Source organism: Streptomyces sp. NPDC001493 (genome assembly GCF_053597235.1).
This window is the reverse complement of the sequence record NZ_JBSFHV010000001.1, coordinates 576,465-634,135: the sequence shown is the minus strand read 5'-3', so window position 1 is coordinate 634,135 and position 57,671 is coordinate 576,465. Positions and strand designations below refer to the sequence as shown.

Below are 57,671 nucleotides of genomic sequence, written 5' to 3'. Positions count from 1 at the left end.
GGTCTGCGCAACCGGGACGACACCGGCTACATGCGCCGGCTGGACCCGTCGTACGAGAGCAAGTCGCCGCGCTGGTGACCCAGGGCGCGTGCGGGCGCCCGCGCGGTGCCCGCACGCCCGGGGGCGACAGCCTCCGACTCCCCCACCCTCCCCCGTGACGAGCCCGTCCCCGTGACGAGCCCGTCCTGGTGACGGGGCCGTCCGTGACGGGCCCGTCCCAGCAACAAGAAGGTATGCCCATGCATTGGCTCGACTGGGTCGCCGTCGGCGGCTACTTCCTGGTGATGCTGCTCATCGGCGTGTGGTCGCACCGGCGCGTCAGCGACGTCTCCGACTACTTCACCGGCGGCGGCAAGATGCCCTGGTGGCTGACCGGTATCTCGCACCACATGTCCGGCTACAGCGCGGCCGTGTTCGTCGCCTACGCGGCGGTCGCCTACGACTACGGCATCACCGTGTACGTCTGGGCGTTCCTGCCGCTGGCCGTGGGCACCGGCGTGGGCGCCTGGCTCTTCGCCCCCCGGTGGAACCGGCTGCGGCGGCGCTACAAGGTGGCCTCCCCGCTGGAGTACCTCGCGCGCCGCTACAACGTCCCCACCCAGCAGGCGCTGGCCTGGAGCGGCACGCTGCTGAAGGTCTTCGACGTGGCCGCCAAGTGGGCGTCGGTGGCGATCCTCCTGGAGGTCTTCACCGGGATGTCGATGACCCAGGGCATTCTGCTGACCGGGGTCGTCACCCTTCTGTACTGCACGGTCGGCGGTCTGTGGGCGGACGCCCTGACGGAGTTCGGACAGTTCGTCATCCAGGGGGTGGCCGCGCTGTCGATGATGTGGGTGGTGCTCGACCACCTGGGCGGCATCTCGGGTCTGGGCACCCTGTGGCACCGGCTCCCGGAGGGCCACACCGACCCGCTGGTCGGTCCGTACACCGCCGGCTTCCTCACCGCGTACGTCGTGGTGAAGCTGTTCGAGTACAACGGCGGCATGTGGAACCTGGCGCAGCGGTACATGGCCACCGACTCCCCCAAGTCGGCCCGGCGTTCGGCCGGTCTCTCGGCCGTCCTGTACCTCGTCTGGCCCGCGGTGCTGCTGCTGCCCGCCGTCGCCGCGCCGGTGCTCATGCCCCACATCAGCGATCCCCAGCAGACGTACGCGCTGATGGCGCAGACCTATCTGCCGATGGGGCTGGTCGGTCTGACCCTCGCCGGGATGTTCTCCCACACGATGGCCATGGCGTCCTCCGACGCCAACGCCATCTCGTCCGTGGTCACCCGCGACATCCTGCCCGCCCTCGTGCCCGGGTTCCGGAACTCGGCGGACGAGCGGAAACTGCTGACGGCACGGGTGGTCACGGTCGTCTTCATCGGGGTCTCCATGATCGTGGCCATCGAAGCCGACCACTTCGGCGGAGTCCTCGGGATCGTCGTCGGCATGGTCGCGGCCGTGATGGGGCCGATCTCCATCCCGATGCTGCTGGGGCTGCTGCCGGCGTTCCGCCGCTGCGGCTCGCGGGCGGCCCTGGCCTCCTGGGCGCTCGGTCTCGCCGGGTACTTCTTCGTCAAGTACGGCCTGGACGGGGCGTCCCAGACGACGGTGATCGTCACCCCGCTGGTCACCTCGCTCGTCGTCTACGCCGCGCTCGGCCTCCTGCTGCCGGAGCCGAACGCGGAGGCCGACGCGGTGGTGGCGGCCCTCTCCGGTCCGGAGGCCGGCGCCGGAGAGACCGCCCCGCAGCCGGTGGCGGAACAGGTCTGACCTGGCCCGCGAGCGCCGGTCACGCCGGTGCCGGCGGGGCGGTGCAGGTTCGTCGACGCGGATGCGTCAGCGCTGATACATCAACGCAGGTACGTCAGCGCCGGTCGCCGGCCAGGTCCGCCGGGCGTCCTTCGGCCGGCTTCCTGGTGGCGGCGATGTGCGGTGCGGTGGTACGGGCGGGCGTCCCCGGCTTCGGCTCGGGGGCGCCCTGCTGCGTGGGGCCGGGCACGGTGGCCCTGTGACGCGTCGAGGTGGGCGCCGGGGCCACCGGGGCCTCCTGGGAGAGGCCGGCACCGGTGGGCTTGCGGCGGACGCCCGTACGTGGCGCGGGCGGGGTGTACACCGGTACGCGCAGCAGGGCCACCACCGCGACGGCGACGGCCGCGGGCAGCGCCAGGCCGACCGCCGGGTGGAACACGCCGGTGTGGATCAGCGTGCCGGTGGCGGTGCAGGCCGCCGTCGCCAGGATGAGCGTGACGGCGGCTCCCCGGGGCGTCAGACGGAGTCGGCGCAGCCGGTGCACGGCGTGGTCCTGTCCCGGGGCCAGGAGGGACCGGCCGGCCTTCCGCCGGGACAGCAGGACGAGGGCCAGGTCGGCGAGGGCCACCGCCAGCAGTGAGGGTACGGAGACCCAGGCGGCGCTCCCGGACGGCGCTCCGGCGAGCAGCAGCAGGATGGAGCCCGCCAGCAGGAAGCCCGTGTAGCGCGATCCGCAGGAGCCGTAGAAGACACGTGCGGGTGGCCAGTTGTAGGGCAGTACGCCGGAGACGGAGGCCGCCACCACGGCGAGCAGCAGCACCGTCCCGGGGTGATGGTCGACCGCCGCGCAGGTGAGCAGTCCGGCGGCGAGGACGACGGTCACTCCGGCCGCCGTGCCGTCGGATCCGTCCAGCAGTTGGAGCGCGTGGGTGAGGATCACCACGAGGAGGGCCCCGAACACCGCTGCCACCGGGGAGAGTCCGGAGAACGCCGCGACGAGTGCCGCCAGGGCGGTATGGAGGACGAGTTCCGTCCGGGCACCGACCGGGCGCAACTCCTTCACCAGTCCCAGCACCGCGGCGGCCGAGGACGCGGTGAGGAGGAGGCGCACCCCGAATCCCGGTTCCGGGAGGCCCAGTCGGGGCGCGGCGAGCATGACGCCGGTGGTCGCCAGGACCACCGCGACGCCCGTCCCGACGGTTCGCCGAGGTCCCCGGCGTCCGCCCTTGGCCGCGATGACCGGGGCAAGTCCGCGGACGACCGCGGTGAGTGCCACGGTGATCGCCAGCGCGACAGCTCCGGAGATGATGACGCCGACCACGTTCACCTGCTCTGCCTTTCCTCGTTCCTGGCCCCGTGGCGTCCTGCGCCGGACGGGACGGCCCCGCACGGCGCCCTCGGAACGCGTAAACCGGGGCGGCGCACCGCGCCACCCGAGTGGAGTCGTTCCACAACCTAAGGTGTACATGTCGGGATATGCCCCAAATAACACGCAGAGAGGGCACTTTGATTGGAGTTCGAGGAGAAAACGAACAGGTGGTCACCTGACAAGATGACTGCGCCGGACCGCCCGGGAGGCGGACCCGCGGCGGCCTCACCGACCCGGGAGACGGTCCCGCGTACGCCTCACTGCCCCGGAAGGGCGCGCACCGGGTGCTTGCTCATGATGGAGACCCTGTTGAAGGCGTTGATGGTGACGGCCACCCAGATCACGGCCGCGATCTCGTCGTCGGAGAGGGTTTCCCGCGCGAGCGCGTAGGAGGCCTCCTGGAGCGCGGCGTCGGCGGGGTGCGTCGTCGCCTCCGCCAGGGCGAGGGCGGCTCGTTCCTGCGCGGTGAACACCTCGGTGTCGCGCCAGGCCGCCAGCACCCCCAGCCGTCGGCCCGTATCGCCCGCGCGGAGCGCCGCGCGAGTGTGCACGTCCAGGCAGAAGGCGCATCCGTTGATCTGGGAGACCCGCAGGTTGACCAGCTCCACCAAGGTGCGGCTCAGTCCCGCCTCCTCCGCGGCGGCACGCACCGCGTCGGAGGTCGCCACCAGCGCGTGGTAGGGCTTCGGGCTCTGCTTGTCGATGTAGATCCGCCGCTCGCCGCGTGCCGCCTCGGTGCCGTTCACCCGTGTCTCCTCACCGGGGCGCCTCGCCCCTCCACCACCCCGCACGCCCGGACGGGCGGCGGCTTACCATCGAGCATGATCGTTGAACATGAAAGCACCTTTCACGGGAGCGGGGCGCCGGGGACCGGAGGCACCGGTCCGGGCCGGAGCGCGCGGTCCGAGGAGACCGGAGCGCACGAAGGTCCGGCGGATGCGGAGCGGGTGGAGGTGCTCACCGCCCGGGACGTGCCCCTCGGCGGCCCCCGGGCGATGACGGTACGGCGCACCCTGCCGCAGCGGGCCCGCACACTCATCGGCGCCTGGTGCTTCATCGACCACTACGGCCCCGACGACGTCGCCGAGACGGGCGGGATGGACGTGGCACCCCATCCGCACACCGGACTGCAGACGGTCAGCTGGCTGTTCAGCGGGGAGATCGAGCACCGGGACAGCCTGGGCAGCCACGCCTACGTGCGCCCGGGTGAGCTCAACCTCATGACCGGCGGCCTGGGGATCAGCCACACCGAGGTCTCGACTCCCGCCACCACGGTCCTGCACGGCGTCCAGCTGTGGGTGGCGCTCCCGGAGGAGCACCGGCTCACCGGCCGTGACTTCCGCCACCACGCCCCCGGTGCGGTGCACGTGCCCGGCGCCGTCATCAGGGTGTTCCTCGGCTCGCTCGCCGGGGACACCTCTCCCGTACCGACGTTCACCCCGCTGCTCGGCGCCGAACTGGTCGTCGAACCCCGCGCGACCGTCACACTGGACACGGACGCCGCGTTCGAGCACGGTCTGCTCGTGGACCAGGGGAGCATCCGCATGGGCGAAACCCTGCTCAGCCCTGCCGAGTTGGGCTACGTCGGCCCCGGGAACGCCACACTGACCCTGACGAACGAATCGGACGCGCCCGCCCGGGCCGTGCTCGTGGGCGGCACGCCGTTCGAGGAGAAGATCGTCATGTGGTGGAACTTCGTGGGCCGCAGCCACGAGGACATCGTCGAGGCGCGCGAGGCGTGGGAGGCGGCGTCGAGCCGCTTCGGTCACGTGGACGGCTACCCCGGCGACCGCATCCCCGCCCCCTCGCTCCCGAACGCCGCCCTCTCGCCCCGAGGCAACCCGACCCGTACCGAAAGGAACACCATGAACCGGCCCGTCCCCACCCCGAGCGTCCAGCGCGTCGACGCCAGGCACCGCTACGAGATCCACGTCGACGGCGTCCGCGCGGGGCTGACCGCCTACCGCGACCGCGACGCACAGCGCGTCTTCTTCCACACCGAGATCGACGACGCGTTCGCCGGCCAGGGTCTGGCGTCCGTCCTCGTGGAGCAGGCGCTCAGCGACGTACGCGCCTCCGGCAAGCGGATCGTTCCGGTCTGCCCCTACGTGGCGAAGTTCCTCACGAAGCACACGGAGTTCGCCGACATCACCGACCCGGTCACCCCGGAGGTCCTGGAGTGGCTGGAGGCGGCCCGCTCGCACTGACACACGGTGCGACCCGGCCCCGGCCCGCGGGTGCTCGCGGACCGGGGCGGCGGCCGGTGCGCGTACGGCGTCAGGCCGGGCTCAGCTCGAACCAGTCGAAGGACGCGCTGCCCCGGGTCGCGTACATCCCGATGACCCGGCCGGTGAATCCGCCGGCGACCTCGGTGGTGAGGTAGCGGCCGTCCAGTTCGGCGAGGACCTCGAACTCCCCTTCCTCCGTCTCGTATCCGAGCCGCAGGGTGTCGGGGGCTCCGACACGGAGACCGGCGCCGGCCTGCGGGCCGGCGCTTCGGCCGGTGACGGTGGGCGGCAGGACGTCGGTGGTGGTCACGTCGATGCGCAGAGTCAACGGGCCTGCGGGTACGGCTCGTTCGGCGACCGCTTGACGGACCGGACCGATCCGGGCGACCGCGCGCACCATGTCGCCCTCCCGCTCCACCTGGTAGTGGTGCGCCTCGTCGAGCCGTACGGCGAGGCCGCCCCGCCCGCCCTCGGTGACATCGGTCCGGGTCCGCGCGACGCACTCCGGATCGCGCTGACGGCGTCCCACGAACACGGCGCCGGGCCGGTCCAGCGCGTCGGCACGGGAGTTCAGTACGAGGTGCCCGGGCTTCGCGCCGAGGTCGACGTCCTCCGGGTCACGGCGGCGCAGGGTCACCCAGCGAGGGGCGAGGGCGGGCGTGTCGAAGTCGTCGCGGTCCGGCTCCTGCGGCCACGGGTGCGGGGACAACTCGGGCCCCTGCGCTTGGAGTTCGACGGGTCCCGGCAGGGGCCAGCCGTCCTCCCAGCGGACCGGAGTCAGGAAGGTCTCGCGCCCCATCCCGTGGAAGCCGGGCGTGTCGCCCCGGGGGCGCGTGCCGAGCAGCACCATCCACCAACTGCCGTCGTGGGCCTGCACGATGTCGCCGTGGCCGGTGTTCTGCACCGGGTGGTCCGTACTGCGGTGGGAGAGGACGGGGTTGTCGGGGTGCGGCTCGAAGGGGCCGGGCAGCGTACGGGCGCGGGCCACCGAGAGGGCGTGCCCGCGCTCCGTCCCGCCCTCGGAGAGCAGCAGGTACCACCAGTCGCCGACGTGGTAGAGGTGCGGGCCTTCGGGGTACTGCAGTCCGGTCCCCGACCACATCTCCACGGGTTCGCCGAGCAGTTCGCCCGTCTCCGGGTCGATGCGCACCCCTTTGATCCCGTGGTGCGAGAACAGGCACCAGCAGGTGCCCTCCTCGTCCCAGGCCAGGTCGGGGTCGATGCCGGGAATCTTGACGGATACGGGGTCCGACCAGGGACCGGCGGGGTCCTCGGCCGTCACCAGCACGGTGCCGGCGCCGCCGACCACGGTCGTGATCATCCAGAAGCGCCCGCCGTGGTGGCGCAGGGTGGGCGCGTACACGCCGGACGAGGAGGCCACGGCGTCGGAAAGCTCCAACTGCTCCGGGCGGTCCAGGGCGTGGCCGATCAACCGCCAGTGCGTGAGGTCGCGGCTGTGCCAGAGCGGCACCCCTGGTACGTACTCGAAACTGGACGTCGCCAGGTAGTAGTCCTCGCCCGCGCGGCAGATGCTCGGGTCCGGGCTGAAGCCGGGTATCACGGGGTTGTCGAAGTGCGCCATGTCCATCCTCGGGTCGGGCCGTCGTGCGCGTCCTGCCAGGTCGTGGGGGGTGGGGGTCGGGACGTGCGGGTGTCGCACCTGCATGGTGCCCCAGGCCGTCGGTCTGCCCGCACCCGGCCTCCCTCCCCCCGCCGGCCCCGGTGAACGGGTGCCGGCGGGGGGGCCGTCCCGTAGGACGGGGCCAGGGTCAGCCGCCGATGTTGCTCTGCGGGCCGGCGTACTCCTTCAGCAGGGCGGGCACGTCCTTCGCCGCGTCCAGGGTGTACGCGTAGTAGCTGCTCGGGGTGAAGGTCGTCCCGTTCGTCACCTGCTTGCCGGTGCAGTTGACCATGACGCTGCCCGACTGGGTCAGGGACGCCGCCGTGGTGTCGATGTTGAAGGGGTTGGCGACGTTCTCGAAGTAGCTGTTCTCGATGACCGTCTTCGAGGCGCCCCGGGACAGGTTGCCGTAGGACGTGACGTTCTGGAGGTAGTTGTTGTAGAGATGGGCGAGGGCCACGTTGTCGATGCTGGGGTTGCGCTGGTTGGTGTCGTGGATCCAGTTGTGGTGGATGGTCATCCGGGCGGTGACGTTGTCGGTCCACCCGATGCCGAGGGCCTTGTTCTCGGTGCCCATGACGTTCCAGGAGATGGTGAGGTAGCTGGTGTCCTTGCGGCTGTCGATGAGGCCGTCGTTCATCCGCTCGATGCGGTTGTGGTCGATCCAGATGTGGTCGGCCGTGTCCATCTGGATGCCGTCGTAGTCGTAGACCTTGTCGTCCGGGTCGTCGTCGGTCATCTGCGCGTCGCGGATGGTGAGGTTGCGGATGATGACGTTGTGGACGCCGGTGCCCAGGAAGAACCCGCCGTGCACGATCTCCCCCTTGGTGCCGGTGCCGACGATCGTCTTGTCGGAGGTCACCGGGATCTCGTGGCCGTAGGGGTCCACGGTGATCGCGGCGGCCACCTTGATGACGTACGGGCTGGTGGAGGTGGCGTACTTGACCAGGTCGGCGTAGGTGGTCACGGTGACGGTGGAGCCGGCCGCGCCGCCGGTGGTGCCGCCACCGGTGGAAGCGAAGCCGTCCGCCTTGTCCGACCAGGTCCGTCCGGTCGTGACGGGCTTGAAGGCCCACTGCTTGTTGGTGTTGGCGGTGCAGGTCTCCTGGATGATCGCGGTGCCGTTCGTGGTCGACGCGCCCTCGTCACTGATGCACAGACCACTGTTGACATTCACGATCTGGAACGTCCCCGAACCACTCGCCACCAGCGTCCACGCCTGGTTCGTCTGACCCGCGCAGCTGTACTGCTGCAACCGCGTCCCACTCACCGTCGAATAGTCCGGCACGTCAATGCACTTGCCGCTGTGCACGTTCACCAGCCGGTACGTCCCCGAACCCGCCGAATCCAGTCGGAACTCCTGCCAGTCCGAGTCCGCCGTGCACCCCCACTGCTGCAGCAGCGCGCCGTTCGCCGTCGAAGCCGCCGGCACGTCGATGCACTTACCGCTCTTCGTCACCGCCAGCTGGTACACCCCGCCCGTCGCCGGCAACGTCGCGGCCACGGCCGGCGACACCGCGCCACCCACCACCACCGCACACACCGCGAGCACGAACGCCGCGATCAGCGCACCGAACCTGGTGCCACTCCTGTTGAACATGGTTCCCTCTTCTCTCTTACCGGGAAAGGACGTTGTGGACCGGATCAGCGGACGGGGTTCCAGCCGTCGGTGCCCGCGAGGTACTTCTGCGGGGTGTAGGTGGCCGCCTGGGCGTCGGTGAGCTGCGGCCGGTTGGCGTTCACCGTGGCCCCGGCACCGGTGTTGCGGTACTCACGGAACCGGGCGTTCTGCCAGGTGCTGGTGGACATGTTCGTCCACGGCTGGGCGGTGGCGATCGCCGCCGAGAGCGTGCACTCGCGGTAGAGGACCTGGGCGTCCTGGCGCCACGGGCGGCCGAGTTGGGTGGTGTTGTTCACCGTGCTCGTGACGGTGGACCGGTAGAAGAGGAAGCCGTAGGCACGCTCGGCGGGGGTGCTGGCGGCGGTGATGGGTCCGCCGGTGGTCCGCTTCTCGTGGATCCGGCTGTTGTCGAAGACCGCGACGCCACCGCCGTAGATGAAGTCCACCGTGCCTTCGACGTACGAATTCCACACGTAGACGCGGGCGTTGTTGTTGACCAGGAAGGTGTCCTGGTCGCCGAGGAGACGCACGTCGTCCAGCAGGGCCCGGTCGGCGTCCAGGTAGAGCGCGAGCGCCTGGTCACCGGTGTCGGAGCTGTTCTCGTCGAAGTCGTTCGACATCGTCAGGTTGGTCGCGGTGAAGTCGTGGCCGAGGGCGACCACGGTGGCGCTGCCCGAGGTGCCGTAGTCACCCGCGTTGCGGTTGCCGACGATCACCACGTCGTCGGGGGAATCGCCGGTGCCCTGGAGCGTGATGTAGGGCTTGGTGGCGGGGATGGTCACGGCCTGCCGGTAGGTGCCCGGCTTGATCGTGATGACGACCCGGCTCGCGTTGCCCGTCCCCACCGCGTCGATGGCCGCCTGCACGGTGGTGTACGTGCCGGTTCCGTCGGCCGCGACGGTGTTGTGCGTGGTGGAGACAGGCTTGAAGGCCCACTGCTTGTTGGTGTTGGCGGTGCAGGTCTCCTGGATGATCGCGGTGCCGTTGGTCGTCGACGCGCCCTCGTCACTGACGCAGAGACCGCTGTTGACGTTGATGATCTGGAACGTCCCCGAACCGCTCGCCACCAGCGTCCACGCCTGGTTCGTCTGACCGGCACAGCTGTACTGCTGCAACCGCGTCCCCGACACCGTCGAATAGTCCGGCACGTCAATGCACTTGCCGGAGCTCACGTTCACCAGCCGGTACGTCCCCGAACCCGCGGCCGTCAGCGTGAAGTTCTGCCAGGGCGAATCCGCCGTGCACCCCCACTGCTGCAACAACGCCCCATTCGCCGCCGAAGCCGCCGGTACATCGATGCACTTACCGCTCTTCGTCACCGCCAGCTGGTACACCCCGCCCGTCGCCGGCAACGTCGCGGCCGCGGCCGGCGACACCGCGCCACCCACCACCACCGCACACACCGCGAGCACGAACGCCGCGATCAGCGCACCGAACCTGGATGCTCTTCGGCGGTGCCGGTGCCCGTCGGCCGGGCCGGGTCGTGCTGTGGGATCTCGCCTCATGCGCATACTCCTTCGTGCGGCTCGTACGGCAGCGGGTCCGTCGCCCGGGTGCCGGCCGCGGCCGGAGGAGCCGCAGCGACCTGGTAGATGCGTGGGGCGGAGGGGGATAACAGAAATCTCGCGGAAACTTTCCGGGAAAGAGCGGAGCTTCTCGCCCCACGCCCGGACTGACCGCCTTCCCGGCACGAGGGGCCGACCGGTGGACGTTGTCCGCACCGGACAACGCGTGACATCTCAACGCACCTTCCCCACATGCCCGTTCGCGCACAGGCCAGGTCTCCGGACCGTCCGCACGACGTCTCGTAATGGATCTTTACAGCCCCCCGCCGCTGTGCCACGATGCGGGCTCTTGGCATGATCGATCGGATGAATGACCGGTGGAGCAGAGACCATGACGGAGCGCCGGACCGACCCCGAGGAAGACGTCGCAGCCCTCGCGCACGCCGCACGGGACGGCGACCGGCAGGCGACGGAACGACTGGTCGCCCTGCATCTGCCGCTGGTCCACGGAATCGTCGGCCGGGCCCTGAACGGGCACGCCGATGCCGACGACCTCGTGCAGGAGACCATGCTGCGGATCGTCCGCGGTCTGCCGAAGCTGCGCGAGCCCGAACGGTTCCGCTCGTGGGCGGTGGCCATCGCGTACCGCGAGATCCAGCAGCACCAACGGCGTTCGGCGGGCCGGTACGCGACCCGCCGAGACGTCGAGAGCGTGCCCGACCCTCTACCCGATTTCGCCGAACGCACCGTCGCCGAGCTCGCGTTGACCGGCCAGCGGCGCCAACTCGCGCGCGCGGCGCGCTGGCTCGAACCCCCCGACCGGCAGGTGCTCGCCCTCTACTGGGAGGAGGCGTCGGGCCGTCTCACCCGGACCGAAGTCGCCGCCTCCCTCGGTCTCGACCGCCGGCACACGGCCGTGCGGGTCCAGCGGATGAAGGACCGGCTGGAAGCGGCCCGCATCCTGGTGCACGCCCTGGCGGCCACCCCGCGCTGCGCCGGTCTGCTGTCCGAGGCGAAGGAGTGGGACGGGACGAGCAGCGCCCTGTGGCGCAAGCGCCTCACCCGTCATGTGCGGGACTGCCCGCAGTGCCGGGCGCACGGGAGCGGTCTGGTCCCTCCGGAGAACCTGCTGCCCGGCATCGGGCTCGTCGCCGTGCCGGCGGTGCTGCTGGTCTGGCTGCGGGAGACCGTCGCCTCCGCCGTGGCCACCGCCCCCACCGTGCCGGCCAAGGCGGGCGGGCTGTTCTCCCTGGCGGGTTCCAAGGCGAAAGCGGCAGCCGTGGTGGCCGCGACGGGGATCGCCGCCGGGACCCTGGGCCTCCTGCTGTGGCAGTCACCGGCCTCCCCGCCGCCGGCCTCCTCCGCGCCCCCGGCGCCCGCCCGGACCCGTACCGTGCCCTCCCCGTCCTCGGGCAACGACGTCGCCGCGCTGAGCCTCTACGTCGCCCCGGACGGGTCGGACAGCGGCGACGGAAGCCTCGCGCACCCGTTCGCCACGCTCGGAAAGGCGGTCGGTCTGGTGAAGCCGGGCGGGACCGTCCTCATGCGGGGCGGCACCTACCGCCCCACCGAAGCGGTGGACATCACCACCGACGCCGACGCCGAGCACCGCATCACCCTCGCCAACTACCCGGGCGAACGCCCGGTCGTGGACGCGTCCGGCATCTCCCGGGGCGCCTGGGCCATCACCCAGACCGCGGACTACTGGACCGTACGGGGACTGGAGATCCGCGGCTCCATCAGCCACGCGTACGTCTGCCGGGGCTGCGCCCACACGGTTTTCCAGTCGCTCTCCCTCCACGACAACGCCGAGTCCGGTCTGACCCTGCGCGACGGCGGAACCGAGTCCAACTCCGTGCTCGACAGCGACTTCTACGCCAATCGCGGCGCCGACGGCCGCAGTGGTGTCGGTCTCGCGATCAAGTTCGGCTCCGGAGCGGGCAACCTCGTGAAGGGCTGCCGTACGTACGACAACGCCGACGAGGGCGTGGACCTGGGCGGGTTCACCAGCCCGGTGACCGTGGAGAGCAACTGGTCCTTCGGTAACGGCAACGGCTTCACCCTCGGCGGCGGCAACACCCGGGCCGCCGTCGCCCACGTCGTACGGAACAACGCGGCCTGGGAGAACACCGGCCTGGGATTTACCGACGAGGGGAACCCCGGCCGGATCTCGCTGACCCACAACACCGCCTACCGCAACGGCGTGGACGGCTTCCACCTCACCACCGCGGCGGCCCTGGCCGACGCCAATGTGGCGGCGGCGAACGGTCGGGACGTCGCACTGGGCGACGGTGTCCGGTCCACCGGCAACAGCTGGGACGGCGGCGGGACCGCGCGGTTCGCCTCGACCGACCCGGACCCGGCACGTGCTCCCCGCACCGCGGACGGCGCGCTTCCCCGGATCGCGTTCCTCGCCCCGCGTGCCGGGACCGGCGCGGCGACGGGAGCGACGATGACCGTCACGTGACCGGTGGCCCGGCTCCGCGCGGAACGGGGCGCCGCCGGAGCTCCACGTCTCGGAGCCGCCGGGTACCCCGGGGGGTGGGGGGCGTACACGCACATGGGGTCTGCGCGAGGCCGGTGGCGGCGCCGGGCGATGGTCAGCGGATCAGAAGGGTGCCGGGCCGCTTCCGTCGAGCGAGGCGCTTCCGCTTTCGGCGTCCATGTCGATCCGGGCCGTGGCCCGGCGGCCGTCCGGCAGGTGGATCTCGACGCCCCCACTCTGCACCGCCGGCCAGAAACGCGTCTGCAGGCCGTCGGCACGGACGGTGCCCGACCAGCGCCCGGAACCGCTGTCGCGCTCGGCCCGCAGTGCGGCCATCACGGGGGTCCGCTCGGCACCGATCACGAGCGTGGCAGGTCCTTCATAGATGTCGGTCATGGGTCCAGCGTGCCCGGCACGGCGAGATCGACGCGCGTCCGGCGGCCGCCACTCGTGCGGCCGAGGACGGATGACCCGCCGGTGCGTGGAGAAAGGCGCGCGAGCCGTTCTCCACGCACCGGCGTCCTCCTCAGCATCCCCGGCCCCGATCGCTCCATGCGCACCGTCCCTCGCACGGCGAAGCATCCGGGGTCGGAGCGGCGCACTTTTCGGCGTGCGGGCGCGCAAAGCACCCCTTGGTCACCGGGCGCGCTCCCCCACGGCCTCCCGGCCGCGGTCGCAGCGGCCCAGCATGCGCCCCCGTCCGATGGGGCCGAAGCTTGCGTGGGCGCGGACGACGCGCCCGTACGGGCCGCCGGAAGCCGGTGGTCCAAGGAGGTCCGATGACCAGGAAAGACAGGAAAAACGGCGGGAAGGGCAAGCTCTCCCGGGGCGACGACGTCACCTGGAAGAGCCACGGGCAGGAGGTCGAGGGTTCCGTCACGCGGCGGATCGACCGCAGCACCGAGGCGGCCGGACGCACCGTGAAGGCCTCGAAGGACGACCCCCAGTACGAGGTCGAGAGCGACGGGACCGGCAGGACCGCGGTGCACAAGCCCGGTGCGCTGCGCAAGAAGGGCGGGGGATCGTGAGCGGCGACGGGAAGGGCGACCGCCGGAGTGTGCATCTGGCGCGCCTGATCTCCGCGCACCCCTGCCCGGCCCCCTGACCCTCGGCACCGGGGCCGGGGAGATCCGGCGGCCACCGCTGCGGGTCGCCCGGCGCGTTCACCCGTACGGCGGAGGCCGGGAGGTACCGATCGGACCGGGTGGCCGTACCCGCCCGTCCGACCCGTGCGGGCGCACGCGGCCCGGCAGCCGCCCCGTCCGCCGGCCGCGCGGGGCGCCGGGCGCCGGGCGCCGGATTGGCGACCGGGGCGAAAGCCTTGTCCGGCCCGGCGTTGTTTAGTGGAGCTGTTCCCGGAAACGCGGATCATCGTCCCCCGCGCGAGCACGCCGGCCGGGTTCCGTCACATCGGCCGGACCGGCGCGGACCGTGGCACGGGGCCGACGAGACGGAAAGGTGAGAGCCATGCCTGCTGGATCCAGCAAGAAGCGCGAACGCCAGTACGAACACATCAAGGAGAGCCAGCAGGAGCGGGGCACCTCCGAATCACGCGCCGAGGAGATCGCCGCCCGGACGGTGAACAAGCAGCGGGCCCGGGCCGGCGAGTCGAAGACGGCGAGCAAGACGTCCACGCGGGACAGCAAGTCCGCGTACCAGCGCGGTGGCGAGCACTCCCATCGAGGAGCGCAGGGTCCGACCCGGGACCAGCTGTACGCGGAGGCCAGGAAGAAGAACATCGACGGTCGCTCCTCCATGACCAAGGAGCAGCTGCGGAAGGCCCTGGGCCGCTGAACTCACCGGACCACCCGGCGGCACCCGCTCACCCGTGGCCCCCGGCGCGAGCCGGACGGGCCGGGCAAGGTGGCCGGGTGCGTCGATGCCCACCACACGAACGCAAGGAGCGACACCGATGCCGGAGCAGGCACGCGGCGACGACGTCTACCAGCCGCAGGACGACGGCCAGGATCCGCCCAACGACGAGCTCGACATGGAGGACGCGCTCGGCGAACGGACCCTGGACGACCAGATGGAAGAGGGCTACTCCCCTCCCGAACGCCCGCTGGCGGTGGACAAGTACGGCACGACGGGGGCCGAGGAACGTCGCGGCGAATCACTGGACCAGCGACTCGCCCAGGAAGTCGACGACGTCGAACCGCCGGACGGCGACGGTATCGGCGACCTCACCGAGGGTGAGGGCGAGCCGGAGGCCGGGATCGAGGGCGGGTCACGGGCCGGCCGTCTCAGCCCGGCCGACGACCCGACCGGCCGGCACACGGACGTCTTCGCCGAAGACGTCGGCGTCGACGGCGGGGCCGCATCGGCCGAAGAGGCCGCCGTGCACGTGGTCGACGAGGAGGACGGCGGCGGAGGCCGCTGACCGGCCGGGCGGGACACGTCATGGACCGTGCGCCTGCGGCCGGACACTTCCAGGATCCGGAGCTCGTCCGCAGGTGTGGCCGCCGTTCTGCGGGGTCGCCACGGGCGCGGTTGAATCGAGGCTGGGGCTACGGGACCCGGCCCGGCCCGCGGCCCCGGCGAGACCGACGGAACGCAGGGCCTGCACAACGCGAGGGGCCAACACGACGCGCAGGGCCACGAATCACGGGGCCCACGAGGCAGATGGGCCGATGCGGCGCGGAGGTGTCCCACCGCGACGGAACGCGCGCCCGCGCAGGGTTCGTACACCGGCTGCTGAGGCGCCGGCACCGGGCTCACCGACCCGAGGAGCATCATGGCTGTCCGTCATCACCTCATCGACCGGCCACCGGCCGCGGTGTGGGACGTGCTGGAGGACCCGGCCCTCTACGGGGAGTGGGTGGTGGGGACCGACCGGTCCCGGCCGGAGTCGGGCGTGTGGCCGGAGGAGGGGTCCTCGATCACCTACGTCCTGCGCGTCGGGCCGAAGGAGGTCACCGGCCGCACGGTGGTACGTCGCGTCGACAGGCCCGGCGCGCTGGAGCTGGAGGCGAGCGGCGGTCCACTGGGATCGGCGCGCATCGTCTTCGACATCCGCCCGTGGGGCGACAAGACCCTCGTCATCGTCGACGAGCACCCGCTGAGGGGCCTGGGAGCCACTCTGCACAACGCGCTGCTGGACGCGGTGCTCCAGATCCGCCACCGCAGCATGCTGGCGCGGCTCGCCCGGCTGGTCGAGGAGAAGTCCCGCCCACCGGCCTGACGGCCTCGGCGGCATGGCGCGGCACGACGGCACAGCAATGCACAGCACGGCGGCATCGCACCGAAAGGCGGCACCATGGTCGACGCGGTGGTCATCGGAAGCGGGCCCAACGGCCTGGTCGCGGCCAACGTACTGGCCGACGCGGGCTGGAGCGTCGAGGTCCTGGAGGAGCAGCCCGAACCCGGTGGCGCGGTCCGCAGTGACCGGGAGGTCCATCCCGATTACGTCAGTGACATGTTCAGTTCGTTCTACCCGCTCGCGGCGGCCTCCCCCGTGCTGTCCGCACTGGACCTGGACCGGGAGGGGCTGCGTTGGAGCCACGCGCCGCACGTGCTCGCCCATCCGCTGCTCGACGGCCGCTGCGCGGTGCTGGACCGCGACCGGACGGTGACGGCCGATGCCCTGGACGGCTTCGCGCCCGGGGACGGAGAGGGCTGGCTCGGCCTCTGCCACATCTGGGACCGGCTCGGGAACGACATCGTCAAGGCCCTCTTCGCACCCTTTCCCCCCATCCTCGCCGGAAGCATGCTGGCGGCACGGCTCCGGGCTGCGGGCGGGCTGCGGCTCGCCCGCAGTCTCGTGCTGCCGGTACGCAGGCTGGGGGACGAGGAGTTCCTCGGCGAGGGGGGCAAACTGCTGCTGGCCGGCTGCGCGTTGCACGCTGATCTGGCGCCCGAGGCGGCCGGCAGTGGCGGTTTCGGCTGGCTGATGGCGATGCTCGGGCAGGCCTACGGCTTTCCCGTACCGGTCGGAGGCGCCGGGGCCCTGACCGAGGCGCTGGTGCGACGGCTGCGGTCGCGCGGCGGCATCCTGCGGTGCGGGCAGCGGGTCACCGAGGTGGTCGTGCGGCAGGGTCGCGCCGTGGGCGTCCGTACGGCCTCCGGGGAGGGCGTTCCCGCCCGGCGGGCGGTGCTCGCGGACGTGTCGGCGCCCAGCCTGTACACATCGCTGGTTCCGGCGGAACACCTGCCGGCGCGGATCCTCGACGACATGCGGCGGTTCGAGTGGGACTTCGCCACGTTCAAGGTGGACTGGGCGCTGGACGGACCGGTTCCGTGGAGCGCACCGGCCGCCGCCGGGACCGGCACGGTGCATCTGGCGGAGGGCGTGGATGAGCTGACCCGGTGGGCGGCGCAGATCGCCCGGGGTCTGATTCCCGACCGCCCGTTCCTCCTCTGTGGGCAGATGACCACCGCGGACGCGACTCGTTCGCCGCTGGGAACGGAGTCGGCGTGGGCCTACACGCACGTGCCGCACCGGGTGAAGGCTGACGCCGGGACGGACGGACTCACGGGCGAATGGGCGCCCGGAGAGCGGGAGTTGATGGCTGACCGGGTGGAGCGGCAGGTGGAGCGGTATGCCCCCGGGTTCCGCGACCGCGTCCGCGCCCGTCGGGTTCTGTCGCCGGGCGCGCTCGAAGCGGCGGACGGCAATCTCCGCAACGGCGCGATCAATGGCGGAACGGCCTCGATGCACCAGCAGTTGGTGTTCCGGCCGGTGCCGGGCACGGGCCGCCCCGAGACGCCGGTGAAACGGCTGTACCTGGCCTCCGCGTCCGCCCATCCGGGCGGCGGGGTGCACGGCGCCCCCGGGGCCAACGCGGCCCGGGCCGCGCTCCGTTCGGGGCGCGGCGGCGGCGCCGCACTGTCCGTCGCACAGCGTCTGCTTGCCCACCGCGGCCGGACGGGCGAAGTCGGCCGCCGGGCACCGTAACGTCACGGCGCCCGCCCACCGCCGTTCGGCCGCGCCCACCTCGCACCCCAGGTCAGCTTTGCCGTGAACTGGATCAAATGGGGTTACTCCAGGGGTGGTTACTTGCGCGCACCATGGACAACTCCCCGCCCCGGCACTACCTTCACCGATTGTTTGACAACGATGTCACGCAAACTGACAACGATGTCACACCACAGTCGCCCCCTCCCCCAAGGAGCAGTGATCGCCGATGGTGTCCCGAAGAACTCTTCTGCAGGCGGGCGGAGCAGCTCTCGCGGCCGGCGGTCCCGGGATCTTCTTCTCCCCTCGGGCCGGCGCGGCGGAAAACCGTGCCACGGCGCGGCTGTTGCCGTCGTTCGGCCGCCCCGCCCGGCTCGATGTCGCCGACGTCGGCTCCCTCGACGGAAACGACCAGCTGCTTCTGACGACCCTTCAGGGTGTGGTCAACCGCCGTAGTCCGCGCCTCTATTTCAACTTCGACAGCAGTGGGGTCGACTCCCGCTGGCTCCCGGGCACCGGCGCCCGGGTCACCCGCCACGACCGCGCGCTGGATCTGGTCGCCCGCTACCGGGGCGAGATACGCGGCGCGGTCCTGCACGACCCCGGCGTACCGGACTCCGTGAACGTGGCGACCACCCTGGCCGGCCTGGAGAACGCTGTCGCCGCCACCGCCGAACAGGCCCGTGCGTACGGTCTGAAGACCGTGGCCGATCTGCGCGGCCGTTTCGACGCGGACGACGTACTCGCCACGTACCGATGGCAGTTGGAGCATCTCTTCCCGCGCTGCACCCACACGCTGCTGGCCGGGCTGCCGCCGACCCGGACGGTGCAGACCGCTCAGGTGAACTGGCGCGAGATCGCACGGGAGGCCGAGCGCGTCCGTGATTCGTCGAACCGGCAGGTCCGCACCTTCGACGTGAGTGCGGAACTCTCCGGCGGGGACGGCGTCTACCTGCGCTTCCAGGACTCGTTCGGCGACGACGGATGGGGCGCTTCGGTCGGTTCGGTCGTGGTGAAGGCGGACGGCCAGGTGATCGCCTCCTTCGCGCCCGGTACGGAGGCCGAGGCGCCGTTCCTCTTCGACGGCTCCAACTCCTCCATGGGCGGGGACGCCAACCGGTTCTCCGACGGCGGCGGTTACTTCATCTACCACTTCACTCCGCCGCCCGGCACCCGGCAGCTCCTGGTCGAGGCCGACGTGTGGAACCAGTACCTGGTGTCCGCGACCGCCACCTCGCCCACCCGGGTCGAACCGTTCCCGTACTTCCGGGACTACGCCGTCGCGAGCAGGGCCATGGTCGTCTGGCTGCCTCCGTCGGGCGAGACGGGCGCACTCCTCGACGAGGTCTTCAGCCGGGTCGAGCCCACCACCCCGTACGCCGGCTGGTTCTCGAACGACGTGGCGGGCGAGTGGGGCGGAGTCGACCGGGCTTCCCAGCACGGCATCGAGGTGGTGCCCGCGGACTTCTTCATGAACGGCACCGTGCACGCCGGAGTGTCCGCGAAGATCTCGGACAAGGTCCGTACGAGGCCGAAGGCCAAGCTCGCCAACCGCGTCTACCTCACCCTCACCTTCGGCGAGGGTGACAACGTCCAGTACTGCCAGCGCCACATGCGCACGATCTGGGACGACCCCGCGCGGGGCAGCGTGCCGCTCAACTGGACGGTCAGCCCACTGCTCGCGGACATCGGCCCCGCCCTGCTGGCGTACTACCAGAACACCGCCACCGCCAACGACCTGCTCATCTCCGGTCCCTCCGGCGCCGGTTACACCTATCCGGGCTCCTGGCCCGCCGACGCCCTGGACGCCTACACCGAACTCACCGGGCGATTCCTGCGGCGGACCGGTATGGACCTGGTGTACGCGTACAACCAGCGCAGCACGACGGACGACGGCTGGATGCCGTTCGACGAGCGGATAGCCGGCTCCTACCGGCGGAACACCCCGCTGCGCGGCGTCGTCCAGTCCTGGGAGACCGGGGACCTGCAGACCCGGCCGGCCGGCCTACCGGTGATCGGCAACTTCTTCCCGCAGGGGAAGGCCGCGGAGTACCGGGACGGGCTGCTGAAGCACATCGAGGGCTGGGACGGTACCGCTCCCCTGTTCGTCGCGGGCGCGATCAATGCGTGGAGCTGGACGCCGAGTGATGCCGCCGAACTCGTCGCGCTGCTCGGCCCGCCGTTCGAAGTGGTGCGCGGCGACACCTTCTTCGACCTGATGGACCGGGCGGGCCGATGAAGCGGGCGGAGCGCGGCTCCCGGCACTGATGCGGGGCTGCGCGCCCGGCGGTTACGGGGGCTCTGCCGTCACCGTGCGGTGATGGCAGGGCCCCCGTGGAAACCGCGGTGGTTCAGCCGGTGCGGGCCGCCGTGCGTGCGGTGATCCGCAGGAACAGCAGGGCGGCGATCGCCAGCACCGTCCCCAGGCCGTACACGAGGGTCGCCCCGTGCGGGAGCGTGATTCCGCCGAGCACGGTGCCGAGGCCGATGCCGAGGTAGATCCCGGAGGAGTTGAGGGAGACCACCAACGGCGCTTCCTGCGGGGCGACTTCGATGAGCCGGTGCTGTTGGGCGGGGGTCTGGCACCAGCTGCTCGCCCCCCAGAGCAGGACGAGTACTCCGACCAGGAGGACCAGCGTGACGTGCGTGGCGGCGACCCAGGTGAGCAGGCCGAGGGCGAGCACCATGCCGATGTATCCAGTGGTCAGGACCCGGACGGCGCCCCAGCGGTCGGTGGCGTACCCGGACGCCAGGTTGCCGAGGACGGCGCCCAGTCCGTACAGGAAGAGCATCCACAGGTCCGTGCTGTCGGGCACCCGCACCGCCCGCAGGACCGGAACGCTGTAGGCGTAGGCGGTGTAGGCGGCGCCCATGCCGAGCACGGTGAGCGGCAGTACGGCGAGGACGGCGGGCCGGCGCAGCACGGTGAGCCGGGTGCGCAGCGGCACGCGTACGTTGCCCGGCAGAGGCGGCATGATGAGGCGCACACCGAGGGCGAAGAGCAGGCACAGCCCGGCTACGACGGACAGGGCGGTCCGCCAGCCCAGCCAGTGTCCGGCCAGGTTGCCCAGCGGTACTCCCAGCGCGGTCGCGGCGGTCAGGCCTCCGATGACCACGGCCATGGCCCGGGCCCGGAGTTCGGGTCGTACGAGCGCGGCGCTCACCGCCCCGGCGGTCGGCGTGTAGGCCGCCGCGCCGGCTGCGGCGACGGTCCGGCTGACGAGCAGTACGGCCAGATTCGGTGCCAGCGCCGACCCCACGTTGGCCAGGCCGAGCGTGATCAGCGCGGCGACCAGCAGGGCCCGGCGGGGCAGTCGGGCGGTCGCCGTGGCGAGGACGGGCGAGAGGACGGCGTAGGCCGCCGCGAACACGGTGACGGACTGTCCGGCTGCGGTCGACGACACATGCAGCTCGTCGGCCATCGAGGGCAGGAACCCGGCGACGACGAAGGCGTCCGTGCCGACGGCGAGGGTGCCCAGGGCCAGTACCAGGGTGGACGACAGTCCGCTCCCTCCCGCCGATGTTCGGCCGTCGGCGGATCGGCGACCGGATAAAATCGAGACACTGGACATCCAGATTCCCCTCACGTGTGTGTTCGTTCCACAGCCTGCCGCGCGGTCGGCCGCCCGATGCCGGCGTCGGACGACCGTCACTCGCGCCGGCCGCCCGATCTTCGCGTCAGCCGCCGATGCGGTCGTAGTGGCGTCGGGCGCGTTCGGCGGCGGAGGGCGGCGCGGCGGCCATCATGTCCGCCAGCGTCTGCGCGGCGAGCTCACGGCGCCAGGCCAGCTCGGCCCGGAGCATCGCGCCGGCGATGCCGCACGGCTGCTGGAACTCCCGCACCGGGGTCTCCGCTCCCGCTCCGCGCTGCCGGATCTCGGTGCACTGGAAAAGGTCGTCCGGACCGTCGACGGCGGCGACGACGTCCATGAGCGTGATCCGCTCGGGCCGCCGGGCCAGCCGGAACCCGCCCCGGGGTCCCGGGGTGGAGGTGAGGATGCCTGCCCGCTTCAGTGCCTGCAACTGCTTGTTGAGATAGGCCGGTGGCAGATCGAACCAGACCGCGAGCCTCGCCGTCGACACCGCCTCGGCGTCCCCGAGCCATGCCAACGTCAGGCAGCAGTGCAGCCCCCACTCGACTCCCGCGCTCATCCGCATGACCAGGACATTACATGTCCAGGTTTCCGGTGGCGAGGAGTCTCGGGAAACACGTCATATGCGGTGCGCCGGGGGCAGGTTCAGCAACTCACCGGAAGGCTGGGCCGGCCCGGCATGCGCGCCGGATGCGCACACGCCGGGTCGGTCACCGGGTCCGGGCCCGGGGTGGTGTCAGCCCAGGCTCCACTTCTGGTTGGCGCCACCGTTGCAGTCCCACAGTTCCAGCGCGGTCCCGTTGAGGTTCCCCGCGGGTTTGTCGCCGCCCGTGACGTCGAGGCAGAGGCCCGACTGGGTGCCGGTGACGGTCCCGTCGGGGTTGAGCGTCCATTGCTGGTTGGCTCCGCCGTTGCAGGTCCAGAGCTGCACCGCGGTGCCCGGTGCGGTCTGGTTGTCGTCGGCGTCGACGCACGCCGATCCGCCGTAGAGGCGCAACTCACCGGCCGCGGTGAGCGTCACGGCCTGGTTGCCTCCCCCGTGGCAGTCCCAGATCTCGATCCTGGTTCCGGGCTCCGTCCCTCCGGCTTCCACGTCGAGGCAGCGCTGGGAGGAGGCGCCGATCAGTGGATGAGTCGTACCGGTGCTGCTGCCGGCGCCGACGGAGACCCGGTACATCACCGTGCCGTGGGCGGGCACCGCCGCGCTGATCGTGCCGCTCGTCGAGGAGACCGCCTTGGACCACAGGTTGGCGAGCCGGTAGGAGGACCCGGCAGGCAGACCCGCGGCGGCCGCGGTGGTGCTGACGGTGGCGGCGGAACCGTTCTCGTTGGTGAGGGTGACCGCACGGTCGCCGTTGGCCAACTGCTTGGACATCACGACGAGCCCGCCGGAGGAGGAGACGACGGCGCCCTGCTTGCCCAGGGGGTCCTGGTCGACGGCGATGACGTCGGTGTTCTTGAGGATGGAGAGCGACGCCGGGTTCGCGGTGCGGACGTCGGTGCCGATGAGCAGGGGCGCCGCCATCTGCGCCCAGAGGCTGAAGTGGGTGCGGTACTCGGTGTCGGTCATCCCGCCGTTGCCGACCTCCAGCATGTCCGGGTCGTTCCAGGCGCCGGGCTTGGCGTACTGCGCCAGTGGCTGGTTCTCGTGGGCGATCCCGATCATGGAGGACCACGAGTCGTTGATGTCACCGGTGGTGCGCCAGGAGTTGCCGAGGGACGGCGCCCAGTTCCAGGGCTGGTTGGATCCCCACTCGCAGATGCTGTAGAGGATCGGGCGGCCGGTGGCCTTCAGCGCGTCACCCATCGCCTTGTACCGGGTCTGCGCGTCGACGCCGGTGTTGTTGCAGTTGTCGTACTTGAGGTAGTCCACGCCCCAGGAGGCCCACAGGTCGGCGTCCTGCCGCTCGTGGCCGAGGCCGCCGGGGAATCCGTTGTTCGCACAGGTCTTGGTGCCGGCGCTGGAGTAGAGGCCGAACTTCAGCCCTTTGGAGTGCACGTAGTCCGCGACGGCCTTGATGCCGTTCGGGAAGCGCACCGGGTCGGGGACCAGGTTGCCGGCCGCGTCCCGCGAGGGCAGCGCCCAGCAGTCGTCGAGGTTGACGTAGGTGTAGCCGGCGGCCTTGAGGCCTGTGGAGACGAAGGCGTCGGCGACACCCTTGACCATCGCCTCGTCGAACTGCGCTCCGCAGCCCGTGGTGTTCCAGTTGTTGAAGCCCATCTGCGGGGTGCGGGCCAGGCCGTTCTCCAGCGCCGCCGCCTCCGGAGCGGCGGCTACGGCGGCGAGTTGCGCGCCGGCCGTGACTCCCGAGGTCACCACGGCGGCCCCGGTCAGACCTCCGAGGGCGAGCGTGAAGGAGGCGGCCGAGGCGGCTAAGCGGTGTCTGAAACTGTGTCGTTCACCGGACATGTGCGGCTCCTGAGGGGGTAATTGACGCACAACTCAACAAGGACAAACGGAATCGCCCACATCACATCGCTGTTACATGCACATGTCAATAGACAGCTCGGAGATGTGGTCCGCGACGAGCACGATCCGTATCCGTCCGCCGATGGCCCGGCCGGCCCGGCTCACGGTGAACAGCGTCTTGCCGCTCACCGCGGCCGCGAGGCCCACCGGAATGTCCGCGTCGGCGATCTGCCGTCAGTGGAGTGACCCGGCTGTCCGGCTTCAGAAACGCCGCCGTTCCGTCGCGAGTGAGGAGGTCGTCGGCCCGTACGACGACTCCCGGGACGGGACGTGCTCCGTCTGCGTGATGACGCATGGGACTCCTTGCCGAGGACGCGGCGGCGCGCGGAAGGAGCACGGATACCAGGGCTGCCCGCCATCTGCGTCAGCGCCGATCGGGCAGGGGCAGCCCGGCCTCGGATCCACGGGGTTTCGGAGAACGCGTTCCTTCTCCCGGCTCCGGTCGTCACAGCTCGTGGAGCGGGTTCCGGCACGACTTGCCTGGCCATGCCCTGTCAAGCAGAAGCAGTGCACTGTCGGACAAGTGCCGTGCGCTGTCGGACAAGTGCCGCCCTCACCGGCGCCCAGCACCGTTTCGGTACCGCACGAAAGGTGTTCGTCCCGCCACAAGTTCTGCCTGTGGTTCTGCCTGGAGACCCGATGGGCCCGCTGGTTGGCTCTTCCGTGCGGGCAGGAACCGGCCCTCGACGGAGCGGAGCCGGTCGCGCTCCGGCGAAGCCTCTGCCCGCCGACGATGCGCCGGACCCGCCGATCGCCGGGCGCCGCGCCTTTCGGAAACGCGGTCATCCGTCGACGTCCCTGCGCCACTTCCCCGAAAAGAGAAGCAACTTGAGCCTGGTTTTGACGACCGCCTCCGTACCGGACGGGGACAAGGTCGCCTACTGGAACGCCGCGGTGAACAGGACCCTGGTGCCGATGACCGTCACCCCGCGCGGTGACGGGCCCTTCGACGCCCGGATGACCACGCGCCGCCTCGCGTGTCTCCAGGTCTCCACCATGGAGGCCGACGCGGCGGATGTCCGGCGCACTCCTGCGCTCATCGCCCGCTCGTCCGAGGCGCTCATGTCCGTCAGTCTCCAGATATCGGGGACCGCCACACTCGTACAGGACGGCCGGCGGGCCGAGGTGGGTGAGGGAGACCTGGTTGTGTGCGACCGGAGCCGGCCGTACTCCTTCGCCTATCCGGAGCGGTTCGCCACCCACATCTTCCAGTTGCCCCGAAGCGTACTGGGCCTGCCGGACAGCGACATCAGGCAGGTCACGGGCCGAGCCATCGGCACCGAGGACGGCTTCGGCGCGTTCCTGCGGCCCTTCCTGTCCACACTGGCCTCCTCGGCGGACGTCTGTCCGCCGGCCGTCGCGGACCGGCTTGCCGGTTACCTCGTCGAGATGTTCGCCACTTTGATCGCCGAGGCGGTCCCCCCGGACGCCGCCGGTGCGGAATCGGCCCGCAGCGACCTGCGGCGGCGCGTCCGTGCGTACATCAACAAGAACCTGGGTGACCCGGACCTGTCGCCGGAGAGCATCGCCCGGGCGCACCACTTCTCAGTCCGGTACATCCATCGGCTGTTCGAGGGCGAGGGGACCACGGTCGGGCGGCTCGTCCTGAAGCGCCGTCTGGAGGAGTGCCACCGGGAGCTGTCCCGTCGCGGCGGGACGGCCCTCACCGTCTCCGCCGTGGCCCAGCGGTGGGGTTTCGTCAGTCCCTCCCACTTCAGCCGGGCCTTCCGCGCCGCCTACGGCGTCTCTCCCCGGGAGTGGCGCAGCCTGCGCACCGCGCAGGGTGACGTCGGACGCCCTCCGGCGGACTCTCCGGTCCCTCCGTTCGCGCCGGCCGATCGGAAACTGGCGGGCCTCTCACCGTCCGGGGGGTGAAGGTCCCCGGCTTGGTGCCACTGGGCCGCGACCCCGCGGTACCCGGGCAGTCGTCGCACCGCTGCTCTCCCCCCACGTTTCACGGCTGCATCCGGTGCGTCAGCCGCCCCTCCCTTTTCTGGACCCTCTTGGTAGGAGACCGTGTGACCGGCCCTGTCCCTCCGCCCTTCCGGAAGCCGGTCCTCGACCGCTCCACCCGGGCGTTCGTGGAGCGGTACGCGTGCCCGCCGTCCGCGCACGCCCCCGCCCTGGAGGCGGCCCGGCAGGACCTCGCCCGTCTGCAGGACGGGGGACAGACTCCCGGCGAACAGGACACCTGCTCGGAGTGGTTCGCCCTGCCGGGCGGTCCGACGGGCCACGTACGGGTACAGGTGGTCAAGCCGGCCGGGAGCATCGGCGACATCCCCGTGGTGCTCTTCCTCCACGGGCTGGGCTGGGCGCTGGGCGACGCCGTCACCCATGAGCGGCTGGTGCGCGCGTTCGTCCTCGGGACGGACGCGGCCGTGGTCTTCGTCGAGTACGAGCGTGCCCCCGAGGCGCGATATCCGGTCGCCGTCGAACAGTGCTACGCGGTCGCACGGTGGATCACCGAGCACGGTGGCGAGATCGGTCTGGACGGGAACCGTATGGCCGCGGTGGGTGACAATGCGGGCGGCAATCTGGTGGCCGCGCTGACCCTGCTCGCCAAGGAGCGCGGCGGAGTGCGGCTGCGGCAGCAGGTGCTGCTCTGCCCCATCACCGACGCCGACTTCGACACCCCCTCGTACCGGCGGTTCGCCACCGGCTATTTCCTCGGCCGCGAGACCATGCGCTGGTTCTGGGACCAGTACCTCCCGGACGCCCGGCACCGGAGCGAGGCCACCGCGTCGCCTCTGCGGGCCACCTCGGAGCAGCTGACCGGACTTCCCCCGGCCCTGGTGATCACCGGGGAGGCCGACGTGCTGCGCGACGAGGGCGAAGCCTACGCGGCCAGGCTCCGGGAGGCCGGAGTCGCGGTGGTCTCCATGCGGTACCACGGGACGGTCCACGGTTTCATGGTGCTCGATGCTCTCCGCCACACGGACGCCGCCCGCGCGGCGCTCGTGCAGGCCCTCGACACCGTGCACGTCGCCCTGCACCGGCACCGGGACTGATTCCGGCGCCGCTGGGCCGGTCGCACCGGCCCGGAGCCTCACCGGCGGCGGCATCGGCTCACGCGGCAGGCAGCGAATCCAGGTGCTTCTGCGCGGCCTGCACGTGCACGGGGTCGGCCACCTCGCCCAGGGCGACGACCTGGTGGAGGAAGGAGCGGGCTTCCTCGAACTCTCCCAGTTCGATCAATGCCTCCCCCAGACCCAGCAGCGTCATGCCCTCCAGGATGGTCTGACCGGTGCGGGTGGACTGGGCCACCGTGGCGCGGTAGAGGTCCGCGGCCTCGCGCCACCGTCCCAGGGCGGCGTAGTCGTGACCGAGAGCGCTGCTCGCGATGGCACGGTACGTGTCTGCGGCGTGCCCGCTCACCGGGCAGTCGGGTGCGTCGAGGAAGGCGATGACGCGCTCGTGCTGGACGACTGCCTCCTCGGCGCGGCCGAGGTCGCGCAAGCAGCCTCCGTACACGCCGATGGCCCCGATCCAGCCGTCGTTGTCGCCGGCTTCTTCGAAGAGGTCGACGGCGGCGCGCACCTTGTCGAAAGCCTCCTGGATCTCTCCGAACCGCCGGTGGGGAGTCACCGCGTACATCAGGGCCCAGGCCTGCTGGGCGGCGTCCTGGGCCCGGCGGGCGAACACCAGGGCTTCGTCGGCCCGTGCGATGGCGTCCCGGTCCCTGTTGTCGGAGATGCCCAGGGCCCAGGCGTGGTAGTTGAGGTGGACGGCCCGCAGGTACGGGTCGTCGATCACGGCAGCGGCTTCGCTCGACAGGCTGAAGACCTCGGACCAGTGACCCCAGACCCAGACGCCGCAGAACCACCCCATGGCGTCGGCGGTCTCCACGACCCGGGTGTGTTCGCCGCGCTGCGCCGCACTGCGCAACGCGGCGAGCCAGGCGGTGGCTTCGCTCTGGAGCCAGGCGCGGGCCTGCTCGGCGCTCTCCAGCGGGACCAGGCCCCGCCACGAGGACGGCGGCGCCCCGTGCTCGGGCTTGTACCAGTGGCCGGCGACGACCGCTGTCTCCAGCAGCCAGGTACGCAACCCGTCCTCGGCCACCGCCCGCTCGTCGGGCTTCTCCTCGCGGGTGAGGCGGGCACGGGCGAACAGGGTCAGGAGGTCGTGCAGTTGGTAGCGGCCGACGAAGGTGGCCTGGAGCAGGCCGGCCTCGACCAGTTCCTCCATCACGTCCTCGGCCTCGAAGATGCCGGTCGCGGTCAACGCGGCACCGTAGGCGGCGGTCATGTCGGGTCCCGGCACCAGGCTCAGCAACCGCAGCATCCGGGCGGCCTGTTCGGTCAGCTGCCGGTAGGACAGTTCGAACGCCGCCTCCACCCGGACGTCTCCGGCGACGAGCGCGCCCAGGCGGCGTTCCTCGTCGGCGAGGCGGCGGACCAGGTGGTCGACGCTCCACCCCGAGCGGACGGTCAGCCAGTTCCCCGCCACCCGCAGGGCCAACGGCAGATGTCCGCACAGCTCCGCCACCCGCGCCACGGCCCCGGTTTCCGCGTCGGCCCGCTCCTCGCCCAGGATCCGGCGCAGCAGTTCGACGGCCTCCGGCGGCGTCATCTCCGACAGCGCGAGCCGTTCGACGTCCTCCAGTCCGGTCAGCGGCCGCCGGCTCGTGACCAGCACCAGGCTCCGCCCGGTGGCGGGCAGCAGGGGCCGGACCTGGCCCTCGTCGCGGGCGTTGTCCAGCACCACCAGGCACCGCCGCTCGCCCAGCAGCGCCCGCAACAGGCCTGCCCGCCCCTGAGCGTTCTCCTGCGCCAGCTGCCGGTCCGTCACCCCCAGGGCCCTCAGCAACTTCAGCAACGCCTCGTCCGGGGCGACCGGGCCCTCCACCCCGTGGAGGTCGACCACGAAGCACCCGTCGGGGAACTCCCCCGCCAGATCCGCCGCCGCCTTCAGCGCCAGTGTCGTCTTCCCGCACCCCGGCGGGCCCGACACGACCGAGACCGACGCTCCCGCGCCGGCACCCGCGCGCGCCGCGGCCTCCTTCAACCGCACCAGTTCCGGGCCACGCCCGGTGAAGTCTCCCACGGACCGCGGCGGTACCAGCGTTCCCGTCGCCACCACCGGACGCGTCGGCCGCGCAGCCCGCGCCGCGACCAGCAACGTTTCCCGCTCCGCACCGTCCAGCCCCAGCCCTTCGGCCAGAGCCACCACCGTGCGCCGCTGCGGGACCCTGCTGCGACCCCGCTCCATGTCGCCGATCGCGCGGACGCTGACGCCCGACGCCTCGGCCAACTCCTCCATCGTCAGACGATTTTGCTGGCGCAGACCACGCAGCATCACGCCGAACAGCTCTGTTTCCGACACGACCCGCTCCCTGTTCTCCGCCCGGGGCAAGGGTACGACGTGTGCACGCCATGGTTTCGTGCGGCGGCCGTCCGCTCCTGCGGACCGGTGCGGGCGGGCATGAACGGGCGCTGCCGGGCGTAGGCGCGGAGGGCACGGGATCATGGGGCGGCGCGTCCGGCCATGGGCTTCGGACCGTTGGACACCGAACCCGGCCGGTCCCGGAACGCTGCCCCGAGAGGGGTCCGTCAGGAGCGGTGCCGCAGCCGCAGCGGGGCGTAGAGCGCCAGGGCCGCGAGGAACGCCACACCGTAGGCGAGGTCCGCTCCGTGCAGGGCCTCCGCCACCGGGCCGACGTACAGGCCGGTGCTCATGAACGGCACCGCCGCGGCGAAGGCGACCACGAAGGCGGCGAGCGCCGGCCACCACGGCCGGTCCCGGGCGCTCTCGGCGGCGAGGTCGAACGGGGCGCCGCCGCGGTCCTTCTTCCTCGCCATCCAGTCGACGGCCACGATCGCGACGAAGCCGGGGATCCAGTAGCCGACCAGGAGCAGCACGTTCTGGAAGCGTGCGGTGGTGTCGGCCGCGTGCATCCACAGCACGAGCGGGAATCCGAGCGCCGCGGCGAGCGCCGCGGCGACGGGGCGGGGCAGGCGCACCCCGATCGTCTGCAGCGCCAGGGAGCCGCTGTAGTCGTTCATGGCGTTGCTGCACAGTGCGGCAAGCGCCACGGCGAGCAGTCCGAACGCCCCGAGCGCGCCCCCGCCCAGAAGGGTGTCGATGCCCCGCGCGGTCTGATCGGTGAAGACGGACGCGCCCCACAGGCCGAGCGTCTGGACCGCCACGAAGGAGAAGCCGACGCCCAGCAGGGTGCACCAGAACATGCGGGGCCGGGAGGTACCGGTCGGCAGGTAGCGGCTGAAGTCGCTCGCGTACGGGGCCCACGACAGCGACAGGCTCAGCGCGATCGTGAACGTCAGGACGAAGGCCCCCGCCCGGTCGCCGCCGTGCGCGGCACCGGAGGCTGCGGGGTGGACACCGTCCAGCAGTTTGACGGCCAGCACGGCGAAGGCGGCGGCCAGGAGGAACGTCATCACGGTCTGGAGCCGGTGGATCGCCTCGTACCCCAGCACGCCGAGCCCGCCCTGGGCGGCCATCATGACCAGGACGCCCAGCCAGAACGGCCAGCCGCACAACTGGGCCAGCGCATCCCCGCCGAACAGGCCGATCAGAGCGTCCCAGGCGATCGAGGAGAGCCACTGCAAGGCCCCAGGCAGTACGACTGCACGGCCGAACGCCAGCCTCGCAAGCGGGAGTTGCCCCACTCCGGTCCGGCTTCCCCAGGTGCCGAGGTATGCGGTGGGCGCCGCCCCGACGAACGTGCCGAGGACGACCGCGAAAAGCGCCGTGGTGAAGTCCAGGCCCAGCGCGACGCCGACGGTGCCGGTGAAGACACCGGTCATGGTCAGGTTGGGGGCGAACCAGACGGTGAACAGCCGGCCGGGTCCGCCGTACCGACGGTCCTCGGGCACGGGGGCTATCCCGTGCGTCTCGATCCGCAGATCACCGGAGGCGGTGGGCATACGGCCGCCGAAGGCGGTCGGCGAGTACGGAGCTTCCCGCTCCGGGTTCGTACGGTCGTTCTGCGCATACGGCAATGCCATGAGACATCCCTCCGCCAGTACTAGCTGGTTCAGGTTCGACGGGTGTGTTCTCAGCCCCTGCGGGGCACCCCGTGTCCGGTTTCGGCGGTCAGGATAGCCGGACGGCGGCTCGGGGCAGGTCAGCGGGGGTGAGCGGAGCGCGGCCCCGAGGTGCTATCCCGGCGCGGGAGTCCGGGGGCGAGGGGGCGCGCGGGGCGGGAACGATCTCCGTCCGCCCCTTTTCCGTCCTGGCCGTTGACGTCCCCGCACCCCGGTGACAACGTTGTCGAGCACTGTCGGACACCCCGCACCCTGCGTCGCACCCGAACAGGAGAGTTCCGTATGCGCTGGTCCCCCTCACGCCGTCAGGTCCTCGGCGCCTCTCTGGCCGCCCTGGCCGCCGCACCGGCGACCGCTGCCGCCGCGTCCGCGGCACCGGACCCGGCCGATGTCCGATCCCCCTCCCGCTCCGCCTTCCTCTCCCGTGCGCGCGTCACCTACGGCGCTCTGGAGAAGTACTTCGACACGGCGGACGGCACCGGGCTCGTGCGCGAGCAGTACCCGGTCGCCGCCGACGACCGCCCGCACTCCTACGAATGGCCGCTGTCCCAGGTCCATGTCGCCGCCCTCGACCTGGCCTTCGTGGACCCCCGCCACGCACCGGCTCTGGCCACCCGCGCCAGGGCGCAGGAGCTGTACTGGAACGAAGCGGGCGGCACCACCGGCCTCGCCGGCTACGACTCGTACCCGGTCGCGCCGCACGGCGACGGCGGGGACATGTTCTACGACGACAACGAGTGGGTGGGACTGGCCAAGTCCCAGCTCCATCTGCAGACCGGGGACCGCGCCGCGCTCCGCCGCGCGGAGGAGATCTTCGCGCTGGTCGAGTCGGGCTGGGACACCGACTCCGAACACCCCGCCCCCGGCGGGGTGTTCTGGACCCAGGCCGACTGGAACCACTGCCGCAACACGGTCTCGAACATGCCCGGCGCCCAACTCGGCCTGCGCCTGCACCAGATCACCGGCAAGTCCCGCTATCTCGCGTCGTCCAGGCGCTTCTACGACTGGACCAACACCCACCTGCGGACCCCGGAAGGTCTCTACTGGGACAACCTGGACCTCACCGGCTCGGTCGACCGGACCGTCTGGTCCTACAACCAGGGCGTCCCGGTCGGCGTCGGCGTCCTGCTGTACGGGGCGACCCGTGACGAGAGGTACCTGAACCAGGCCCGGCGTACGGCCGAGGCCGCGTACACGCACTTCGTGACCGAGGCCAGGCTGCTGAGCCAGCCCGTCTTCTTCAACTCGATCTTCTTCAAGAACCTGCTGCTGCTGGAGTCGGTGACGGGCGGATCCGTCTACCTGCGGGCGATGGCCGACTACGCGGACCACATCTGGTCCGAGCAGCGGGACAGCGCCACCGGCCTGATGCGATTCGCCGAGAACGGGACCACCCAGGCCATCGAACAGGCCGCCGCCGTACAGATCTTCGCGGTACTCGCCTGGCCGCGCGGCGCCTGGCGGACGCTGTACTGAGCTTCGCCGCGTCCGGCGACCCGGACGCGGCGACAAACCCGGACGCGGCGGCGAGCGCGCGGCCCCCGGTCGTCCGTTGGTCCCGGGAAGCCGCAGGAAGCGCGCGTGCAGGCCGAACCGGTTCGGCCCGAAGCGCGACAGCGAAGGGGTACTCAGCCCTCCACCGGGTGACCGCCGTCGCCCTCGACCACGACACGGTCCTGGCCGGCCGTCTCAGCGCGCTCCACCATGGTGACGTCGACCTCGCCGTCCCCCGTGGTGTCGAACTGGTAGAGATCCGCGGCCCCGTCCCCTGTGGTGTCCGTCATCCACACATCGGGCTTGCCGTCACCGTTCGTGTCCGCCGCCAGCACCACACGGTGCAGGTCGCCCTGTGTCTCCACGACTTCTTCGATTCTGTCCATGCCGAACGCCTGCCCCTGGGACCCCACCGGAAACTCGGTTGTGCGCACCCCTGTTCGTCCGGCGAGACGATCGCGGTCACGGCCTGGGGTCCGCCCCGGACAAAAGGAAGCAGCCGCCGTTCCGCACGCACTATGTACATCGATGTATACGTCGCCTTACCGTGGCGCTGTCAGCAGGTGCGCACCCTTCGCTCGTGCACCGCTGCCCGCATCGGCACTCCCCGTGCACGAACCCGAAGAGACGACAGCCGCGGCCCGCACCCGCAGGCTGCCCTGTCGCGCCACCGCGCCTTCAGGAAGGACCCCCGTGCTCTTCTCCTTACGTCGACCGCCCGGCTCCGCCCCCTTCTTTCTCTCCGCCCGGTCTCCACGCACGGTCTCCCCGGCCGGCGGGCACCGCACCGGACGGCCGGTACGCGCCGTCCTGGCGCTCGTGGTCGCCGTGCTGACCGTGGCATTCACGGCGGCGGGTGCGTCCGCCCTTCCCGTTCCCGTACGGTCCGTCACCTCCGCACCATCCGGAGCCGGGCCCCAGGCCGCCTCCCTCGCGGCCACCGGCACGCCCCTTGGCAGCGGTACCGGCCTCTATCCCCGTGCCATCCGGCTGGAGCACAGCGGCGCCGCCAACGGCCGGGTGCTCGCGAGCGTCGTGGCCTTCGACGGCAGCAACGGCATCGGCGCCATTCACGAGAGCACCGATGCCGGAGCCACTTTCCGGCAGGTGGGCAGGATCGCCGACCCGGAGTCGGCGAACGGGCAGGGCCTCTGCTGCTCCACCCTGTTCGAACTTCCGCAGCAGGTGGGATCCCTGCCCGCGGGCACGCTGCTGTGGGCCTCCTCGGCCGGACAGGACGAGGCCAACCGGCGGATGGACCTGCGCGTCTGGCGCAGCAACGACGTGGGCCGCACCTGGTCCTACCTCTCCTCCTGCGCCACCGCGACCGGGACCAGTGGGCTGTGGGAGCCCGAGTTCTCCGTGGCCGCCGACGGCGCGCTCGTCTGCCACTACTCGGACGAGACGGATCCGGCCCACTCCCAGAAGCTGGTCGCCGTGCGCAGCTACGACGGGATCCACTGGCAGGACCGCCGGGACACGGTGGCCAGTGCCTGGCAACCGGACCGGCCGGGCATGCCCGTGGTGCGCAGGCTGCCGAACGGCACGTACCTGATGAGCTACGAGATCTGCAATCCGGGCGGGCAGTACCAGTGCGTGGTGCACTACCGCACCTCCCCGGACGGCTGGGACTGGGGCTCGCCCACCTTCCTGGGGTACCGACCGGAGACGGTGGACGGCAAGTACTTCCGTGCCGCGCCCACCATCGCCTGGGCCCCCGCGCCCGGCGGCGGGCCGAACGGCCGGATCCTGCTCGTCGGCCAGCAGCTCCTCAACCGTGACGGCACGCCCGCGGCGGACAGCGGGCGCACCATCCTGGCCAACACGGAGAACGGCACGGGTCCGTGGTACGAGATCGAGGCCCCGGTGCGGGTCGCGTCCCCGACCGCGACGTACTGCCCGAACTACAGCTCTCCGCTGCTGCCTTCGGCCGACGGGCGCACGGTGCTGCAGATCGCGACGGACTGGGACGGCTCCGTCTGCCGGCCGTATGTGGCGACCGGTTCGCTCACCGGCAGCGGCGACGCGGCCGGAGTCGTGGACGGGGCGGTGTACCGGCTGGTGAACGCCAACAGCGGACACTGCCTGGACGTGGCCGGCGACTCCCGTGCGGCGGGCGGAAACGTCCAGCAGTGGACCTGCAACGGCCTGGGGCCACAGGAATGGACCCTGCGGTCGCACGGCGGCGGCTTCTTCACGCTCACCGCTCGCAACAGCGGCTACTGCCTGGACGTGGAGAACGGCTCCGCCACCGCCGGTGCGAACGTCCGCCAGTGGTACTGCAACGCGCTGGCGGCGCAGGACTGGCGGCTGGAGAACACCGGGCGCGGCTCCTACCGCCTCGTGGTGAGGTCCGCCGGGCAGTGCCTGGATGTCGCCCAGGGCTCGCGTACGGCGGGGGCGAACGTCCAGCAGTGGACGTGCAACGGCCAGCAGCCGCAGCTCTGGCAGCTCCAGCGGGTCTGACACGGGCGGGTGCCCGGCCGGGAAGGCCGGGCACCCGCTGGTCCGTGGCCGTCAGTCCGCGTCGGGTCCTTCGATCGCGGCGGGCCGCAGCTGGGCCTCCCGGATGCGGGCGATGTCGAGCTTGGTGCCGCGGTCGAAGCGGTAGACGCCGTTCTCCTCCTGGAACACGTCGGTCAACTGGGTGTAGCAGTAGCCGAACATGTCCGGGTCTTCCAGCAGTACTCCGGTGAGGCCGGCGAAGCGCTCGTGGAACTCGTCCTCGGTACGCACCCGGTCGCCGTAGCCCCAGGAGAGCGTGCGGTCGCTGCCGGACTGTTCGGCGGCGGCCTCGGGGTCCCACCAGATGCCGCCGAACTCGCTGACGAAGTAGGGCTGGCCCCGGTACGGCTGGGAGTAGGCGGCGCCGTTCTCGTACGCGTTGACGAAGGGCTCGCCCTTGGCGAGTCCGGAGAGGAGCTGCCGGAAGGCGGCGGGGTCCTGTTCGTAGGTGTGGGAGTCGTAGATGTCGGTCTCCAGGACCCGGTGGGAGTAGCCGGAGGCGTCGATCACGGGGCGGGAGGTGTCCATGGCCTTGGTGGCGAGGAACATCGCCCGGGTCACGTCGTCGAGCTGGGTGATGCGGTCGTGGAGCTTCTGGTACGTCTCGTTCAGCGGGCACCAGCCGACGATCGAGGGGTGGGAGTAGTCGCGTTCGACGGCTTCGAGCCACTGGGCGACGAAGGAGGCGTCGGGGCGCTGGTTGTCGCCGGAGGACCCGCCGACCTCGCAGCCCCAGTCGCCGAACTCGCCCCAGACGAGGTATCCGAGCCGGTCGGCGTGGTAGAGGAAGCGCTCCTCGAAGACCTTCTGGTGCAGCCGGGCCCCGTTGAAGCCGGCCTCCATCGCGAGCTCGATGTCGCGGACGAGCGCCTCGTCGGAGGGGGCGGTCATCAGGCCGTCCGGGTACCAGCCCTGGTCGAGGACGAGGCGCTGGAAGCGGGGGCGCCCGTTGAGCAGCACGGCCTTGCCCCGGACGGCGACGGCGCGCAGGCCGGCGTAGCTCTCGACGCTGTCGGCCACCTCGCCCTCCCCGTCGAGGAGTTCGAGCCTCAGGTCGTAGAGGAACGGGTCCTCCGGGCTCCACTCGCGGCGCCTGCCCTCCGGGAGCGCGAGGTGCAGCCGGGGCGCGAGGTCGAGGTCGGCACGTACCTCGGCACGGCAGACCTCGCCCGACCCGTCGCTGACGACGGCGCGTACGCGGTGGCCTGGGCGGTTGGCCGACAGGGGCAGTTCGACGGAGAAGGCGGCGCCGGCCAGGTCGGGGGTGATGCGGGGGCGGCGCAGGTGGGCCTCGGGGACGGGTTCGGCCCAGACGGTCTGCCAGATGCCGGTGGTACGGGTGTAGTTGCAGTCGTGGTTGGCGTACTGGATCGCCTGCTTGCCGCGGGCCTGAGGGCCGGACTTCGGGTCACGGGCGCGGACGGTGATCTCCACCTCCCTTCCGGCCGGGGCGAGTTCACCGAGGTCTGCGGTGAAGGGGGTGAAGCCGCCCCGGTGGCGCACCACTTCGGTGCCGTCCACCCAGACCGTGGTGTCGTGGTCGACGGCGCCGAAGTGCAGCAGCACCCGGCGGTCCGCCCATGCGGCGGGCGGGGTGAACCGGCGCCGGTACCAGACGGCTTCCAGGAAGTCGGTGTCGCCGACGCCCGAGAGCTCGGACTCGGGGGCGAAGGGTACGAGGATCTCGCCGGTGAGGTCGCGGTCGAGGAGCCCTCGTTCGAGGCCGCTGTCCCCCTGGTCGGTCTCGAACTGCCAAGTCCCGTTGAGGTTGAGCCAGTCGCGGCGGACGAACTGCGGCCGCGGGTACTCCGGACGGGGGACGGAGGGGGTGTGCACAGAGACTCCAGTCGAATGGTGGTGGGGGCCGGACACCGCTCAGGGTGTCCGGCGGATACGGATGGTCCGGGGGTCAGCCGCCGCCGAGGCCGGTGGTGGCCACGGAGTTGACGATGCGCCGCTGGAAGAGGAGGAACATCACGATCAGCGGGGCCGCAGACAGCAGGGCGGACGCCATGGACCCGGCGTACTGGATGCCGTAGGCGTCCTTGACGGTGGCGAGGCCGACGGGGAGCGTCATGAGGTCGGGGTCGTTGGTGACGACGAAGGGCCACATGAAGTTGTTCCACGCGCCGATGAAGACGAAGATCGATACGGCGGAGACGATCGGGCGGGACAGCGGAAGGACGATCGACCGGAACACCCGGAGTTCGGACGCGCCGTCGATGCGGGCGGCGTCCTCCAGCTCGCGGGGGATGCCGTCGAAGAAGCGCTTGAGGATGAAGACCATCATGGGGGCCACGACCTGCGGCAGGATCACCGCCGCGTAGGTGTCGACCAGATGGAACGTCGTCATCTGCTCGAAGAGCGGGACGATGAGCAGCTGCGGCGGGACCATGATCGCGGCGACGGTGACGGCGAGCAGGGTGCGCTTGCCGCGGAAGGTGCCCCGGGAGAATCCGTACGCGGCCAGCGTGGAGACGGCCACGGTGAGCACGGTGACCAGGACCGCGATCAGCACGCTGTTGAAGGCCCAGGTCGGGACGTTGCCGCGGTCGATGATCTGCCGGTAGGCGGAGAGCGTGAACGCTCCCTTGAACGGCGACAGGCCCGACTTCATCACGTCCTGCTCGCTCTGCAGCGAGGTGGCGACCGCCCAGAGGAAGGGCAGCAGCCAGACGACGGCGAGAACGGTCAGCGCGGTCCCGGCGAGGACGCGGGGCAGCCGCCCGTGGCCGAGCAGCAGGGGGGATCCGGATTCCTCGCGGCGCGGTCGGGGCCGGCGGACGGGGGTGGAGACGGCGGACACGGTCAGCCCTCCTGACGGAAGAAGCGGAGCTGTGCGACGGAGACGACGATGACGAGCGCGAAGAAGACGTAGCTGACCGCGGAGGCGTAGCCCAGCCGGTATCCGGTGAACCCGACGTCGTAGACGTACTCCAGGATCGGGCGGGTCGAGCCGTTGGGGCCGCCCTTGGTCAGGATGTAGATCTGGTCGAACACCTTGAGCGAGGCGAGCACCTGGAGCATGGCGACCAGGACGGTGGTGTGCCGCAGCTGGGGAAGGGTGACGGACCACAGCCGCCGCCAGGCACCGGCCCCGTCGAGCGCGGCGGCCTCGTCGAAGGTGACGGGCAGGGACTGCAGGGCCGAGAGGTAGAGCAGGAAGTTGAAGCCGACCGTCCACCAGACGGTGAGGGCCGCCACGGACCACATCGCCACCGATTCGTCGGAGAGCCACCCGACGGGATCCAGGCCGAGGGAGGTCAGCAGCTGGTTCCCGAAGCCGATGTCGGGCTGGTAGAGCCACGTCCAGATGAGCGTGACCACGGTGACGGGCAGCAGGTACGGGGCGAAGTAGGCGAGGCGCCACACCCACTGGCCGACGAGTCCGCTGTGTACGAGCAGGGCCATGACCAGGGCCATCAGGACGAGCGGCACGCAGGATATGAGGGTGAAGAAGACGGTGTTGCCGAGGCTGCTCCAGACGTCCGGGTCTCCGAACGCCTCGGCGTAGTTGGCGAGTCCGACGAACTCGGGGTCGTGCAGGGTGAGGGAGGCGTCGGTGAGGCTCATCCAGAGGCCCTGGACGACGGGCCAGACCAGGAAGAGCCCGAAGAACACCAGGAACGGGAGGACGAACAGGCTCCCGCCGCCGGTGAGGGAGCGGCGACGCCGGGGCGCGGGCGGGGTTTCGGGGGCGTGCGGTGGCGCCGTGGATCCGGCGGGTGCGGTGGTGGTCACGATGCGGCTCCTTCGGCTGTCGTCAGGCGACCGGGTTGGGCTGGCGCAGCAGGGTGTCCGCTTCCCGGACCATCTGCCGTACCGCCTTCTCGGCGGAGGTGTTGCCCAGCAGCGCCGACTGGAGCGGCTGGCACATGCGGTTCTGGAAGTTGCCGCCCGCTCCGGCGAACCAGTTCGGCGGGTCGAGTACGGCGATCTCGGCCGCGGCCGCGTAGGAGGACTGGGGGTCGAGCTTCGCGTACTCGGGGCGGGCCTGGACCGGCAGGTAGGCGGGGATGTGTCCGGCGCTCGCCCAGGTCAGGCTCTGTTTGATGATCTCGGCGACGTACCGGTGGGCCTCGCGGCGCCGGGCGGGGTCGGGGTCGTCCTGGTGCGGCAGGACGAAGCTGTGCGAGTCGGCGTAGACGGCCGGCCGGTCGAAGATCTGCGGGAAGGGGGCGGCCCCGAGGTTCTTGATGCCGGACTTCCGGAAGGTGGGCAGCTCCCACTCACCGGCCATGATCATGCCGCCGCGGCCGTCCATGAAGGCGGCCATCGCACCGTTGTAGTCGAGGTTGTTCGGGTTCGTCCGGCCGTCGAAGAGCTGCTTCATGAAGGTCACGACCTTCACCGCCGCATCGACGTCGATCTTCGGCGGCCCGCCGTCGGGCAGCGTGAAGGAGGCGCCGGTCTGGGCGTACAGCGCCAGGAACTGACGCCAGCTCTGGGCGGTGTCGGTGACGTGCCCGAAGAGGATGCCGGAGTGCCCGGTGGCCTTCGCCAGCTGCTTCCCCGCGTCCAGCAGCGCCTCGGGCGAGCCCATCGGTGCCAGCCGCCCGGAGGGGTCGAGCAGACCGGCTTTCCCGGCCACGTCCTTGTCGTAGAAGACGATGAACGGGTGGACGTCCAGCGGGATCGCGTAGACCGTGCCGGCGTGCTGGGCCCGCTTCCACACGGCGGGGGCGAAGTCCTTCTCCGTCACGCCGTACTCGGCCAGCAGGTCCAGGTCGAAGGGATCGAGCAGGCCGCCGGGCGCGTATCCGGCCAGGCGGGACAGGTGCATGACCGCCACGTCCGACGCCCGGCCGCCTGCCGCCGACATGGCGAGTTTCGTGTAGTACGACGGGCCCCAGTCCAGGATCGTCCGGTCCACGTGGAACCCGTCGGCGCCCCGGGAGACCGCCGCGATCATCTCGTCCATCAGCATGCCGTCGCCGCCCTGGAACAGGTCCCACACCTTCAGCGAGGAGGGTCCTTGGGAGCCGGCCGGCGACGCGCAGCCGGCCAGCGGGCCCGCGGCAAGGAGCGCCGTCGCCCCGGCCGCCCCGTATCGGAAAAGCCGACGGCGTCCGATGCCGGGCGACTCGTCGGGGCTGGGCCCCCAGGCGCCAACTGGCCTGCGGGCAGGGGGTGCAGAGCTCATCACTGACCTTTCGACGGCCGGACGACGTGCCCGGCCGACGGCAGGCGCCATCGGCACGGCAGCCATCGGCCGCCCGCGCACATCGGGGTGATCCGCACCGGGTCCACCAGTGCGGTGCCCTAGTTTTTACATCGATGTACATTGGCTGTAAAGGGTTGCGTCACCGACTGTGTTCCGGACCCGCCCTTCACCCGGCACTCCGGAACCCGCCCCGGAACGCCCGGAGGGCACCCATACACTCAGGACGTACCAAGGGCTGGGAGGTGGCTGGTGGCACGGCCGAGGATCAAGGACGTCGCACGGCACGCGGGGGTGTCGGAGAAAACGGTGTCCAACGTGCTCAACGACTACGTGCACGTGTCCGAGCGGACCCGGCGGGTGGTGCAGGAGGCGATCGAGCACCTCGGCTACCGCATCAACCTCGCAGGGCGTCATCTGCGCAGCGGACGGACGGGCATCATCGCCCTGGTCGTGCCGGAGCTCGACGTCCCGTACTTCGCCGAACTGGCCCGGCACGTGGTCCGGGAGGCCGAAGCACGCTCCCTGACCGTGCTGATCCACCAGTCCGGCGGGGACCGGGAACGGGAGCGGGCGGCACTGGCCGGCTTCGGTTCGGAGTTCGTGGACGGTGTCATCCTCAGCCCGCTGGCCCTGGCTCCGGAGGACCTGAGCGCCCACGCCGGAAGTCCGCCGACCGTCCTCCTGGGCGAGTTGCTGACCGACGGCGCCGACCACGTGGCGATCGACAACGAACGCGCGGCCCACGAGGCCACCGCTCACCTGCTCGCGCAGGGGCGCCGGCACATCCTCACGGTCGGCGGCCTGGACGACGGGGCGGTCGGCACCGCGCAGGCGCGCACCCGGGGGTTCCTGGCCGCACTCGGCGAGGCGGGCATCGCGTACGACCCCGCCTCCCTGCTGCCGGTGGACGCGTTCCACATGAGCGACGGGGCAACCGCGGTGCACCGGGTGCTGGCCGAGGGCGGCCGCCCGGACGCGCTGCTGTGCCTCAACGACCAGCTGGCGCTGGGCGCGTTGCGGGCGCTGCACTCCTTCGGGGCCCGGGTGCCCGAGGACGTGGCCGTCATCGGCTTCGACGACGTGGAGGGCGGCCGGTACAGCGTGCCGTCACTGAGCACGGTCGCCCCGGACAAGGAGGCGGTGGCCCGGGTGGCGGTGGACCTGCTGCTGCGCCGTATCGACGAGGCGACGCGTCCGGGTTCCGGGCCGGACGACGAGGGCCGCCCCGGATCGGCGCACCCGCAGGACCGTGTCGTGGCCCACCGCCTCGTCCTGCGCGAGAGCACCGAGGGGGCGGCGGTACGCGACGGGGTCTGGTGACGGCATACGGGGTCTGCTGACGGCATGCGGAAGATCCGCCTGTCGGCAGGCGCGGTCGCACGCGGCAAGCGTGTTTCACCCCGCCCGCAGCGCCCCGTCGGTGGCCGCGCCGCGCGCACGGCCAGGAGAAGCACCCCTGGAACAACCGGGGCACTGCTCCTGGGCACTTCCGCTGGGCACTTCTCCTCTGGTTTCCGGTGGGCACTTCCGCGTCAGAACCAGACGAGTCGCCCGTCCTCGATCTCGCAGACCGGATGCTTCCCCTCGGCGATCTTCGTCAGCGTCTCCGCCACGGAGTCGAAATAGTGGGCCAGTGATGCGTACTCGCCGGTGGTCGTGATCTCACCGACGAACCATCTGCCAATGCGCCCGTCCCGCGTGTCGATGAATTTTCCCATCCAGCCGTCCTGGTCCGACAGGAACGGGATCCACTCGTTGCGCCAGAACGGACGGTCCGGCTGGTCCGGAGGGTCGAATCCACCGGGCCTGAAGCGGTTCGCACAGAGCTTCTCCATTGCCCGGATGCCCAGAAAGAAGCTGCCCTCGTCCGGGAACCCGGCGAAGCCGCAGCACAGCACGTCCTCGTCCACGTCTTCCTCAGGAAGATCCAGGTTGTTCTGCAGCAGCCACGCCCGCAGATCCTGTGGGAGGAGAATCCCCATCCGTTCCTCCGCGGCCGCCAGCATCTGTTCCGTAGCGGGCCCAGGCAGATCGGCGTGTTCGGCCGGCGCGTGCCGCTCCAGAAGACCCATCACGCGGGACCAGCTCTCCACCGCACTCATTTTTCTCTCCCCCTCCATTGCCTTCCGGTCAGAACAGTTCCAGGAGTTCGGTCAGGGTGGTGATGGAGGGGACCTGCTCCGTCGACTCCGTCCGGCTCAGCGCCCTGCCCTCGTATCCCAGCTCCATCGCCGCGGAGACGAGTTCCGGGAGGTCGTCGACGAACAGGCACTCGGACGGCTTGAGACCGAGACCGGTGCTCGCGTGATGGTACATACGCGGGTCGGGCTTCTCGCAGCCGAGCACCGCGGAGATCGCGTACACCTCGAAGAAGTCGTGGATGCCCAGCCCCTCGTGCAGGTCGGGCAGATCCGGCCAGGCGTCCGACACCACGGCCATCCGCACGCCCCGCCGCTTCAGCTCGGCAAGTGTGCCGAGGACGTCCGGGAACAGTTCGAGCACCACCGAGGGATGCACGTCACGGCGTAGCTGAGCGAGGAGTTCGGGCGTCGGACGGAGCCCGAGATTGCCGAGCACCACACGGTGGTAGTCGTCGTAGTCGGGTGTGCCGGGGAAGTCGTCCATGAACCGGTCGCCCGCGGCGATGGCATCGGCGAAGCGGTGGGGAGTGATCGAGGGATCGTGCGCCAGGACGGTCTCCTCGAAATCCGCGCGCGGATTCCACCGTCCGCCGATGGGGCGCATGAGCACGCCGCCGGAGTCGAACAGCACTGCTCGTAGGCTGGAGTTGAGCGATGATGAGGTCGTCACCGGCCCAGTCTGGCCCACGTACGGGAATCGATGCCGCCGATGGCCTGAAGTCGATCACAAGACCGGCCGCCCTGCCCGTCGGACGGCCCGGTGGAGGCAGTGGCCGGCCGAGGCGCCCCCGCCGCGCGGGGCCGGGCCGGTCCGGTTGTCCGGCCCGGCACCGACGGCGGGCGCACCCAGCCGGTCACACGCCTGGGCTGCGGTGGCTCACCCGCCGGTGGGGAGGGTGGCCTCGATCTCCATCCAGGCCCCGGCACCGGCGTTGGCCGTCGTGCCCTTGGCGAAGAGCTTCCAACCACCGCTCGTGGGGTCGACGTTCAGTCCGTCGACGTAGAAGGTGTCGCTGCTGGTGTTGTACTTGCCGATGACACTGATGCCGGTCTGCCTGCCGCCGCCGTAGTTGACGATGTTGAAGGTCTGGCAGGAGCCCGCGCTCACGGTGGCGGTGGCAACGCCCTGCTGGTCCTGCTGGGCGGTGTTGAACACCAGATACGCCGCGTAGTTGCCCTGCGCGCAGAGCTGTACCCGGCCGGCGCCGATCGCGGCCGTGGCCGCCTGGGCCGGTCCGCCCGACAGCAGGGCTCCGGAAACCAGAGCGGCGCCGACTGCGGTTACGGCGGCACGCCTGGAGAACGACTGAGAGAACATGTCACGCATCCCTTGTTTCGAAGGCCCCGCTCACCGCGTGGCAAACACACCTTACGAGACACACGTGTCTCGCTCAAGCATGCACATCCAACACACGTCTACGCTTGTATACTTCATGGATGCCGCATACGTGGATTCGTTGCGGTACGAGGGATTCTGGAGAGGAAGAGCATGAATCTGAATCTGACCGGACGACGCGCACTCGTCACGGGGTCGAGTCTTGGGCTCGGCGAGGCCACCGCGAAGCTGCTGGCGGCCGAGGGCGCCTCGGTCGTGGTCCACGGCCGGGACGAGGAGCGCGCGGAGAAGGTCGCGCGGGAGATACGCGAGGCCGGGGGCAGCGCCACCGCGGTGCTGGGCGATCTGGCGGACGACTCTGCCGCCGCCGATGTCGCCCGGGCTGCCGCGGCCGACGGCCCCGTGGACATCCTCGTCAACAACGCCGGCTTCTACCGGCACCTGTCGTGGACGGAAGCGAGCCCCGACGAGTGGCGTGACACCTACAACGTCAACGTGGTCTCGGGGGTGCGGATGATCCGGCATCTCGTCCCGGCGATGCGCCGGCGCGGCTGGGGCAGGGTCGTCACCATCGGCGGAGGTCTCGCCTCCCAGCCGATGAACACGCATCCCCAGTACAACGCCACCCTGGCGGCGAGGCACAACCTCGCCGTGTCGCTGGCCCGTGACCTCAAGGGGACCGGCGTCACCTCGAACGTCGTCTCGCCCGGAGCCGTCCTCGTCGACGCCACCAGGGAGCTCGTCACCGCGATCGGTCCCGCGCGCGGGTGGGGTGACACCTGGGAGGAGATCCGCCCCCACGCCGTCGACGCCCTGATCCCCAACGACCAGGAGCGCTTCGGTGAGCCGGACGAGATCGCGGCGGCGGTGGCGTACCTCTGCAGCGACCACGCGCGGTACGTCAGCGGCGCCACCATCCGCGTCGACGGCGGGCTCGTCCGCTCGGCGTTCTGAACAGCGCGAGGGGTACCGGGCTGTCAGACGGGGTCTGCGGAGGTGGGCTCGACTCCGTCACCGGCCTCCCGGGTGACCGGTCCGAGCATGCCCGCGACGAGGTCCGCGAGGTGGGCGTTTCCGGCTTCGGCGAGGGCCGACGTGCCCACGACGGTGCGCAGCAGCCACGTCCCTGCCACCAGGGCGAGCCCGAGCTGGGCGCGCACCTCAGCGTCCGGACCCTCCAGCAGGCCCGCCAGCCGAGCGCCCACGTGGGCTTCGATGCTGCGGCGAAGGGCGTCCGCGGCTTCGGGATCCTGTGCCGAACGGAGCATCATGAGGAACGGGTCGAGAGGCTCGGCGCCGGGTGCGGTGCGCTCGGCCAGCGTGTCCGCGATCGTCCGCGACAGGCCTTGGCGCTCCCCCCCGACCAACGTCGACGGTCCGAAGGCCCGGTCCACCGCCCGGGCGAAGAGTGCCTCCTTCGACCCGTAGTAACGGTTGATCATCATCGCCGTCACACCGGCCCGTTCGGCGATCTGCCGGACCCCGGCCCTCGCGTATCCGTGCTCGGTGAACTCCACCACGGCCGCGGCGAGAATCGCCTCCCTCGTCGCGGCTCCGTCACGCTTGCGGGGCGGCTGCACAGCTTTCATGCACGGAAGCTTAACGGGGGCGGGCGGGCCGCCCGGCGAGGGCGTCGGGGCCCGGGAGCGGACGGGCGGGCGCGAAAGTGTGTGTCGAAACATGTGTACGATCTCCCGCATGTGTCATGGGACACGTGTGCGTTCGGAGGCTCGGAACCGTACGGGGTTCGTCTTCTGTCGTACGCGTGGTCCGGCCGGGGACATGTGGCGATGCACCTGATACCTGTCTCCCGGTCATCCGACGCCCCCACTCCATGGTTTCGAGTACACGGGAGACGAAGTGCCGCCCCAACGAAAGCCGCAGGACCCAGCGCTGCTGGACGGAGCGTCCTCGCGCTTCGCGAACGCGTTTCTCCGGCGCACGACCCACCTTCCCGCGGGCGGGGGTCCGGGGCCCCGCCCGTGGACGTGGATCATCAGCGCGGTCGCGGCCACCGCGGTGGTGATCCTGATCGTCTTCGCCGTCGCCCGGATACCTGCCGGCTCCGACGACGAGAAGAAGGCGTCCGCGGAGGTCTCCGTTTCGCCCACCGCATCCGGTTCGGCGCCGGCCACGGCCTCGCCCGGCTCGGATGTCCCGGACGGAGGCAGGACCGCAGGAGGCGAGAGCGCGGCCGGCAGCGGGAAGACGGCCGGGGGTGACCGTACCTCCGCGGCCGGCGGCACCACGCAGATCGGCGGCGGGGGCGGGACTGCGGAAGGCGGTGGTTCCGGTGGCGCCGCGGCCGCCGGAAGCGGGAGCGCCGCCGGCGGTGGCGCGGGTGCGTCGGCCGGCGGATCGAACGGTGGCTCGGGCGGCGGGACGGCGTCGCAGGCCGCCGGCTCCAACTCCGCTTCCGGCTCCGGTTCGAGCGGTTCGAGCGGTTCAAGCGGTTCGAGCGGTTCGAGCAGCGGCACCCAGCCGAAGGCGCAGACCGTCAGCTATCCGGGCGTCACCGTCGTGGGGAACAGCAGCGGTCGCTGCGTTTCCGCGACGGGCCACCGGAGCAGCCGCGCGACCGACGGAACGCCCCTGGAGATCTACGCCTGCGACGGCGGATCCTGGCAGAAGATCGACTTCCGCTCCGACGGCACCGCCCGGATGTACGGACTGTGCATGGACATCGCCTGGGCCTCCAAGAGCGACGGTGCCGCGATTCAGCTCGCCACCTGCAACGGCGGCTGGGCGCAGAAGTTCACTCTGAACGGCTCGGCCGACCTGGTGAACACCTCGATCGGCAAGTGTGTCGACGCCGTCGACGAGAAGACGGCCGATCACACCCGGCTCCAGCTGTGGAGTTGTGCCGGCACCCCCAACCAGAAGTGGCACAGGGGCTGACCCGATCAGCAGGCCGTGGCGCGCCGGTGCACACCGGCGCGCCCCTGTCTTTTCCCGGCGGATGCCCTCATCTGTTAGCAGGAGGAATGATGGATCTCGAAGACGACTCAACCGTCCGGAGGCTGCTGACCAGCACCCGCCGGCTCCAACAGGATCTGGTCCTGGCCAAGGAGGAGGCTCGCGCGTTCACGGTCCGGGGAACCGCCGGCGGCGGACTGGTGGAGGTCACCATCAACGGCAGGGGGACGGTCGAAAGCCTGGCGATCTCACCCGTGGCGGCCGACCCGGCCAACGTCCAAGGACTGGCCGACCTGGTCGTCGCCGCGTTCCGTGACGCCCGGCAGGGATTGACGGACCGCTACGAGACGAGGCTTCTGCCGGTACTGGAGTCGATCCGCGACGAACTGCGGGACTCCTCGCACTGACAGGACGACCGCCGCCACCAGAGCCGACGAGACCCGACGGCGGGGCCGACGGCGGCCGTCATACGACGTGCCTCAGGTCTCCGCCGAGGGTCAGCTCGCAGAAACGGGAGGCCTCCTCTCCCGTGGCCAGGAGTCGCGGGTCGGGCTGGATCAGCCGGGCCCGCGGGTCGAGGTCGATGGACACCACCGTGGCGCGAGCGCTTCGGGGAGCCTGGGTGATCCGTGCCGTATCCGGTTCCAGCCAGCGGACCTCACCGGCCACGTTCACGGCCCACAGGTGTTCACCGGGGGCCACACCGATCACGAGGGACCGGGCCCCCGGACCGGCGTCCAGCAGGGTGCGTTCCAGCCGTCGCACTTCGTCGGTCACCGTTCCCCGCCACTCGCGTTTGGCGAGTGCGATCCGGTCGCGGTACCGGAGCGGCCCGGCCTGCACCGGTACCGTCGCGCTCCGCCCCGCCGTCCCCGACGCCCCCTCAGCAGCCGCCTGCTCCTGCGCCTGGACACCGGCCAGCTCCTGGGCATCCGCAGGCTCCTGACCACCGGCCTGCCGTCGGTACGTTCCGGCCAGGCTCTCGGCCTGGTCGGCCAGGAGCAGCACGTTCTCGCGTCCGTACGCGCTTCCCGTTCCGCTCGCGTACGCCCGGGCGCGTACCGCCAGCGCGCCGAGAGCGTCGGCGCGCCGTGCGGGGTCGTGTGCGTCGGTCCGTCGGTACTCGCTCAGCATCCGGTCGAGGTCGGCCAGCCGGGAGAGGGACCGCAGGCCCGTGGCGGCCGGGTCGGTGGTGTGTGCCCGGAACTGCTCCGGGTCCAGGAGGTCGGGCGCCTCCACCGTGCCGCTCGTGCTGTCCGTACCGTGCTGCTGGGTGCTGGATGCCTGGGCTGCCGGTGAACCGGCCGGGAGGTGGCCCCGGCCCAGCCCGGCCAGGTGGTCGGCGACGGCTCGCTGCTTCTCCACGCTGCCGGCCCGGGCGAACGTCGCCTCCCGGGAACGCAGCAGGTGCCCGTAGGCCTGGTGCACCCGCCAGGCGGAGACGCTCTCCCTGCCCTTCGCGTTCAGGCCGGAGTTCACCGAGCGGACGAAGAAGTCGTCCACGTCGGCCGCGCGCTCCCCGCCGTACATCGAGTCCGCCACGGCGTGGGCGCGGTGCTCTACCGGCTGCCGCAGAAGGTCCTCGCCCAGTCCGTCGTACGCGCGTTGCAGGCGCAGCCCGAAGTAGCCGTCCTGGTCGCTTCCGGCCGGCAGCAGGTTCTCGACCGTCTGCCGCAGGTGTTCCCGATCGGCCCCCGACAGGCTCTGCCACGCGCTCCGCGCCACCAGTCGGTCCGCGTCCTGGCGGAGCGATTTGAGCCACTCGTCCATCTTCGGCTCGGCCAGTGCCTTCAGCATGTCCTCCACGAGCGCGACGGCGCGCGGGGCGTGCTTCGGCGGCAGCGTGTCCTGGCCCGTCACCGTCATCGTGTCCCGGCGTTCCTGCATGTCGGCCGCGAGCTTCTTCAGCGCCACCGCGTCGAGGTCCTGGCCCAGTTCCTCGATCTCCCGCCGGATCTCCGCGCCCACGCGCTCGATGTGCTCGTGAGCCCATTTCTGGACGGCGTTGGGGAACTTCTCCGACCGGAGCGCGTGGATCTTGTGGTTCACGGTCGAGCTGGGGCTGGTGAGTTCGTCCCGGGCCTTGTCCGCGTAGAGCGCGGCCAAGGACTTCGGGTGCGCCGGAGCGCCCTCGGATCTCAACTGGTCGATCCATCCCTTGGCGGGACGGTTGGCGAACCGGTCGACCATGCCCATGGCCAGGTCACGACGGGTCGAGATCGCTTCCCTCAGTGCCCGCGACGTCGCCTCGTCGGACGCGGCGCCGGCTCCCTTGGCGATCTTCAGCTCAAGATGGGACGCCAGCTCCTTCCGCTCCGCCCTGAAGACCGCCGAGAGACCGCGCAGCTCGTCCAGGCTGCCGACCTGGCCCAGTCGCCCGATCTCGTTCTCGATGTGGTTCTTGATGAGCAGATGCACGGCGTTCAGGTAGAGGCCGTCGGCGCCGACGGGGACCACGGCCCTGATCTTCCGCTCGGCCTGCGACAGGTCCCAGTCGTTGATCTCACTGCGCGCCAGACTCTGGTACGCCCTCGCCGTGTGCAGGGCCTCGTGCCCCGGCTCCGTCACCGCCTGCCGGTGGCGCACCTTCGCCAGGGTCACCACGCTCTCGTCGCGGGAGTGCGTGTGGTTCTCCTGGCTGACGAACTCCCACCCCTCGGGACCGAACCACATCAGGTTCGCGACCTCGAAGAGCTTCCCCTCCTCCAGGGAGCCGTAGTACTCCCCCGCACCGAACCAGTCCGTCGGCTGCCGCTCGCGCCGGAATCCCACCGGATGCGGCATGTGGGAGTCCGGCGACTGGTAGTGCCACACCGTCATCCGCTCGGGGCCCGTTTCCGCCGCGGTGACCGCATACGCGCAGCCGTTCATCGTCGGCGTCACCACCAGCCGCGGGGCGGTCCCGACCGGCACCCGCTCCACGTCGACGTGTCCCACGCTCGTCGTGAACTCGGCGGCGCTGCGCGTCAGGTACGGCACGAACGCCGCGTTCACGTAGCCGTTCTCCGCCCGTACCGCGGGCAGGGTCGCCTCCGGCGGAATCCCGAACCGCTCGGCGCCGTAGCGCTGTACGTACCACTCCGCCGCCGGGGTGAGCGCGAACACCGGCTTGCCCGAGGTCTCCGTGCCGGTCCTCACCAGCACGAACCGGTGCTCGGGGAGGTGGCCGGCCTGGCCCGGCATCAGGTCGAGCGCCTGGGTGAGCCCGGTGCGTGTCCGCGCGTCGAGTCCGGGCGCGTGCTTCTCCAGCCCCTTGAGCATGTCCATCGATACGACGCTCGACTGCAGGAAGTTCGTCGGGCCGGTCGTCAGCAGCGCTTCCGGAGACCCGCCCGTCGTCATGGCGGAGACGCCCGCGTGGTCCCCGGTGTGCGAGAGGGCCGCGGCCTTCCCGCTGCCGGCGAACGCGCCGGCCCGGCCGCCGTCCACCGCGAGCCGCTTCGCCAGTGCCTCGGCCGCAGGCGCGCCGCTCCGGTGCAGTTCCTGGCCGATGCTCGCCAGATCCCGCAGGCGTTCGGCCGACCGCAGGCCGGGAATCGGCGGATCGGCGATCTGCTGCATGCCGAACGCCTCACGGACCACGTCCGTCGGCAGACCGCGCAGCGCCGGTTCGTCGGCGTACGCCTCCACCACCGCGGCGGCGAAAGCGTCCTCGCCGCCGCCTCGTACGTCCTCGTGCCGGACGGCGCCGCTGCTCGATCCTTCCAGGAACTCCGGCCGGTCGGCCTCCTTGCCCTTGCCCCCGTCCGCCCGGGTCTGCGTGGGCTGCGTGGGCTGCGTGGGCTGGGCCTGCTGGGTGTCGACGTGGCTGGTCGGGGGCGTCTGTCCGCGCATGTTCCGGGCGACGAGTGCGGCCCGGGTCTTCAGGTCCAGGGAAGCGAACCCGGAGCCGTGCTCCTCGACGAGTTCCCCGTGCGCGTACGCCACGTGCGCGTCGTCGGCCTCGAACGTGGTTGCCAGCTCCCGGACCTCATGGGTCAGGGCCTTCTGGTCCAGCACGTGCGCGGCGACGGCGTCGGCCTTCTGCTCGCCCGTCAGCCGCTCGAACTCTCCGGGGGACTGCCGGGTCAGCTGCTGGTGGACCTGGTGGATGTACCGGCTGTCGAGGTAGTCGCCCGTGCGCTCCAGCACGAGGTGGGTCACCTTGCTGGTCAGCGCGAGTTCCGGACGTACCAGCGCATCGCCGACCAGCGCGGCCTGAACCGCCGCCGGCAGGTCCGCGACGGCGGGACGCTCCTGGAGCAGCTCCTGCCTGGCGTGGTCGATCTGGGCGCCGGTGAAGGCGAATTCCGAGGTCCGTCGCACCAGCCGGTGGACCTCGTCGCGTGCGTCGAGGGTGCCGGCGGTGTCCTGCCGGGATTCCCGGACCGCGTCGTGGTTCTCCTGCCGGGTGCCGGCCCTCGTCTCCGGTTCACGGACGTGCACGGCGCCGACCGACGTGTGGTCGGCAGCGCCCGGGAAGGCTGTCGTCTCCCGCTCAGCGATGACCAGTTGCTGTGTCTGATGCTCGGCCCCGTGCGGCTCGTGCTCCTGGGCGCCCTGGGGCCGGCCCTCCTGCTGCTCGTGCTGCTGGGCATGGGCCTGGGAATGGCCCTCGTGCTGCTCGTGCTGCTGGCTCTGGATCTGGCCCTCCTGCTGCGGGGTGGGGTCGGCCGGGGTGGCGGGGTCCGTGACCGGAGCGGTGTCCGTCGTGCCGTGGACGTCGTCGTCCGGGGCGGCGGGGCGGGAGGGGGCGACAGGCTGGTCGGGGGAGCCGGGCGAGTGCTCCCCCGGCGTCGTCGGTGGTTCGGCGCGCCAGTCCTTGAAGGCGGGGTACACCGCGTCGGGGAAGTCGGCGAAGTACTCGGCGTTCTGCAGGTCGTCGACCCGGGTCCGGAAACCGTCCTCGTGGTGGGACTCGTGCGCGAGCCAGGCCTCGGTCCGGTGCCCCTCGGGGGCGAAGAGTTCGTCGTGCCTGACGACGCGCTGTGTACGGAAGTCGTCGCCCAGCCTGTGCATCGTGTCCTCGTGGAGCGGTGTGTGCCCGACGAGGTCGCTCCCGTGTCCCACGATCTCGTGGAACTGGTGCGCGGACTCGCCCGTCAGCGCCTGGAGATCGCCCTCGTACCGGATGCGGTCCGGCAGGGTCGAGCGCACCTGGTCGCGGACGTCGTTCCACTCCTTCGCGGGCAGCTCCTCGCGCCGGCTGTCGTACTTCTGGAAGAAGTGCTGCTTGGCGTTGGTACGCACCACGTCCAGGTACTCGGCGACGACGCGGTGCTGCCCGTCCTCGCCGAACTTCTTCAGGTAGTCCTTCCCGAGGTCCGACAGCTGGGAGTGCGCGTACTCGGTCTCCTCGGACAACTTGGAACGGACGAACAGTTCCCTGTCGATGAGGCGGGGCGCGAGCTTGTCCGCCGTCATCCCGGTCATCTCCCGCCACAGGTTGCGGGGGCCACTGCCGTCGCCGTCCCTGAAGACGATGTCGTGCAGACCCCGCACGACGCGCCGGAACTCCAGACGCACCTGGTGGACCGCGTCGTCGGGCAGGTGGTTGCCCAGGGTCATCGAGTGCAGGGTGTCCTCGAACGACTCCTCCGTCGCTTCCCTGATGTCGTGCTCCCGGTCCGACTGGCCGCCGAAGTCCTCCAGCAGGTCCTTTCCGAGCGCGTCGATCCGGGCGCCGGTTCCCGGCGGGAGTCCGCCGGTGCTGTCCGCGTCGTGGAGGTACCCGTCGAAGATCTGGATGAGCTCCTCGCGCTTCGCGATGTAGTACTGCTCCAGCGGGTTGAAGTCGTGGGTCTTGTCACGGAAGTGGTCGACGGGGACCTCGTCGTCCGCGCCGGTGCCGACGGAGCCGGGCCGTTTCCCTGACGCGTCGGCCGGGTGGCCGTAGACCTTGGAGTCGTCCTTCACGTACGTCTGGAGGCCCTTGTCCCAGACGTACTTCGCCGGTGGCTCGAACGCCGGGAGTTCGTCGAAGTCGCCGCGCACGTCGCGGAACCGTTCGACCTGCTGCTTGAAATGGCTCGCGAACCTGTCCAGTTGCTCGGTGCGGATCAGGTACTTGTGCACAGCCGCCTTGGCGTCGGCGACGATGTGCTCGTGGGCCTCGCCGGAGACGAACCCCTTCCTCTCGATCTCCGCGCGGAACGAGTGGGTGATGTCGTTGCGCCACTGCCATCGGGCGTTGTCCGCCCCGAAACCGTCCTTCGGGACCGTCCTGCCGTCCAGGGCGTCGTGGCGGCGGAAGGTCTCGTACCCCTCCTGCCATGCCTGGTCGAGGCTTTCCCGATGGTGGTCGAGACGGCTTTCGGCCTCCACGAGCGGGCGGTTGTGGTCGGTCTGCCGCTGCTTGAAGGAGTCCCACTGCTCGGCCCTGGTGGGCCCGTCGGAGTCGGCGTGGACCGACTGCGCCGAGTGGTGGCCCGGTGTCTCCGCCCCGGCGCCCGCGCCCGACGCGTCGTCGCGGGCCGGGGTGGAGTGCGGGTGCTCGGCGGCCCGGCCGGCGTCGTGCCCGGCGTGGGCGCCCTCGTGGCCCGCGTGAGTGCCCTCGCGCCCGGCGTGGGCGTGGTCGGCGGCCGTGGCCGTGCGTGCCGGGCCGCCGGTCGCTTCGCTGCCGGCTGAGGTACGGCCGGAGGTGCCGCCGGACGCGCGGCCGGAGGTGCTGCCGGAGCCGATGTCGTGCGGCCGGGTCGCGGGCGTCCCGGATGCGGAGGCCGCATGGGCGCCGTCGCCCGTACGCCCGGGTCCGTCCGGGCTCGGGGACGCCGCCGAGGTCTCCCAGCGTGTGTCCTCGGCGCCCGCCCCGGCCGTTCCCTCCGGTCCGGACTCCGGCTTCGTGGCGGGCCGGTGGGCACCGGCGGCGGGCCGGACGTTCTGCGGTACGTCCCGTACGGCTCCGGGGACCTCCGGGGAGTCGGTGGTGCGCGCCGGGGTTCCCGGGCCGGGAGTGGGTTCGGGCGGGGTGCTCGTCGGTCCCGCGTCCTGGCGTGCGCCCCCGCCGTGGGCGGCCGGGGTGCCCTGGGGCGCCGCGGTCGCAGTCTCGGTGCCGGGGCGCGCGGGTACGCCGCCCGCCTTCGGAACCTCTCCGGACCCGGCGGTGGCGCCCGTACCGTTGAGGCCCCCGCCTTCGCCGCCGGTCCCGTGGGAGGCGGGCGTGGTCGCGGCCGGGTGGTCGCCGGAAGCGACGGTGGTACGGGGCGGGGAGTCGAGGAAGGCGTTCGGCCTACCGGACACCGGGGCCGTGTCCTTGCCGGCGACCGGGGCCGTGGTGCCCTTGTCGGCCACCGGGGCCGTGGTGCCCTTGACGGTGTTCGGGGCCCCGGACGACGGATCGGTGCCGCCCCTGACGGTGGTGTTCGGGGTTTCCGACGCCGCGTCACCGCCCCTGACCACGGCCGGAGGCCGGGCGCCGTCGCCTCCGGTGGTGGTGGTCGTCGCCTGGCGGACGGGCGGGTTCGGTCCGCCGGACTCGGTGACGGTGGTCGTGGCGGCGGTCGAGCCGGACGTACGGCCGGGCCCGCCGGCCCCCGGGTGGAGGCCGGCGGGCAGGGGCGCGGTCGTGCCCTTGATGCCGGTGTCCGACCGCGGCACGTCGGTCACCGGGCCCTTGGCTCCGGAGGCCGGCAGCGGCGCGTGGTCCGTCCGGACGACGGAGTTCAGGTCGGCGGAGGTGAAGTCGCCCGCCTTCGGGATCAGGGTGTCCACAACCGACGGCACGTGCAGTCCCCCGACGTCGGCGGAGGCCGTGGACGGGACGGTGACGTGGGGCGACACGTTCGGCACCGCCTCGCCGGATGCCGCGGGCGAGACCTTCGGGACCTTGACGTTCGGGCCTTCCGGCATGAAGTGCTCGCCCGCGTGCATGCCGAAGCCCGCCCAGACGGCCAGACCGACGTTGAGGCCCTCGCCCGACCAGTCGATCCTGGGCGGCTCGCCGACGATGTCGGCGGCGAGGGTCTGGGAGTAGAGGTCGGTGCCGAGGGTGACGGCCACGTTCATGATCGCCTCGGTGAGGAACGCGGCGGCGTTGCCGAGTCCCTCGGCCGCGAACCCGATGTACTTCGCTCCCGTCGCGAGCTTGGTCACCAGCTGGCCCACCGCGGAGGCGAGCTCCTCCATGACGCCGGCCAGGCCGAGCGTCAGGCCGCCGAGGACGAGGCCGAAGATCGCGGCGAGGGCGTCGATCAGGTGCTGCTTGTTGATCTGCTCGATCGTCTTCTGCAGCTCGTCCGCGTAGCTGTTGACCGCGTCGCCGATCTGCTCGGCCACCCACGCGGCCTGGAAGATCTCGTTCCAGATGTTGTGCTCGCCCGTACCGGCGCCGTTCCAGACCACCTGCGCCGCCTGCCCGGCCTTGCCGGTCCATCCCCCGGCCATCGCGTACACACTGCCGTGCATCGTGTCCAGGTACCCGTAGAGGTTCCGGCTGTTCTCGAGCCACTGGTTCCCGAGGTCGCGGATGTGCGAGACGTCGTATTCGGCCATGGGTGTGTCCTCACGGGCGGGCGGCCCCGGGCGGGGGCCGCCCACCGGTCATCTGGTGGGAGGGGGTGGCGGGCGCGTCCGGCGCCCGCGGGACGGGGGTCGTCCGCGGGCACCGGGGCCCCTACTCGGCGTCGGCGGTGTCGTGGACGGTCTGCACGAGGAGCGAGCCGGTGCGGCGGGAGACGAGGATGCCGCGGCCGGGTGGCAGCCGTCTGGCGCGCTGGTCGGCCAGTACCGCTCCCTCCCGGGGATCGCCGGACAGCAGCAGTCCGCCGGAGCCGAGTTCGCGGATACGGCCCGCCACCGGGTCCGCCGTCGAGCGGCTCATCCCGCCGTTGCGCCGGGCGAGCACCACGTGGAGGCCGAGGTCTGCGGCCTGGGTGAGGTAGTCCCCGATCGCCGTCAGCGGGCCGCGCCCCCCGGCGCCGCCGGCCACCAGGTCGTAGTCGTCCACGACGAGGTAGAACTCGGGCCCGGACCACCAGTTGCGTTCCCTCAGCTCGCGCGGCGTGATGCCGGCGGGCGGCATCCGTTCGCGGAGCTTCTCCACGACCTGCTCCAGGTAGGCGGCGGCCGACTCGGGGTCCGCGGCCGTCGCTCCGACGTACTCCTCGGGCACCGCGCCCAGCAGCCCGCGCCGGTAGTCGACGACGACGAAGCGCAGGTCCCAGGCCGAACGGCGCCTGGTCATGGCGCGCATCCAGGAGCGCAGGAAGGTGGTCTTGCCCGATCCGGAGTCGCCGTGGACCAGGAAATGCGGTCCGTCCGCCTCCAGGTCGAGCGTCGCGGGGAGCAGGTCGGACTCCCTGATGCCGATGGGCGTGGCGCTCGCGGTCAGCGCGTCCGGGCCGCCGGGGAGAGCCCGGCACGCCTGCTCCAGCTCCTCGGGGGTGACCTGTTCGGCGAGTACGCGCAGCGGGGGCGCGCCGGCGCCCTTCCAGCCGGCGACCAGCTCCTCGACCACGGCACTCTGGGCCTTGGTGAGGTTGTCGGTGGTCGCCGAGCCGTCCAGTCTGGGCAGCGCCGCGTGGAACACGTGGCCGGGCGGCAGCAGGCCACGGCCGGGCAGGAAGGCCCGCAGCTGCTTCGCCATCGGCCGGGAGATCTCCGACTCGGCGGGTTCGGCCAGGCGCAGCTCCAGCCGGCCGGTGACGGTGTCGCGGAGGTTGGCCCGTACCTCGGCCCAGCGGTTGGCGGTGAGCACCAGGTGGACGCCCACGTTGAGGCCGCGTACCGCGATCTCGGGCACCACCGCCTCGGCCTCCTCCACCGCGGAGCGCAGGGCGGCCCAGTTGTCGACGACGAGGACGACGTCGGCGGCGTTCACCCCGGCGGGCAGGGCCTTCTCCTCCCGCAGCCGCCGGAAGTCGGCCGCCGAGTCGATGCGCAGCTCCTGGAAGAGCCGCTCACGGTCGTCGACGAGCTGCCGGACCACGGCCAGCGCGCGCCGGGTGCGTACCTCGTCGTGCCGGGTGGTGATGCCGGAGACGTGGGGCGCGTGCTCCAGGCCGACGAGGCTGCCGCCGCCGAAGTCGATCCCGAGGAACTGGAGTTCGTCGGGGGTGTGGGTGAGCATCGCGCTCAGCATGGCGGTGCGCAGGAACGTGCTCTTGCCGGACTGCGGCGCGCCCACCACGATCAGATGGCCCTGCCGGCCGGTGAGGTCGAGCAGGGCGGCGCTCTGCTGCTGGAGGCTCGGCAGGTCCACCACGCCGACGGGGAAGCTCAGGCCGCCCCCTCGGGGCCACAGGGTGGAGTGGAAGCCGCGTTCGTCGTCGGTCCCGACCGGGCCGAGCATCGAGTCGAGTTCGATGTCCGTGGGCAGCGGCGGCAGCCACACCTGGTGCACGGGGGTGCCGTGGGCGCTGATCCGTTCCACGGCCACCTGCATCTCGGTGCGCCGGCCGGGCAGCGGGCGGGCGGGTGTCACGGACGGCTCGCTCTCCTCGGCCGCCTCCGAGGCGGCCTCCGCGGCCGTGCGCAGACCGAACGGCACCGGTACGGGCGGCGGTCCGGACACCGGCTCGCGTTCGTCCTCCTCCTGGTGGGCGCCGGAGATGTGGGCGACGCGGAAGCGTTCGTACACGGACTCGTCGACCTTGAGGTAGGCGGAGCCGGGGATGGCGGGGAGCCGGTAGGCGTCGGGCGTGCCGATCACCGCCCTGCTCTCCTGGGCGCTGAAGGTGCGCAGGCAGATCCGGTACGAGAGGTGGGACTCCAGACCGCGCAGGCGCCCCTCGTCCAGCCGCTGGGTGGCCAGCAGCAGGTGCATGCCGAGGCTCCTTCCCACCCGGCCTATCTGCACGAACAGCTCGATGAAGTCGGGCCGCTGGGCGAGGAGTTCGCCGAACTCGTCGACGACGATCATGAGGTACGGCATGGGCGGGAGGGGCCGGCCGTCCTCGTCCGTGCCGCCGTTCTCCCGCAGGATCTGGTACTCGCGGACCGAGTCGGCGTTGCCCGCGGCACGCAGCAGCCGCTGGCGGCGCTGCTGTTCGCCCTGCAGGGCGGTACGGACCCGGTCCACCATCGCCAGGTCGTCGGCGAGATTGGTGATGAGGCCTGCGACGTGCGGGAGTTCGGTCACTCCGGCGAAGGTGGCGCCGCCCTTGAAGTCGACGAGGACGAAGCAGAGGTGTTCCGGTGCGTGGGTCATGGTCAGGCCGGTCACCAGGGTGCGCAGCAGTTCGCTCTTGCCCGATCCGGTCGCGCCGACGACCAGACCGTGCGGGCCGATGCCGCCGAGCGCCGACTCCTTCAGGTCGAGCGTCAGGGGGGCGCCGTCGCCGGTGAAGCCGATCGGCAGCCGGAGCAGCGCCTCGTCGTCGGGCTCCCGCCACAGTCCGGTGGGGTCGAAGGTGCCGAGGTCGGCGACGCCGAGCATCTCGGAGAGTGCGACCGTGCGGGCGAGGACCTGCTCCTGCTCGCCGGAGAGCCTCAGCGGCGCGAGCGCCCTGGCGACCTGTTCGCCGAGTTCCCTCGGGCACCGGTCGGCCGTCGCGTCCTCGGCCGCGTGCACCAGGGCGGGGTGCCGGGTCTCCAGTACGAGGCCGCCGGAGGCGTCCACCCGGGCGCGGGCGTCGACCCGGCCGGGTTCCTCGCTCTCCCGGGTGACCAGGCACA

Annotated in this window: 41 protein-coding genes, 1 pseudogene and 1 riboswitch (2 of these 43 cut by a window edge); of the genes and pseudogenes, 19 read left to right on the top strand and 23 right to left on the bottom strand. The window is 71.4% G+C overall.

All coding sequences use genetic code 11. The features are described 5' to 3' along the window. Positions 1–78, top strand: partial view of a glucarate dehydratase family protein gene (locus tag ACWCWD_RS02450; RefSeq protein WP_450769603.1) — the end only. The gene continues 1,197 nt to the left of window position 1, outside the view; 78 of the gene's 1,275 nt are visible here — the last part of the coding sequence; its start codon lies beyond the left edge, outside the window; the stop codon is at positions 76–78. 161 nt (positions 79–239) lie between these two features. Next, complete coding sequence (locus tag ACWCWD_RS02445) at positions 240–1,754, top strand: sodium:solute symporter family protein (protein ID WP_450769602.1); 1,515 nt, start codon at positions 240–242, stop codon at positions 1,752–1,754. Between the two features lie 94 nt (positions 1,755–1,848). Here the strand turns inward: ACWCWD_RS02445 and ACWCWD_RS02440 are convergent, their stop codons facing one another. Further along, a complete protein-coding gene (locus ACWCWD_RS02440; protein ID WP_450769600.1) occupies positions 1,849–3,060 on the bottom strand; it encodes an undecaprenyl/decaprenyl-phosphate alpha-N-acetylglucosaminyl 1-phosphate transferase in 1,212 nt (403 codons plus the stop codon). A gap of 299 nt (positions 3,061–3,359) precedes the next feature. Further along, a complete protein-coding gene (locus ACWCWD_RS02435) occupies positions 3,360–3,848 on the bottom strand; it encodes a carboxymuconolactone decarboxylase family protein (RefSeq protein WP_450769598.1) in 489 nt (162 codons plus the stop codon). 75 nt (positions 3,849–3,923) lie between these two features. On the opposite strand from ACWCWD_RS02435, the pseudogene ACWCWD_RS02430 reads away from it, so the two are divergent. Together ACWCWD_RS02430 and ACWCWD_RS02425 are read left to right on the top strand one after the other, a co-directional pair. After that, a pseudogene (locus ACWCWD_RS02430) lies at positions 3,924–4,952 on the top strand (pirin family protein); the annotation flags it as partial. A gap of 15 nt (positions 4,953–4,967) precedes the next feature. Beyond that, the gene (locus tag ACWCWD_RS02425) at positions 4,968–5,309 is read left to right on the top strand and encodes a GNAT family N-acetyltransferase (protein WP_450769679.1); all 342 of its coding nucleotides are present in this window, start codon (positions 4,968–4,970) and stop codon (positions 5,307–5,309) included. Positions 5,310–5,379: 70 nt separating this feature from the next. Here the strand turns inward: ACWCWD_RS02425 and ACWCWD_RS02420 are convergent, their stop codons facing one another. From ACWCWD_RS02420 to ACWCWD_RS02410, 3 genes are all read right to left on the bottom strand, one after another. Next, positions 5,380–6,912, bottom strand: coding sequence for a glycoside hydrolase family 43 protein (locus ACWCWD_RS02420; RefSeq protein ID WP_450769597.1), 1,533 nt, complete (start codon positions 6,910–6,912; stop codon positions 5,380–5,382). 187 nt (positions 6,913–7,099) lie between these two features. Further along, positions 7,100–8,551: an RICIN domain-containing protein gene (locus ACWCWD_RS02415; protein ID WP_450769595.1), complete on the bottom strand. Its 1,452-nt coding sequence runs from the start codon at positions 8,549–8,551 to the stop codon at positions 7,100–7,102. A 44-nt stretch (positions 8,552–8,595) separates the two neighbouring features. Next, positions 8,596–10,077 (bottom strand): pectinesterase family protein, encoded by a 1,482-nt coding sequence (locus tag ACWCWD_RS02410; protein WP_450769593.1) that lies wholly within the window; start codon positions 10,075–10,077, stop codon positions 8,596–8,598. Positions 10,078–10,468: 391 nt separating this feature from the next. Here ACWCWD_RS02410 and ACWCWD_RS02405 point away from each other — a divergent pair, with 391 nt between their 5' ends. Beyond that, positions 10,469–12,544 carry a sigma-70 family RNA polymerase sigma factor gene (locus ACWCWD_RS02405; RefSeq protein ID WP_450769592.1) on the top strand — a complete coding sequence of 692 codons (2,076 nt, stop codon included), beginning with the start codon at positions 10,469–10,471 and terminating at the stop codon, positions 12,542–12,544. A gap of 141 nt (positions 12,545–12,685) precedes the next feature. Here the strand turns inward: ACWCWD_RS02405 and ACWCWD_RS02400 are convergent, their stop codons facing one another. Further along, positions 12,686–12,958, bottom strand: a complete 273-nt coding sequence (locus ACWCWD_RS02400; protein WP_450769591.1) for a DUF4873 domain-containing protein — start codon at positions 12,956–12,958, stop codon at positions 12,686–12,688. Positions 12,959–13,341: 383 nt separating this feature from the next. Between ACWCWD_RS02400 and ACWCWD_RS02395 the strand changes: the two genes are divergently transcribed. The 6 genes from ACWCWD_RS02395 to ACWCWD_RS02370 all read left to right on the top strand — a co-directional run bounded on the left by ACWCWD_RS02395 (position 13,342) and on the right by ACWCWD_RS02370 (position 19,695). Then, positions 13,342–13,590: a DUF2945 domain-containing protein gene (locus ACWCWD_RS02395; RefSeq protein ID WP_450769590.1), complete on the top strand. Its 249-nt coding sequence runs from the start codon at positions 13,342–13,344 to the stop codon at positions 13,588–13,590. Between the two features lie 439 nt (positions 13,591–14,029). Next, the gene (locus ACWCWD_RS02390; RefSeq protein WP_450769589.1) at positions 14,030–14,356 is read left to right on the top strand and encodes a plasmid stabilization protein; all 327 of its coding nucleotides are present in this window, start codon (positions 14,030–14,032) and stop codon (positions 14,354–14,356) included. 118 nt (positions 14,357–14,474) lie between these two features. Next, the gene (locus tag ACWCWD_RS02385) at positions 14,475–14,942 is read left to right on the top strand and encodes a DUF5709 domain-containing protein (protein WP_450769588.1); all 468 of its coding nucleotides are present in this window, start codon (positions 14,475–14,477) and stop codon (positions 14,940–14,942) included. Between the two features lie 354 nt (positions 14,943–15,296). After that, positions 15,297–15,743 (top strand): SRPBCC family protein, encoded by a 447-nt coding sequence (locus tag ACWCWD_RS02380; protein WP_450769586.1) that lies wholly within the window; start codon positions 15,297–15,299, stop codon positions 15,741–15,743. A 75-nt stretch (positions 15,744–15,818) separates the two neighbouring features. Next, complete coding sequence (locus ACWCWD_RS02375) at positions 15,819–17,456, top strand: phytoene desaturase family protein (RefSeq protein ID WP_450769584.1); 1,638 nt, start codon at positions 15,819–15,821, stop codon at positions 17,454–17,456. A 229-nt stretch (positions 17,457–17,685) separates the two neighbouring features. Continuing rightward, complete coding sequence (locus tag ACWCWD_RS02370) at positions 17,686–19,695, top strand: GxGYxYP domain-containing protein (RefSeq protein ID WP_450769582.1); 2,010 nt, start codon at positions 17,686–17,688, stop codon at positions 19,693–19,695. Between the two features lie 112 nt (positions 19,696–19,807). On the opposite strand, the gene ACWCWD_RS02365 is transcribed toward ACWCWD_RS02370, so the two are convergent. The 4 genes from ACWCWD_RS02365 to ACWCWD_RS02350 all read right to left on the bottom strand — a co-directional run bounded on the left by ACWCWD_RS02365 (position 19,808) and on the right by ACWCWD_RS02350 (position 23,666). Then, a complete protein-coding gene (locus ACWCWD_RS02365; RefSeq protein WP_450769580.1) occupies positions 19,808–21,028 on the bottom strand; it encodes an MFS transporter in 1,221 nt (406 codons plus the stop codon). 106 nt (positions 21,029–21,134) lie between these two features. Then, on the bottom strand, positions 21,135–21,614 hold the full coding sequence (locus ACWCWD_RS02360; protein ID WP_450769578.1) for an RrF2 family transcriptional regulator: 480 nt from the start codon (positions 21,612–21,614) through the stop codon (positions 21,135–21,137). Positions 21,615–21,785: 171 nt separating this feature from the next. Beyond that, the gene (locus ACWCWD_RS02355) at positions 21,786–23,459 is read right to left on the bottom strand and encodes a glycoside hydrolase family 27 protein (protein WP_450769576.1); all 1,674 of its coding nucleotides are present in this window, start codon (positions 23,457–23,459) and stop codon (positions 21,786–21,788) included. A 72-nt stretch (positions 23,460–23,531) separates the two neighbouring features. Continuing rightward, a complete protein-coding gene (locus tag ACWCWD_RS02350; protein WP_450769575.1) occupies positions 23,532–23,666 on the bottom strand; it encodes a hypothetical protein in 135 nt (44 codons plus the stop codon). Positions 23,667–24,347: 681 nt separating this feature from the next. On the opposite strand from ACWCWD_RS02350, the gene ACWCWD_RS02345 reads away from it, so the two are divergent. Both ACWCWD_RS02345 and ACWCWD_RS02340 read left to right on the top strand, forming a co-directional pair. Continuing rightward, entirely contained in the window at positions 24,348–25,394 is a 1,047-nt protein-coding gene (locus ACWCWD_RS02345; RefSeq protein WP_450769573.1) for an AraC-like ligand-binding domain-containing protein, read from the top strand. Positions 25,395–25,537: 143 nt separating this feature from the next. Then, positions 25,538–26,527, top strand: a complete 990-nt coding sequence (locus tag ACWCWD_RS02340) for an alpha/beta hydrolase (RefSeq protein WP_450769572.1) — start codon at positions 25,538–25,540, stop codon at positions 26,525–26,527. 58 nt (positions 26,528–26,585) lie between these two features. Here the strand turns inward: ACWCWD_RS02340 and ACWCWD_RS02335 are convergent, their stop codons facing one another. Then, entirely contained in the window at positions 26,586–28,841 is a 2,256-nt protein-coding gene (locus ACWCWD_RS02335; RefSeq protein ID WP_450769571.1) for a helix-turn-helix domain-containing protein, read from the bottom strand. Positions 28,842–29,068: 227 nt separating this feature from the next. Continuing rightward, entirely contained in the window at positions 29,069–30,484 is a 1,416-nt protein-coding gene (locus tag ACWCWD_RS02330; RefSeq protein ID WP_450769569.1) for a purine-cytosine permease family protein, read from the bottom strand. Then, positions 30,474–30,566, bottom strand: a riboswitch (TPP riboswitch). It overlaps the preceding gene by 11 nt. A 239-nt stretch (positions 30,567–30,805) precedes the next feature. Here ACWCWD_RS02330 and ACWCWD_RS02325 point away from each other — a divergent pair. Beyond that, positions 30,806–31,999 carry a glycoside hydrolase family 76 protein gene (locus ACWCWD_RS02325; protein WP_450769567.1) on the top strand — a complete coding sequence of 398 codons (1,194 nt, stop codon included), beginning with the start codon at positions 30,806–30,808 and terminating at the stop codon, positions 31,997–31,999. Positions 32,000–32,151: 152 nt separating this feature from the next. Here the strand turns inward: ACWCWD_RS02325 and ACWCWD_RS02320 are convergent, their stop codons facing one another. Beyond that, on the bottom strand, positions 32,152–32,403 hold the full coding sequence (locus ACWCWD_RS02320) for a hypothetical protein (protein WP_450769566.1): 252 nt from the start codon (positions 32,401–32,403) through the stop codon (positions 32,152–32,154). Positions 32,404–32,710: 307 nt separating this feature from the next. Between ACWCWD_RS02320 and ACWCWD_RS02315 the strand changes: the two genes are divergently transcribed. Then, positions 32,711–34,483: an RICIN domain-containing protein gene (locus ACWCWD_RS02315; protein ID WP_450769565.1), complete on the top strand. Its 1,773-nt coding sequence runs from the start codon at positions 32,711–32,713 to the stop codon at positions 34,481–34,483. A gap of 51 nt (positions 34,484–34,534) precedes the next feature. Here ACWCWD_RS02315 and ACWCWD_RS02310 read toward each other — a convergent pair whose 3' ends face one another. The 4 genes from ACWCWD_RS02310 to ACWCWD_RS02295 form a co-directional block, all read right to left on the bottom strand. Next, a complete protein-coding gene (locus ACWCWD_RS02310) occupies positions 34,535–36,358 on the bottom strand; it encodes a glycoside hydrolase family 2 protein (protein WP_450769564.1) in 1,824 nt (607 codons plus the stop codon). A 73-nt stretch (positions 36,359–36,431) separates the two neighbouring features. Beyond that, complete coding sequence (locus tag ACWCWD_RS02305; protein WP_450769563.1) at positions 36,432–37,328, bottom strand: carbohydrate ABC transporter permease; 897 nt, start codon at positions 37,326–37,328, stop codon at positions 36,432–36,434. 2 nt (positions 37,329–37,330) lie between these two features. Further along, positions 37,331–38,263: a carbohydrate ABC transporter permease gene (locus ACWCWD_RS02300; protein ID WP_450769562.1), complete on the bottom strand. Its 933-nt coding sequence runs from the start codon at positions 38,261–38,263 to the stop codon at positions 37,331–37,333. A 22-nt stretch (positions 38,264–38,285) separates the two neighbouring features. After that, entirely contained in the window at positions 38,286–39,665 is a 1,380-nt protein-coding gene (locus tag ACWCWD_RS02295) for an extracellular solute-binding protein (RefSeq protein WP_450769561.1), read from the bottom strand. 270 nt (positions 39,666–39,935) lie between these two features. Here ACWCWD_RS02295 and ACWCWD_RS02290 point away from each other — a divergent pair, with 270 nt between their 5' ends. Next, the gene (locus tag ACWCWD_RS02290) at positions 39,936–41,006 is read left to right on the top strand and encodes a LacI family DNA-binding transcriptional regulator (RefSeq protein WP_450769559.1); all 1,071 of its coding nucleotides are present in this window, start codon (positions 39,936–39,938) and stop codon (positions 41,004–41,006) included. Positions 41,007–41,218: 212 nt separating this feature from the next. Here ACWCWD_RS02290 and ACWCWD_RS02285 read toward each other — a convergent pair whose 3' ends face one another. The 3 genes from ACWCWD_RS02285 to ACWCWD_RS02275 form a co-directional block, all read right to left on the bottom strand. Next, positions 41,219–41,788, bottom strand: coding sequence for an SMI1/KNR4 family protein (locus tag ACWCWD_RS02285; protein WP_450769558.1), 570 nt, complete (start codon positions 41,786–41,788; stop codon positions 41,219–41,221). 28 nt (positions 41,789–41,816) lie between these two features. After that, positions 41,817–42,497 carry an HAD family hydrolase gene (locus ACWCWD_RS02280; protein WP_450769556.1) on the bottom strand — a complete coding sequence of 227 codons (681 nt, stop codon included), beginning with the start codon at positions 42,495–42,497 and terminating at the stop codon, positions 41,817–41,819. Between the two features lie 207 nt (positions 42,498–42,704). Then, the gene (locus tag ACWCWD_RS02275) at positions 42,705–43,145 is read right to left on the bottom strand and encodes a hypothetical protein (RefSeq protein ID WP_450769554.1); all 441 of its coding nucleotides are present in this window, start codon (positions 43,143–43,145) and stop codon (positions 42,705–42,707) included. 171 nt (positions 43,146–43,316) lie between these two features. Between ACWCWD_RS02275 and ACWCWD_RS02270 the strand changes: the two genes are divergently transcribed. Beyond that, positions 43,317–44,117 (top strand): SDR family NAD(P)-dependent oxidoreductase, encoded by an 801-nt coding sequence (locus ACWCWD_RS02270; protein WP_450769553.1) that lies wholly within the window; start codon positions 43,317–43,319, stop codon positions 44,115–44,117. A gap of 23 nt (positions 44,118–44,140) precedes the next feature. Here the strand turns inward: ACWCWD_RS02270 and ACWCWD_RS02265 are convergent, their stop codons facing one another. Beyond that, positions 44,141–44,752, bottom strand: a complete 612-nt coding sequence (locus tag ACWCWD_RS02265; RefSeq protein ID WP_450769551.1) for a TetR/AcrR family transcriptional regulator — start codon at positions 44,750–44,752, stop codon at positions 44,141–44,143. A 271-nt stretch (positions 44,753–45,023) separates the two neighbouring features. Between ACWCWD_RS02265 and ACWCWD_RS02260 the strand changes: the two genes are divergently transcribed. Further along, on the top strand, positions 45,024–46,061 hold the full coding sequence (locus ACWCWD_RS02260) for a ricin-type beta-trefoil lectin domain protein (protein WP_450769550.1): 1,038 nt from the start codon (positions 45,024–45,026) through the stop codon (positions 46,059–46,061). Between the two features lie 89 nt (positions 46,062–46,150). After that, complete coding sequence (locus tag ACWCWD_RS02255; protein ID WP_450769548.1) at positions 46,151–46,486, top strand: YbaB/EbfC family nucleoid-associated protein; 336 nt, start codon at positions 46,151–46,153, stop codon at positions 46,484–46,486. Positions 46,487–46,544: 58 nt separating this feature from the next. Here the strand turns inward: ACWCWD_RS02255 and ACWCWD_RS02250 are convergent, their stop codons facing one another. After that, a complete protein-coding gene (locus tag ACWCWD_RS02250) occupies positions 46,545–54,548 on the bottom strand; it encodes a WXG100-like domain-containing protein (protein ID WP_450769547.1) in 8,004 nt (2,667 codons plus the stop codon). A gap of 121 nt (positions 54,549–54,669) precedes the next feature. Beyond that, on the bottom strand, positions 54,670–57,671 hold the 3' portion of the coding sequence (gene eccCa / locus ACWCWD_RS02245; protein ID WP_450769545.1) for a type VII secretion protein EccCa. It continues 1,060 nt past the right edge of the window; 3,002 of the gene's 4,062 nt are visible here — the last part of the coding sequence; its start codon lies beyond the right edge, outside the window — the gene reads right to left on this strand; its stop codon occupies positions 54,670–54,672.

Coding starts and splice junctions, on each gene's coding strand:
- ACWCWD_RS02445 (WP_450769602.1), top strand. CDS start 240: ATGCATTGGCTCGACTGGGTCGCCGTCGGCGGCTACTTCCTGGTGATG.
- ACWCWD_RS02425 (WP_450769679.1), top strand. CDS start 4,968: ATGAACCGGCCCGTCCCCACCCCGAGCGTCCAGCGCGTCGACGCCAGG.
- ACWCWD_RS02420 (WP_450769597.1), bottom strand. CDS start 6,912: ATGGCGCACTTCGACAACCCCGTGATACCCGGCTTCAGCCCGGACCCG.
- ACWCWD_RS02415 (WP_450769595.1), bottom strand. CDS start 8,551: ATGTTCAACAGGAGTGGCACCAGGTTCGGTGCGCTGATCGCGGCGTTC.
- ACWCWD_RS02410 (WP_450769593.1), bottom strand. CDS start 10,077: ATGAGGCGAGATCCCACAGCACGACCCGGCCCGGCCGACGGGCACCGG.
- ACWCWD_RS02405 (WP_450769592.1), top strand. CDS start 10,469: ATGACGGAGCGCCGGACCGACCCCGAGGAAGACGTCGCAGCCCTCGCG.
- ACWCWD_RS02400 (WP_450769591.1), bottom strand. CDS start 12,958: ATGACCGACATCTATGAAGGACCTGCCACGCTCGTGATCGGTGCCGAG.
- ACWCWD_RS02395 (WP_450769590.1), top strand. CDS start 13,342: ATGACCAGGAAAGACAGGAAAAACGGCGGGAAGGGCAAGCTCTCCCGG.
- ACWCWD_RS02390 (WP_450769589.1), top strand. CDS start 14,030: ATGCCTGCTGGATCCAGCAAGAAGCGCGAACGCCAGTACGAACACATC.
- ACWCWD_RS02385 (WP_450769588.1), top strand. CDS start 14,475: ATGCCGGAGCAGGCACGCGGCGACGACGTCTACCAGCCGCAGGACGAC.
- ACWCWD_RS02380 (WP_450769586.1), top strand. CDS start 15,297: ATGGCTGTCCGTCATCACCTCATCGACCGGCCACCGGCCGCGGTGTGG.
- ACWCWD_RS02375 (WP_450769584.1), top strand. CDS start 15,819: ATGGTCGACGCGGTGGTCATCGGAAGCGGGCCCAACGGCCTGGTCGCG.
- ACWCWD_RS02370 (WP_450769582.1), top strand. CDS start 17,686: ATGGTGTCCCGAAGAACTCTTCTGCAGGCGGGCGGAGCAGCTCTCGCG.
- ACWCWD_RS02365 (WP_450769580.1), bottom strand. CDS start 21,028: ATGTCCAGTGTCTCGATTTTATCCGGTCGCCGATCCGCCGACGGCCGA.
- ACWCWD_RS02360 (WP_450769578.1), bottom strand. CDS start 21,614: ATGCGGATGAGCGCGGGAGTCGAGTGGGGGCTGCACTGCTGCCTGACG.
- ACWCWD_RS02355 (WP_450769576.1), bottom strand. CDS start 23,459: ATGTCCGGTGAACGACACAGTTTCAGACACCGCTTAGCCGCCTCGGCC.
- ACWCWD_RS02330 (WP_450769569.1), bottom strand. CDS start 30,484: ATGGCATTGCCGTATGCGCAGAACGACCGTACGAACCCGGAGCGGGAA.
- ACWCWD_RS02325 (WP_450769567.1), top strand. CDS start 30,806: ATGCGCTGGTCCCCCTCACGCCGTCAGGTCCTCGGCGCCTCTCTGGCC.
- ACWCWD_RS02320 (WP_450769566.1), bottom strand. CDS start 32,403: ATGGACAGAATCGAAGAAGTCGTGGAGACACAGGGCGACCTGCACCGT.
- ACWCWD_RS02295 (WP_450769561.1), bottom strand. CDS start 39,665: ATGAGCTCTGCACCCCCTGCCCGCAGGCCAGTTGGCGCCTGGGGGCCC.
- ACWCWD_RS02285 (WP_450769558.1), bottom strand. CDS start 41,788: ATGAGTGCGGTGGAGAGCTGGTCCCGCGTGATGGGTCTTCTGGAGCGG.
- ACWCWD_RS02275 (WP_450769554.1), bottom strand. CDS start 43,145: ATGTTCTCTCAGTCGTTCTCCAGGCGTGCCGCCGTAACCGCAGTCGGC.
- ACWCWD_RS02270 (WP_450769553.1), top strand. CDS start 43,317: ATGAATCTGAATCTGACCGGACGACGCGCACTCGTCACGGGGTCGAGT.
- ACWCWD_RS02265 (WP_450769551.1), bottom strand. CDS start 44,752: ATGAAAGCTGTGCAGCCGCCCCGCAAGCGTGACGGAGCCGCGACGAGG.
- ACWCWD_RS02255 (WP_450769548.1), top strand. CDS start 46,151: ATGGATCTCGAAGACGACTCAACCGTCCGGAGGCTGCTGACCAGCACC.
- ACWCWD_RS02250 (WP_450769547.1), bottom strand. CDS start 54,548: ATGGCCGAATACGACGTCTCGCACATCCGCGACCTCGGGAACCAGTGG.